This window comes from Lactococcus termiticola, from assembly GCF_003116835.1.
Classification (GTDB): Bacteria; Bacillota; Bacilli; order Lactobacillales; family Streptococcaceae; genus Lactococcus; species Lactococcus termiticola.
Map to the genome: position 1 here is coordinate 171,946 of NZ_BFFO01000002.1, position 57,671 is coordinate 229,616.

Here is a 57,671-nt window from a genome sequence, read left to right on the forward strand (position 1 = left end):
AATAGAAATGAGAATCATTTTGACAGAAGAAATTAAAGATCAAGAACATCTGGCCGAGGAGTATGATGCCAGTCAGATTCAGGTCTTAGAAGGACTTGAAGCCGTCCGCATGCGGCCTGGGATGTATATCGGTTCTACCAGTAAGGAAGGCCTTCACCATCTGGTCTGGGAAATCGTCGATAACTCGATTGACGAGGCCTTGGCTGGTTTTGCGAGTCATATCGAAGTCTTTATTGAGCCGGATAATTCTATTACGGTTGTCGATGATGGTCGTGGGATTCCTGTCGATATCCAAGAAAAGACGGGCCGTCCTGCGGTGGAAACCGTCTTTACGGTCCTCCACGCCGGTGGTAAATTCGGCGGTGGCGGCTACAAGGTCTCTGGTGGTCTCCACGGGGTCGGCTCATCCGTCGTTAATGCCCTATCGACCCAGCTTGATGTGACTGTCCACAAGGACGGCAAGAAGTACTTCCAAGAGTATCGTCAAGGGATTGTGGTCGATGACCTCAAAGTCACAGGCGACACAGATAAGCGGGGGACGACCGTCCACTTTACGCCAGATCCTACGATTTTCACAGAAACGCAAATCTTTGACTATGAAAAGCTGGTCACCCGTGTTCGTGAGCTGGCCTTCTTGAACCGCGGTCTTCGGATTTCTATTACGGATAAACGCGAAGGTCAAGAAGACAAGCACGACATGTTCCACTATGAAGGTGGGATCCAGTCTTACGTCAGCTATATCAATGAAAATAAGGAAGTCATCTTTGACACACCGATTTTCACTGAGGGCGAAATGGATGGCATCTCTGTCGAAGTGGCCATGCAGTACACAGGGACTTACCACTCTACTATTATGAGTTTTGCGAATAACATCAATACTCATGAAGGTGGAACGCACGAACAAGGTTTCCGTACAGCTTTGACACGTGTTATTAACAACTACGCCAAGCAGAACAAGCTCCTCAAGGAAAATGAGGAAAATCTGACCGGTGATGATGTCCGTGAAGGCCTGACTGCCGTCATCTCTGTCAAGCACCCAAATCCGCAGTTTGAAGGTCAGACCAAGACCAAACTCGGAAACTCAGAAGTCACAGGAATCGTCAACAAGCTCTTTAGTGAGGCTTTGCAGACATTTATGCTGGAAAACCCTCAGGTGGCCCGCAAGGTCGTCGAAAAGGGGATTCTGGCCTCTAAGGCTCGGATTGCTGCCAAGCGTGCCCGTGAGGTCACTCGCAAGAAGTCAGGGCTTGAAATTTCAAACCTGCCTGGTAAGCTGGCGGACTGTTCCTCTAACGACCCGATGCAGACAGAGCTCTTCATCGTCGAAGGGGACTCGGCCGGTGGTTCTGCTAAGTCTGGCCGTAACCGTGAGTTCCAGGCTATTCTGCCCATCCGTGGTAAGATTTTAAACGTTGAAAAGGCAACCATGGACAAGATTTTGGCCAATGAAGAAATCCGTTCCCTCTTTACAGCTATGGGGACTGGTTTTGGAGCTGATTATGACATCAGTAAGGCTCGCTATCACAAGCTCGTCATCATGACCGATGCCGATGTCGATGGGGCCCACATCCGGACCCTGCTCTTGACGCTTTTCTACCGCTATATGCGACCTGTCGTTGAAGCAGGCTACGTCTACATTGCCCAGCCACCGATTTACGGGATTAAGGTGGGTTCTGAGACCAAAGAATACATCCAGCCTGGCGAAGAGCAAGAAACGAAGCTTGCCGAGGCTGTCGAACGCTGGAGCCAGGGCCGGAGCAAGCCGATTATTCAGCGTTACAAGGGGCTTGGAGAGATGGATGATCATCAGCTCTGGGAAACCACAATGGATCCTGAAAACCGTCTGATGGCCCGTGTCTCAGTCGAAGATGCTGCAGAAGCAGACAAGATCTTTGATATGCTCATGGGCGACCGGGTTGAGCCCCGCCGTGAGTTTATTGAGGCGAATGCTCAGTATTCTACGATTGATGCTTGATTGGAAAGCTAGAATGAGATTCTGGCTTTTTTTGTTGAAAAAAGTCTACTTGGAAGTGAGTAGACTTTTTTATATTTTTTACTATAAATGTTATGTTAAATATAAAAGAATAGCTTTATAATAGCAATTTGAAGCGAAAATAAATTCGTAAAATATTATGTAATATTTAAGGCGATGAATTAAGAAAAACAAAAATAACCCGCTAGGGCTATTTCTTTAATTGATGATAACGCTTATACCATATATCGACATATTCCTTAGAAAATGGCCCGCGTTCGTTGTTGATCCAGTCGACCAGGATTTTGACGTTTTCCTTTAGGATGTGGTCGATTTCGGTAGGGTAGTTCATTTCCTTGCGGTGGCGTTCGTATTCTTCGACGTCGAGGAGTTTTTTCTCGCCGTCTTTGAAGACTTTGACGTCAAGGTCGTAGTCGATATATTTTAGGGCTTCGTTATCGAGGACAAAGGGGCTAGCTAGGTTGCAGTAGTAGCTGACGCCTTCCTCACGAATCATAGCGATGATGTTAAACCAAAATTTCTTGTGGAAGTAGACGATGGCTGGCTCTCTTGTGACCCAGCGGCGGTCGTCGCTTTCAGTGACCAGTGTGTGGTCGTTGACTCCGATGATTGAGTTTTCGTTTGTTTTGAGGACCATCGTATCACGCCAGGTACGATGGAGACTGCCATCATGCTTATAGCTTTGAATCGTGACAAAGTCGCCTTCTTTTGGGATATTCAAGGCAATTACCAACTTTCCAAAATTCAAAGATCTCGTTTTCTATTATAGCAAATTTTAGGGAAAATAACAGGTCTTGTTTCTCAGAGCTCAAAAATCGTGATGGCTGACTTGAACTCCTGGCTGAGATTTTTCTGTCGAAAGGCCTGCCATTCAGGGAGGGCTTTGACCTTCTGATATTGCTTTCGGAGTTTCCAGGGCTGGCTAATCTCGAGCTCAGGGTGCTCATGGATAAAGTCCTGGAGGAGTTGCCACTCATAGGGATAGCCCAGGGGGCGGTTGTAGTAGCGGATGCCATCGAGCAAGCGGGCTGCCATCCTGTGGTGGATGTGGCCAAAGACGACGTCGCTAATCCTTGCGTCCTGTCTGAAGAGCTTGTGGAATCTGGGGCTACCTAGAAAGGCGTTAAATTTTGCCAACTTTTCATAGCGTGTGTTGATGATAAAGGCCTTATGCGGGACAAAATGCGTCGCAATGATAATGCGATCGGTCTGGATGTCAGAGAGGATGGTCTTGAGTCGCTCGATGATGCGATCAGTCGTCTCAGGGTCTGAGAGCTCCCGCTTGATTTTTCGGTCGAAGTAGAAGGCCTGCTTGAAGGACTGAATCTTCTTGGGCTGGGCCTCTTCCATAAAGGCATAGTCATACCAGCCGTGGAAGCTGAGGAAGGCAGTGCCATTGATGTTGTAAACTTTGTAATCTTCGGCTTCGATTTCAGCCTCAGTTAGGCCCAGCATGTCATGGTTCCCAAGGTTGGCGGTGACTTTGAAGTCGGGCTCGAGCGACTGCATAAAGGGCTTACTGATGCCCTGCCAGTCATTTGAGATGTCACCGGCGAAGTGGAGCTGGTCAATGTCGAGGGCTTTTAGCGTTTGTCGAAAGACCTGGAGGTCGGCCTCGTTAAAATGATTGCTGTCCATGTGGAAATCAGAGAGGATACCGAGTTTTGTCATGGGGTCATTATAACATAAATTTTGCTGGGAATTTGAAAATGGGCTTGCTTTTTCTTGCGGAGAGATGCTGATAAGAGCAGGTGAAAGGAAGGGCTTTCAAGAGAATGTTACAGGAGAATTTTTGTTTCGTTTACAAAACAAACTGAATATGAAGTTGTCTGATAATACCATAATCCTGAAGACTAGCACTAGTAGAGATGTGCTGAAAAGTCCTGTCATCAGGGCTTTATGAAAAGTAATGAAAACACCCTCTCATATTAAGTTTTTAGATAATTGAGATAATGCTCTAGAAACAGTGAAACAAGCTTGTAAGAGTGTGTTACACCGTTTTATTTTTGTACAAAATAGGCTATACTGTCTAAAGCAAAAAAACTATAAGATAGCTGAAGTATCAAGGCTTTCCAATGCTCCCATTGGGTCGTTTTGTCTTTCAGAGTCAAGCTGTCCTGGTTGATCTGAAAGCTCAAGCGAGTCAACATCACTCAGTATGAGTGAGTCAGCCTCTAACTCATCAAGTGAGAGCCAGTCTAATGACCCTAGCGATTCTGCTTCAAATTCTGAAAGCAGTAGTATTTCAAACTCCATCTCTGAGTCTACGTCAGCTTCTAAGTCTGACAGCGACAGTCGCTCAAACGATGCTAGCTCAAGTGAATCTGCTTCGCTTTCAACTTCAAGCTCGCTTTCAAACTCCATCAGTAAGAGTCAGTCAGCCAGTCAATCCTTGAGCACTAGCGAGTCTAACCGTGACAGCCAGAGCGATTCCGCTTCAAACTCAAGCAGTAGCTCAACATCAAGCAGTCTGAGCGACAGCAAGTCAGCCTCTGAATCAAGCTCGAACTCAGCATCAAGCAGTCTGTCATCATCCTTGAGTAGCTCATTGTCGACGTCTGAGTCATTGTCAAATAATGACAGTCGTAGCCTGTCAGCCTCTACATCGATGAGTGACTCAATGTCAGACATGAACAGTGAGAGTGACTCGGCGAGCCTGTCGACCTCAAGTTCACTGTCCAATAGTGGTTCGGATTCAGTTTCTCGGTCCTTGAGTCAGAGTTTGAGTACTAGTAAGTCGTCTAGCTTGTCTAGTAGTACTTCTACGAGTCTTTCGTTGAGTGGTTCTACAAGTGCTTCTACAAGTCTTTCTACAAGTGAGTCGACAAGCCTCTCATTGAGTGCCTCAAGCAGTCTCTCGACGAGCACCTCGACAAGTCTTTCATTGAGCACATCAATCAGTCTTTCTGAAGCGGATGTCCTGGATAATCACACCCTCCCAGACACAGCTTACGCTAGTAATCAAAACCTCCTCCCAGACACCGGCGAAGAAAGCAACTCAGCCACAGGTCTCGGCCTCTTAGGCATGGCAGGAGCTATCGGACTCCTTCTTGCCAAGAGAAAGAAAAAAGAAGATAAGGAAGGATAAAATTCTTAACTTCTCGTCAAAGCAGTATCATAAAGGACCAAGCCTAGCTTGGCTCTTTTTGTTATAATAAAGACATGACCCTAAAAGAAGAAATCCAAGCTCTCGCCAGCTCCATAGGCATCCAAAAAATCGGCTTCAGTCCAGCTGATGATTTTGAGCATCTGAGGCAGTCGTTGATAGAACAAAAGGAGGCCGGTCACAGCTCGGGTTTTGAGCATCAAAACCTGGATGAACGCCTGCATCCTAAGCTGAGTCTGGAGAATGCCCGGACCATCATCTCTGTCGCTGTAGCCTATCCGAGCAAGATACAAGAGAAGCCCGAAAAGACGGCTTATCGTCGGGGGCAGTTTTCCCGGAGCTCTTGGGGGCTGGACTATCACGAGGTCCTGAATGCTAAGCTCAGACAGCTTGCTGAAGGGATTGAGGAGTTGGCCGGCCACTACGACTATAAGGCCATGGTGGACACAGGTGCCCTGATTGATGTCGCGGTGGCACAGAGGGCGGGCCTCGGTTTTATCGGTAAGAATGGCCTTTTGGTCACGAAAGAATACGGTTCTTACGTCTTTCTGGGCGAGCTGGTGACCAATCTGGACATCGCCCCTGACCAGGCCTTCGACTATGGTTGTGGCGACTGTCGCCGTTGTGTGGACTTTTGCCCGACAGAAGCCCTCTTGGGCGATGGCCGGCTCAATGCCAAGCGTTGTCTGAGCTTTCAGACCCAGGCCAAGGGGGCAATGCCGGAGGAATTTCGAGAGAAAATCAAGACGACAATTTATGGCTGCGACATCTGTCAGATGGTCTGTCCCTATAACAAGGGCATCGACAGCCATTTCACAGCTGAGATGGAGCCTGACCCTGAGTTGGCCCAGCCGGAGTTGTTGCCCCTGCTTGATTTATCTAATAAGCAGTTTAAGGAAAAATTTGGCCAGGTCGCTGGTAGCTGGCGGGGCAAGAACCCCATCCAGCGGAATGCCATCTATGCTCTGGGCAATATCAATGACAAGTCGGCCCTGCCAAGGTTGGCTGAACTGGCTGAGAACGACCCGAGGGACGATATCCGTGAAGCCGCCCAGTGGTCCATCCAGAAAATATTGGCTGGAAAAAAGCCTAGAAATGTGATAAAATAGGGAACTATGGAATTATCAGAAATTAGAAATAAACTGGAGGCTTACTCAGAAAAAGTCGATGATTTTAGAGGCTCACTCGACCTCGACCGGCTTGAAGAAGAGATTGCCCTCTTTGAAAATGATATGGCCCAGCCTGACTTTTGGAATGACCAGGCGGCCGCCCAAAAGGTCATCGATGAATCGAATGTCCTCAAGCAAAAGCATGACAACTTTGTCTCGATGGCGAGTCTTTTAGAGGATAGCCAGGTCATGCTAGAGATGCTCCAAGAGGAGCCTGACGAGGATATGCAGGCCGAGCTGGAAGAGAACGTCGAGCGTCTTGAAAAGGAAATCGAGACCTACGAACTGAATATTCTCCTCAACCAGCCCTATGACCACATGAACGCCATCCTGGAAATCCATCCAGGCTCAGGCGGGACCGAGTCTCAGGATTGGGCCAGCATGCTGATGCGGATGTACACACGCTGGGGCGAGGCCCATGGCTTCAAGGTCGAGATCCTCGACTATCAAGATGGCGATGTGGCCGGTCTCAAGTCCGTGACGATTCGTTTTGTTGGCCACAATGCTTACGGCTTCCTCCGCTCTGAAAAGGGTGTCCATCGCCTGGTCCGTGTGTCGCCATTTGACAGTCAAAATCGCCGTCACACCAGCTTCACCTCGGTCGATGTGATGCCAGAGCTTGACGACACGATTGAAGTCGAAATTTCTAAGAATGACCTCAAGCGGGATGTCTTCCACGCCGGTGGTGCTGGTGGACAGAACGTCAATAAGGTCACGACCGGTGTCCGCTATACCCACATTCCGACCGGCATTGTCGTCCAGTCGACCATCGACCGGACCCAGTATGGTAATGATGCGATTGCATTGAATATGCTGAAATCTAAGCTCATGCAGGTTGAACAGGAGAAGAAGCAGGCCGAAGTCGACGAGCTCCGAGGCGACCAATCCGACATTTCCTGGGGTTCTCAGATTCGCTCCTATGTCTTTATGCCTTATCAGCTCGTGAAGGATACTCGCACCGAGTATGAAACAGGCCAAATCGATAAGGTTATGGATGGGGATTTGGATGGCTTTATTCATGCTTACCTACGTTGGAAAATGTAGACTTGGGAATGGGGCTGAGCTCTGAATGCGACCAAAGGAAGTATTCAGAGCCATCCCCATCCAAGTCTATCGGCGGATAAGGAAAACGTAGTTTTCCTCCTTGTCCATGTAGCTTTAGGCCTGGACCGCCGTTCCCTTCCGGAAATTCTGAAAAATCACTGTGAGGCCGCAAGCGAACGGCCTTGCCGTTCCATTGCTAAATGGCGAGCCCTAGCGGTCTCGCCATTTGCCGTTTTTCACAGCGATTTTTCAGAATTTCCTCCACTGCACTCCTGCCAAACAATTTAGCGTTTTACTAATCATGTTATGTAAAACCTAGGCTTTTGCTTGTTAATAAATGCTTCAAACAGAGAGTTAATTAAAAATTATTACAATAAAATATTATGTAATTTCTTTCTGCCCCAAAACTTCTAAGCGAAACGCAGCGTGTGAAACTCATCGGCAAATTAGTACAAAGACCATGGTTGGCTGATGAGTTTCACCTCGAGCGGAGTGAAGCGACTCAACGGAAAAGTCCCCATCAAAGAAGCTTCACGAATCCCAATAGTACAGAAGCTACCGCTAAGGCAAATCCAACCCCTAGAAAAAACACAAAGAATTTGTTATAATACCAGAGATACGGGATATTTCCCTAATATAGGAAGGTAACAATGAGTATTATTAGCTTAAGTAATGTGACCAAAAAGTACTCTAACGGGACAACAGCCCTCCGCAATATTAACCTGGAGATTGAACCAGGCGAATTTGCCTATATTGTTGGACCGTCAGGTGCTGGTAAGTCAACATTCATCAAACTTCTCTATAGAGAACTTAAAATTGACAGGGGCACTGGCCATGTGGCGAGATATGACCTTGCCAAGCTTAAAAAACGGGACGTGCCAAAGCTTCGCCGCTCTGTCGGCGTCGTCTTTCAGGACTACAAGCTCCTGCCTAAGAAGACCGTCTTTGAAAACATCGCCTACGCCATGGAAGTGGTCGGCAAACGCCCACGCGAAATCAAAAAGCGGGTCAATGAAGTCCTTGACCTGGTTGGCCTCAAGCACAAGATTCGTTCATTCCCAAATGAACTCTCTGGTGGTGAGCAACAACGTGTGGCCATCGCCCGCTCGATTGCCAATGCGCCTAAGGTCTTGATTGCAGACGAACCTACAGGGAATCTGGACCCAGAAAACTCATGGGAAATCATGAACCTTCTGGAAAAGATCAACCTTCAGGGGACGACTGTCCTCATGGCGACCCACAACTCGCAGATCGTGAACACCCTGCGTCACCGGGTCATTGCGATTGAAAACGGCCGTATTGTCCGTGACCAAGTGGAAGGAGATTATGGCTACGATGATTAGAAATTTCTTTAAGCATCTTCTGGAATCTCTGAAGAACCTGCGTCGTAACAGTTGGATGACCGTAGCGGCCGTTTCTTCTGTAATGATCACACTGATTTTGGTCGGTGGCTTCCTGTCGATTATCTTGAACACCCGCCAAATCACAGAAGATATTACCAACAATGTGCGGATTTCTGCCTACATGAATCTGAATGTCCATGACCAGCAGGCTAAACTGCAGGATCCAAAGGACACGCACAAGACGATTGAAAACAAGAACTACCGTAAGATTTACAATGAAATAAAGGGGATTAACCATGTAGAGAAGATTACCTTCTCAAGCAAGGACCAGCAGCTCAAAGACTTGACTGCAGCCCTCGGTGACACCTGGAACCTCTATCAGGGCGATGCCAATCCCCTTTATGATGTCTATGTGGTCGAGGTGGACAAGCCAGCGAACGTGAAGACGGTCGCAGCTGAAATCGCTAAGGTCGCTGGCATTAATAAGGCCGATTACGGCGGAGCAAGCTCGCAAAAGCTCTTTAAGATCAACAACCTGGTGCAGACCTGGGGTTTGGTCATTGCCGTGCTCTTGCTCTTGATTGCGGTCTTCCTGATTTCAAACACCATCCGGATCACCATCATGAGTCGTCAGCGTGAGATTCAAATCATGCGTCTGGTCGGGGCCAAGAATTCTTATATCCGCTGGCCTTTCTTCCTTGAAGGGGCTTGGGTGGGACTCTTGGGTGCGATTATTCCTAGCCTCCTGGTTGCCTGGCTTTATGGTTTGGCCTTTGCCAGCTTTACGCCAGCCCTTCATAGCAGTCATTTGTCGATGATTCATCCGAATAGCTTTATTCCTTTGATTATCGTTATTATGGTTGTCATCGGGGTATTGATTGGTGCCTTTGGTTCGATTTTGTCAATGCGTCGATTCTTGAAAGTATAAAAATAAAAAAAGTTCTCGTTTTCGAGGCTTTTTTTCTATGCATTAAATTGTCCGGGATGAAAATTATCATCTGAAAAATATCAAGCCAAGCAAATTTCGCTCTCTAATATTAAATTTTGACGACAATTCTGAAAGCCTTGTCTTCCTCTATTTAACAGGAAAACACTCGCTTTTTTAGACAAAATGTTATAAAATAGAAACAGATGATTATAATATTCAATAAACCCTTTAATGTTCTGACGAAGTTCACAGATGAAGAAGGACGGGCGACCCTGAAGGACTATATTGACATTCCGAATGTCTATGCGGCAGGGCGTCTGGATAAGGATAGTGAGGGCCTGCTCTTGCTGACGGATGATGGCCGGCTTAACCACCGCTTGACTGACCCTAAATCAAAATCATATAAGACCTATGTCGTACAGGTCGAAGGCGAGATGACGGAAAAGGCTGTACAACAACTGCAAGCCGGTGTCATCCTCAAGGATGGCAAGACCCTTCCTGCCAGGGCTAGGCTCATCGCTGAGCCCGACTGGCTCTGGGAGCGGACCCCTCCAATTAGAGAACGCAAGAACATTCCGACCAGCTGGTTGGAGCTTCAAATTAAAGAAGGTAAAAACCGCCAAGTCAGAAGAATGACGGCTGCTGTCGGCTTTCCGACCCTGAGGCTCATCCGGACCGGGATTGGCAACTATAGACTAGACGGGCTTAAGCCCGGCCACTACAAGCTTTTGAAATAACGAATATGGATAGGATAAGGACGAGTCCCTATGCTAGATAAGAAAAAAAGAAAATATCGCAAACTCCTCAAGGCTGTGCGGGCACTGGCTCCTAAGTATCTGGATATGACGGATGCTGAGCTCCAGATGCAGACTCAGCTTTTTCGTGAGCGGCTGGATAACGGCGAGAGCCTAGAGAAGCTCCTGCCTGAGGCCTATGCGGTCTGTATTGAGGCTGACAAGCGGGTGCTGGGGCTGGACCCTTATGATGTCCAAGTCCTGGCCGGGATTGCCCTCTTTTTCGGGACTATCACTGAGATGAAGACTGGAGAAGGTAAGACGCTGACGGCGACCATGCCGACTTATCTCCGTGGCCTGGCAGGTCCCGGTAATTTTGTCGTGACCTCAAACGAATACCTGGCCTGGCGGGATGCGGAGAATGTCGGGAAGGTCTATCGCTTCCTTGGCCTCTCTGTCGCTGTCGGTGCCCAGAAATCCGACTTTGACCAGGACATTGACAAGAAAGAAGCCTACAACTCTGACATTGTCTATACGACGCACTCAGCCCTGGGCTTTGACTATCTGCTGGATAACTTGGCTGTGACCAAGGAGAAGCAGTACCTGCACCCCTTCAAGTTTGTCTTGATTGATGAGGTCGATTCAATCCTGCTTGACATGGCTCAGACACCCCTGATTATCTCAGGGGCTCCCAAGCTCCAGTCCAATCTTTCTAAGCTAGCTGATAAATTTATCAAGAGTCTTGTCGAAGACGAAGAATACGAGCTCTCAGAAGACAAAAAGCTGGTCTGGTTCCTGGAAGACGGAATTGCCAAGGCTGAGGACTACTTCAGTGTCAAGGACATCCTCTCTGAGGAAAACGCTCCCTTGTACCGTCGGCTGGTCCTGGCCCTCAAGGCCAACCATGTCCACCGGGCCAATCGAGACTATGTGGTCTATAATGGCGAGATTCTTCTCCTTGACGAAATGAACGGTCGGAAGTTAGAGGGGACCAAGCTCCAAGGCGGGATGCACCAGGCCCTCGAAGCTAAAGAAGGACTGGACATCACAGAAGAGACCCGCTCCATGGGTTCTGTAACCTATCAGAACCTCTTTAAGATGTTTGAGGTTCTCTCTGGGATGACAGGGACGGCGATGACCGATGCCGACGAGCTTCGGGACACCTATGATGTCGACGTTATGGCCATGCCGACCCACCGGCCAATCTTGCGGAAAGACCACGATGAAAAGGTCTTTGCCCACCATAAGATGAAAATCCTGGACAGTCTTGACCTGGTCAAGGCCATTCGTGAGACAGAACGCCCTATCTTGATTGCGACGGGTTCTGTCTCTAAGTCCTATCTCTACTCCATGCTCCTTTTGGACCACCGGATTCCACATAGCCTACTCAACGCCTCAACGGCTTCAAAAGAAGCCCAGATTGTCGAAGAGGCCGGAAAACGTGGTGCTGTGACAGTTGCGACTGCCATGGCAGGACGTGGGACCGATATCAAGCTGGATGACTTTAGCCGGGAGCACGGCGGTCTCGTCGTTATCGGTACAGAAAACATGACCTCAGAGCGGATTGACAATCAGCTCCGCGGCCGGTCTGGCCGTCAAGGCGAGCCTGGGGATTCTTATTTCTTCTCGAGTCTTGAAGACCAGATTGTTGTCGAAAACGCCCCTGACTGGGTTCGCAAGTACCGCAAGAAGCTGGAAAGCGACAGCAAGTACCAGGACAGAGAAGAACACCTGACCCGGCCGAAATATGCCCGACTTGTCAAAAAGTCTCAAAAGAACAAGAAGAACCAAGACGTCCAAAGTCGTAAGGAAACCCTCGACTATGACGATATTACCAGCGTCCTGAGGAATCGGATTTATGACGCCCGAAACATGATCATGGAGGCGGATTCTCAGACCCTCGAGTTTCTCATCATTGACAGTGTCAACCATGCGGTGACCGACCTGGCCTCTAAAAAAGAAGGGCTCACTGGCCGTGATTTCAATGCTTTTGTGACTAACAACATCGACTATGGCTATAAGGATAGCCCTTATGCCATGGACGAGAAATTGCCGAAGAAGGCCTTTGGTGAACAGCTCTTTAAGCTGGTCGAAGAAAAATCTGTCGAGGTTTTGGCCAATCTTCAAGGCCAAGAACAAATTGACTACTACCGGCGTGTGGTGATTCTCAGGGCCATTGATAGCCTCTGGATCGACCTGGCCGACGGTCTGGTCCAGCTCAAGTCCATCGTGTCAAACCGGACCTGGGCCCAGCACCAGCCTTTGTATGAGTTCCAGAAAGAAGCCGAACGCTATTTCTACGAGACTCGTGAAAAACTCCGTGTTGACATCATGCGGAACTACCTGCTGTCAGAACTCTTTAGAAATCCTGACGGCTCAGTTGATGTCGAATACCCTTAAAGCACTAGAATTGGAGAAAAGATGAGAGACTACTATCACGTCATCCGAAGGATTGCATGGACGCTGTTTTTTGTCATGCTGATGATTATTGGTACGCATCTAAGAATCCCAGCCCTACACGAGACACAACAGCCGGCATCGACCTTTTTACAGATCTTCTCGAATTTATCAGCCGGAAATGTCAAGGTCTTGAACCTCTTTTCACTCGGCCTTGGCCCTTATATGATTTCACTCATCTTTTGGTCAACCCTGAGCATGATGGAAATCGACTGGGTGACCAATCTCTCTAAGCGTGAGCAAGGCTTTATCATACGGGGACTGACCCTCTTTATCGCCTTCTTTCAGGCCTATGCGACCGTGACCCACTTTGGGACAGGGATTGACTTTTCAGCCTTTCCTGGCTTTAGTAAAATTCAAGTCGAGATGGGCTTGATTCTGGTCCTTGTCGCAGGTGCCATGCTGGTCAGCTTCTTGGCCGACATGAACCTGAAAAAAGGCATCGGTAAGCAGATGATGCTCATCATGCCAGGCTTGCTCCTGAATACGCCCTCCCTCTTAACTTCAGGCCAGACCGGAGCCCATGCCTTCTTTAACACACGGACGGGTATGATTGTGGCGATCATCGTGACCCTTGTCTTTATCTATATTGCGACCTTCCTTTATCGCTCTGAGTTGCGGATTGATGTTCAGCAGACAAGCCTCGATGTGGACTTTAAGTCCTCTTACATTCCCATCAAGGTCCTGCCGGCCGGAGCCATGCCCTTTATGTTTGTCGTGACGATTTTCTCGCTGCCACAACTCTTGGTCTTGATTCCTGCCTTGCAGAATACGAAGTTCCTTTACTGGACCCTGCAAATCTTTACCTACTCTACTATTCCGGGGATCATCGCCTACGGCGTGATTGCGACCCTCTTGACTTGGGGCTTTGCCCAGGTCAATGTCCGGGTCTTTAAGATTGCCAAGTCTCTGCGTGAGTCTGGCGACTATATCTTGGACGTCCTGCCTGGGATTGAGACGGAGAGATACTTGAAACGCAAGCTCAATCATCTGATTGTCTTCAGTTCACTCTTTATGATTGTAATTTCTTCGATTCCCATGCTGATTGGCCTGAAAATCCAGGGTGTGTCTAATTTGGCCTTCTACTTTGGTTCGATTTTCATGGCGATTCTCATGATTGACAACATCCGAGAAGAAGTGAAATTCCTGACAGCAAAACCTCACTACAAGCTCTTTTAAGGGGAAAATATGATTTATTTAATGGCGGACTGGAAGGCTGACACCCAGCTGGATACCGACCGCATCTACCATCTGAGCCAGTTTTTTACAGAAGAAAAGCTGGACCACCAGCTGGTCTTGTCGGGCCATGTCCCAAACCTGCTCTATAAACTCAATGAATACGGCTACCACCAGGATAATCTCATCCGGGTCTTTGACCTGCTCCAGGGTGTAGAGCGACTGAGCGGCCACCCGCTCACGATTGATGAGCTTGACATTCCGAGTGAATACGACCGGATTTACAGCCCTTTTGGGGTCATGCTCTGGCATGATGACCGGATGGTCGGCTATGTTATTTTTGATGACTATGGCTTTCCGACCCGGGTCATGTTTTACAAGGAAGACGGGGCTCGGGAGGAGCATACCTATGACTCTCGGGGCTTCTTGTCCAGCATATTTTATGTGAACTCTGGCAATGTCCTGGTCCAGCGTGATTATTTTGATGAATTTGGCAGACTCCGGATTCATGTCGATGACACAGGCTTTTATCTGGACGGCCTTGAGTTTCCGTCACAAGAAGCGGCGGTCTCTATGATGCTCCAGGCCCAGCTGGCCGATGGCGAAGATGAAAATGTCTTGATTTCTCTTTCAGATGAAACCACGCTCGAAGAAATCAAGAAGCTGGTCGAGGCCTCTAAGGTCAAGGTCATCAGTATTCTTTCAGATAAAGAACAGGTCCACAAGGTCCTCAAACACAAAGACGTGGAAATGGTCATTGACAGCCGGGTTGACCAGTTGCCTGAGGCACTCGAAGCCGGCCACTACATCCCTATCTTTTATCCAGAGCTTGAGCTCGGTCAAAGTAGTGAGGCCCCTAAGCTTGAAATCTATGCTCATTTTAGCAAGATGGAGCGGGAAGAATTTAAGCAGTTGAACATGCTGATTCAAAAGTCTTCTGCTAAAGAGGACATTGCCCTCTTTGTCGAGCTGGAAGATCCATCTCAGCTTGACCGGGTAGAACTCATGAAGCGGGAAATCATCGAGACCCACTTTGATGTGGACATGGACTCCGATGCCTACAAGAAGACTGAAAAATATATTGTCAGCAAGCTCGCTAAGAAGCTCTTTAACAGCGACCTTGAAGCCGTTAAGCCCCTCAAGGAGACCGCGCAATGGCCAAGACTCGTCGGTGCGGTCGAAGCTGGCCTCAGAATCAACTTTGCTGACAAGAACGGCTTAGGCATTCTCGAGTCTAAACTCGACCAGGTCCGCCTTTATCTGGACCTGAGCGACCACTACCAGATCTACCGCCATGCCCAGGTGGTCTCAGCAGGTGTACCGCTGATCAGTCGCCACAAGAGCGACTATATCAGGCAGGGCAAGAACGGCATCATGTTGCCTGAGTCAGACTTGAAGCTCGAAGAAGCGATTGACCACTACCTCGTCAACCTCAAGCAATGGAATGAGGCCCTAGTCGAAGCAGTCGACCTGATTGAAGCCCATCATCCAAAAGACATCATCAAGAAATGGAAGGAGTTGATCAACAATGGCGAAAAATAAAATCATCCAATTTGGTGGCCTAGCCGTGCCATTGTCAGATCAAATCCTTGAGAAATTTGACTATGTCCATGTCGAGGGCAACTACGACTTATACAGTGACGAAGAAAAGCTCAAGCTCTTCCAGGACGGTGTCTTTAACCGGCGGGCCAACCGGAACCTCTATATCTTTGGCCGGGATGCCGTGCTTTTGCAGAACTTCCCAGGCCTGCTTGAACAATTTCCGCCCTTCCAGCTCTTCTATGATGAGGGGGCTGAGATTGATCCGAGTCAAAAGAAGATTCTCGATATCAAGAAGGCAGAGCCTTTTGACCCTGAAGCTGAATCCCAGGAGGCCTTATACGCTAAAATCAACGACCTCTCGATTGAGCAGATTGGTTACAACATCGAGATGGACTTTATCCGGGTCAATCCGAGCTTCAAGGGCGACGTGACCCGGATGGGGAACGTCTTCATGGAGTTAGACGGCGACTTTGGCGATGACTACAAGCAACTTCTTAGCTGGAAGATGCACCCTTATGGGATCGAAGCCCATGGCCGAGTGAACTTCATCCCCGAGTGGCGAATCGATAGCGAGGGTGTCGAAATCGAATTCCGGATTTTCTATATCGACTTTAATACCGGTCAGACGACTAAAATTATCACAGGCAAGCCTGAAGACTTTGCTAGCGAAGACATTATCCTGGTCAATGAATCAGATACTGGCCAGCACATCGCGACCAGCCTCTATGCCAAAGGAAAGGGCAAGTTCAGAGTCGGCAATGTCCACTTTAGAAATGCCTTTTCTGACAAGTCTGCCTTAATGAAGGGCGGTCAGCGTTTCCAGGACAAGGACAGACTGAATCAGGAAATTTTCCATCTCTTTAATCCTGGTGATATGAAACCACCGCTCGCCGTCTACTTTTCAGGTTACCGGCCTGCCGAAGGTTTTGAAGGACGGGGGATGATGAACCGGATGGGCTGTCCTTATCTGCTCATCAGTGACCCACGCTTAGAGGGGGGAGATTTCTACATGGGCTCTGAGAGCCTGGAGAAAGAGCTGGTCGATGTCATCCAGGAACACCTGGACTTCCTCGGCTTTGAGCGCAGAGACCTGATTCTCTCAGGAATTTCTATGGGGACCTTTGCGGCCTTATATTATGCTGCTGACCTCCAGCCTAGCTCAGTCATTGTCGGGAAGCCACTGGTCAATGTCGGCGACATTGCCATGAATGAACGAATCGACCGGCCAGAGCTCTGGGGGACGAGTCTGGACATGGTCATGGACCATACGGGCGAAGCGACTGTTGCCGGTGCCAAACGTCTCAACCAGCGTTTCTGGGATAAATTTGACAAGGGTGACTTTAATCGGACCACTTTTGCGGCTGCTTATATGATTCACGACGACTATGACCAGAAGGCCTTTCCTATGATAGAAAAGAGTCTGGCTAAGAATAATCCCCAGTCCCGGGTCCTTCAAAAAGGCTTTATCGGCCGACATAATGACAATACACCAGGGGTCACCGAGTGGTTTCGTAAGCAATACCGCAACATCCTTTGGGAGGAATACGGCCGGCGGGTACGCTTTTAATCGCTAAACACAGAAAGGAAGAAGATGTCAGTTTGGATCATCAAATGGGGCGAGAGCTTCTCAGAGAGCTATGCCTTTGGGGCCAAGGTCAAAAAGGAGCCCAATAGTGTGTATTACTCGGCTTCAATGATGCCTGTCGCCTCAAAAATCAGGACCTGGAAGGCCATCGGGAGCTTTGCTGTCGACCGGACCTCGCCTGCTCTCCCCCTCCTGCTCGCTGGCGAGGAGTACCATATTAAGGCCTTGCTCGAAGCCGATGATAATGCCTCTTTCGAGCTGCGGGTCGACTGCTATGACCGCTTTGGAAATTTGATTGAAATGTTTTCAAATGACGGTCTAGAGCTGACCTTTACCTATCCGAATGAGACGGTCAACTACGAGGTCGCCCTGGTCAATAAACGCCACAAATACCTCTACTTTAACTACCTGCTCATCTCAGACAAGGAAAATATCGATGCCGTCAAGCTCGGCCCATCTGCTGGCCTGCTCAAGGCTGACGACGAGCCGACCTACACGATTGACTATCTCTGGCGACAGACCAATATCGTCAAACGGCCGACGGGCCTTGGCCTCATGGTCCAGCCAGACATCAAGAGTCTGGTCTCTGGCCTTGAACTCATGAGTGAGGTCATTCAAAAGGATGCGGCAGAGAGCGAGACAGGGGCCAAGAAACTCAGAATTCTCAAGGGCATCAACTTTGAGAAGCTGCCTGAGGCCTTCCATCTTATCCCGACATTACTTGAGAAAATCAATCCCGGCCTTGAGCTTGACACCGACATTATTCCAGATAATCTCTCAAGTCTAGGGAATATCCTAAAAGCCTATACAGATAGAAATAAGGAGCATGCATAATATGAATTTTTTCATTAACAGAGCCATGGGGATTGGGAACTCAGGCGTTGAACACGCTCAGTTTTATCGGGCAGAACTCTTCGACATGGAGGGCCTGCCCTACAAGTACCTCTTTACCGAGCTCGTCAAAGAACTGCCTGAGGCCATGGCCCACTGGAACATCCGTCCAGAGCAGGTCATCAACCTCTACGAATTTTTCACTTTCGGTAAGAAAGTAGCGACAGAAGGGGCTCCCCGCAAGAACAAACGGGAAGACAAGACCTTCATCGACGGGGCCAATACCCACCGGATCGTCCAGACCCTGACCTCTACAGGCATGCTGGTCCGTGAACACATCGAAAAGTCGCCAAATCCAAAGACACCAGGGACCCTCCTTGTTTCACGTTATAAAATCGAAATCTTTAATGCTGAAACGATGGAACGCAAGCTCATGCTCAATGAATTTGCCCATCCTAGTCGCGGTCGTATTCTGGAAAACATCCATATCTATGACTTTGAAGGCCAAGACCTCTTTTTCCGCAACGAGGTCACCTTCCAGCGTTTCTTCTTTGAGACCCTGACGAAAATCTTTGAAGGCAAGAACACCTTCATCATGGACCGGGGCGAAGAGTCTGAAGCGGCCTTCTTTGGCAATGAGCACATCGACTTCAATCTGATTGAAATCATCCACGCTGACCACCTGGGCGACCGGGATGAGCCAACGGCTCCGCTTTGGAACAACTACTATGAGTACCTCCTGACCCACGTTGACCAGGCAGACCGGATTGTCGTCTCTACTGAGCTCCAACGCCAGGACTTCCTCCTTGACTTCCCAGGCATGGAAGACAAGTTTGTGACCATTCCAGTCGGTGGGATTTCTGAGACAAACATGGTCCCAGTCGATCCAGAGACCACGCCAAAACGTGCCCGTCGCTTCATGACCGCTTCTCGGTTGGCTGGTGAAAAGCACATTGACCAGGCAGTCAAGGCGGTCTCAAGGCTTCATGACCTCTATCCTGACATCACTTTTGACATTTATGGACAAGGTGGTGAAGACCAAAAAATTCGTGAGACCATCGAAGAATGCAAGGCTCAAGACTACATCAAGCTCATGGGCCACTCAAACAATCTTGCTGAAGACTACAAGAAGTACGATGCCTTCATCTCAGCTTCTTATTCAGAAGGTTTTGGCCTGACCTACATCGAAGCCCTGAATGCAGGTCTTCCTGTCGTGACCTTCAAGGCGCGTTTCGGTGCCATGGAGCTGGTCAAAGACGGTATTAATGGCTACCTCCGAGATTTTAAGCGTGACGATGAAGAATATTCTATCGAAGAATTGACCAAGGGGATTCAGATGATGATGGAGCAGGATTATCCAAGCTTCAAGAAGGCGACAATTGCCTCTGTTAAGGACTTCCATAACCCTATTATTGCTAAGAAATGGAGTAAATTGATCAATGAATTATGAACTCGTAACCCTGATTCGCCCGGGCGACGCCGTCTGGGACAACGCGAAGAAACGCCTCCAAGCAGACAAGGGCGAGGTCATTTCTATCCTGCCTAGTCCAGATTTTGCAAAGATTCTCAAGAATGAAGACGTCAAAGGCGTCAACCTCTTTGACGAAAAGACTGGCCGGACCACTGACCTGAACAACTTCATGTTCTTCAACCAGGCTCCCGTCCCTAGTAATTCTGAAATCTTCATGAATGGCGACTGGACGATTTCTGTCATCAACAACGGCGACGAAATTGGAAATGTCGAGCTCTATCCCAACACCCGTCGCTTCGTCAAAAACGTCAGCTACAAGCGGATGAATGGCGACACTGACTACATCCAAGAATACGCCATTGACGGCAAGCTCTTTAGCGAGATTTTCTACTTTAATAACAAGCCACAGGAAATCCATTTCTACAGCGACGAGAAGGTCCCACGCATCAGTTATTACTTCTACGAAGGCAATCTGGACTATGTGACCCTCAACGACGAAAAGGGCGAAATGGGCAAGGGCTTCAAGAGCCTGGACGAAATGCTCGGCTTCCTGCTTTCTGAAAAGTTGACCGCTGATGATACTGTGACTGTGACCTACATGGGGATGGAAATCAATGTCCTGAGTCAGGCCAAGAGTCATAACCAGCTCTATCTGGAAGAATCGCCTCTGACAGAGGAGGGCCAGGTCAAGGGTAATTTACAGCTGATTTTGGATGACAATATTCCCTACATTCATGAAGTCTTCATGAGTCAGGAGCACTATCTCCTCCTCGTAGAGAAGGGCGTTTCTACTAAGAAAGTCCGACTTATTGACTAAGTAAGAAAGGAGCGATTCATGGCAGAAGAAGCTCAAAAAAATCAAGAGCAGGCGGAGACTGAAGAAGCTTCCAACCAGAGCCAGCTTGGTGCCGTCGTCGAGAAGATGTTTCAAGACGAAAGCGACCGGATCGTCAATGAAGAAGATCCAGACGCCAAGCGGGGCAAGCGGACGACGATTATCATCGGGCTGATCATGGCCCTGATCGTCCTGCTCACACTCATCTATAGAATTATTTAAGGGAGGACCAAGTCGATGAGACGTTGGGTCATTAATATCGTCCAGGGCGAAAGCCGGGACGCCGTAACCAAACCAAAAGCAGATGTGGCAGATATTGCCGAAGGCATGGGCTATCAAAAGGTCAATGTGAACATGCAATACATGGGCAACTTTTCTGATGAAGGGTTGGCTTCCCTGATTGCAGGGATGACACAGCTGGTCAGAGAAGACGATGTCTTCCTCTATCAGTTTCCGACCTTGCTCGGCTTCCGCTTTGATGAAGCCTTTGTCAGTCATGTCAAAGCCAAAGGTGCCAAGGTCATCGTCCTCATGCATGACTCTGAGTGGCTCCGCGGCTTCTATCCCGAGGAAAACACCTTCCTCAATGGGGTCGATGCCGTCATTGGCCACTGGCACAAGATGAACGAGTCACTCCGTGAATACGGCGTGACCACACCTATCATTGACAAGGCCCTCTTTGACTATGTCCAGGAAAAGGATTTCCCGCTTACGGACAATATCTCAAAGAAGGTGGTTGTCGCAGGAAATCTTGACAAGTCGATCTTCGTCGAAGAATGGGGCGACGACATGCCTGAGCTCCACGCCTACGGCAATAAGCAGCTTTTGAACTTCGGGAGCCAATGTCACTACCACGGTAGTTTCCAGGCTCAAGAGCTCTTAGAAGAGCTCCCTAAGGATGCCTTTGGAATTTCATGGGATGACAACCTGCCTGGCGGTGGGGATTATCAGCGTTACAGCCGTTATAACTCACCCCACAAGCTGGCCCTCTATCTGGGCCTTGGGCTGCCCGTCATTGTTTGGAAGGAAGCCGGTATTGCCAGCTATGTCGTTGAGCAGGGGCTGGGCTTTGCCATTGACCACCCGAGAGACATTGCAGAGCGCTTTAATACCATGACAGAAGAAGAACTCAGTAATTATAAGCGACGGGCCAATCAAGCGGCTCGGGCGATTCGGGCAGGCTTCTTTACCCGGCGTGCGATTATGCAGGCTGAGGATCTGATTTATCCGGTATAGACTGTATGAAAAAAAGCGATTTTGATGAATCGCTTTTTTTCTGTTGTTTTTTTCTCACTATGAAAAAGTCAGTTGAAATAAAAGTCATTAATAATATTACCCCTAAACTTTAGCGGTCAATTCAACAAAGCCTTACTAGCGGAGTTTTCTACCTTTTCATCATCTCTCAAATTAACAAAATGTAACATTCAAAACTTTCGTGAATCTTATCTTATTTTGCTACACAATATCCAAAAGTGTCCTAAAGTTATCTATATATAGCTTTGGTTGTTAAGTGACTAAGTTTACAAAAGAAAGTCAAAATGATATAATCGATATATCTGTTGATAATTGTAAAGTGTACGCATTTTAGCTTTATCCTAGAAAATTTTTACTCGAGGAAAAAATGATGAACAACTCCCACTCTAATAGAAAGAATAAGCTGGCCAAGGCGGACATGAAGCTCCACTACCGGATGTACAAGGCGAAGAAACGCTGGATGTATGCGGCAATTGGGACAGTGTCTGCATCGATTGGCGGGGCTGCAGCGGTGGACGCTGCGGTCTCTGCGCTGGCCGATACGACCAATGTGGACGGCTCTGGTGGGACGACGATCCCGGCTGGCGATGGTACGGCTGTGCCGATGCCTTTTTCGTATTATTCAGGTGCTTTACAGCCTGGGCAAACCTCTGATACATTAAACCACAGCTACACGAACGAGTTCTCAAACCATTCAAACTGGACCTTCTATGGGAAGGGCAACGCTTACGATGGTGCTTGGCAAGGCTCAGGGACTGGTGGCTGGTTTAACCTGCAAGATGGTAGTCAAGGAAGTACAGCTGCTTGGAATGTCTTCAATCAAGCATTGGATTTGTCTCAACCTTTTAGCTTTGGTGGTGGGATTAAAACCAAAGTAGGTGGATTATTGACAGATGCCAGAAAAGCAGGAGATTCCCTCGGTGTCATTTTGACACCTGTCACAGGCTCTGACTTTCAAAACGCACGCACACATGGATATTTAGGTATTGGGGGACTTCCCAATACTGTTTTTTTGGGGCGTGATTTCTACTATAATAGTGAGTTAGGTGATAATTCAACAGGCCAAGGAGGTGGAGGTTCTCAGCAGGTTCGTATTGCTACGACTAATGCTAATGGGGACCTGTTACCATCTGGTTCGAGTAAGATTGGCGTCAATCCAGTAAGTGACCTTGCGATGTACTCCGGTGGGGATTCCTTGACTGTCACTTGGAAGCCTAGCACAGTCAGTGATGATGGTACTACAGTCAAAGGTACTCTTCAGTTAGACATCAGTAATCCTAATGGTGCACCGACAATAATCTACCCTGATATTGTACTTCCTAGGACCATGTCAGTTGGTTTTGGGTCATCGACGGGAGATTACTATTCGGAAATGACGGGCAATATTGGCACGGTTACAGCTACCAAGGGTACCGCTCCAGTCAAAGTTAACTACTACAAAAAGAATGCTGATGGCACGGAAACAGACCTTGCCTTAGCAGCTTCATCAACGATTACCGCCAATGTCGGCGATACGATTGGTGTTGTGAATGGGACGACGGCAAATTCAGCCGATGACTATGATTTTTCTGCACCAGGGATTACAGGCTATGATCTAAGTTCGATTGGCCCCTCTGTCAAGGTAGAAAACTATGATATGACGACGGGCGATCCGAAATCTATTGATGTCTACTATACGCCTAAGACTGTGAATGGGACAGTTCGCTACTTCTGGGATCCAAAAACACCAGGGCAGGGGAATAGTCCTGGTAAACCCGTTCCCAGCTTGCCCGGCTCGCAGACCCTGACTGCTAATTACGATGATCCCTTCTCATTCACGCCTTCTATTCCAGCAGGTTATCATATTTCACAAGTTGCAGACAGCCAAGGCAACACTTATAACAGCCTTGATGAAGCCTTTGCAGCACATCCAACCTATACAAATAGCAATGACTTCACGATTTACCTGCTTGCGAATACGGGTCAATATATTTTTACCACGCATGACCTGACCAGCGGAGAAGCTTCTAGTACTACCGCGTCTGGATTGGTCGGGGAAGCCCTTCCTTTAGATTCTTGGGAGAGCACCAAAACAGATGCTAATGGCCAGGTTTATAACGCCGTGGTCACGGTTACTAGGGCAGATGGGACACCCATCACTTACGGTGGTGTAGATACTCCAGCGGGCTTCAACAATACCTCAGACTATTACTATGAAGATGGCACGGTAACTTTTGACCTGACTTATGTCCCTGACACAGTGAGCTCGCTCTCACTGTCGACCAGCACGAGTGCATCGCTCTCTGAGTCATATTCAGCCTCAAGCTCCGTCTCTACGTCGTATTCAGAGGGCTGGAGTAAATCTGCCTCTGACTCAACATCGCTGAGCAGCTCAGACAGTGCTTCGCTGTCAGGCTCATACAGCCTTAGCTCATCGCTGTCTAGCTCGACCTCTGGCTCTATTTCGACATCACTCAGCCGGAGCAATTCTACGAGCTCAAGCAACTCTGAAAATAGCTCGAACTCTTCATCACTGAGTGCATCGCTTTCTATTGATAACAGTGTCTCTAAGAGCCAAAGTCTAAGTGCCAGCATCTCTGAGTCAAGAAGTGACTCTAGATCACTGAGCACGTCGCTTTCAAATTCACGCTCATTGTCATTGATTGTCAGCGATTCTGAGTCGAAGTCTGACTCATTGTCAGCTTCACGCTCATTGTCAGCGAGCCTATCAAACTCAGTCTCTAAATCTGGCAGTATCAGTATCAGCAAGAGTAATTCAGCTTCAAGCTCACTGTCTAGCTCACTCAGTAAGAGCGAGTCAATCAGCGACAGCAAGTCCAACAGCTCAAGCGACTCTGCCTCTGTCTCAAGCTCGCTCTCTGCTAGCTTGTCTGAGAATCCAAGCGACACCGGCTCTGAGTCAGCCAGCCGTTCTAAGTCAGAGTCTGAATCTGCCTCTAAGTCAGCTTCAGAGTCTGCGAGTCTCTCTCAATCTGAGAGCGAGTCTGAGTCAGCTAGCAAGTCTGGTTCAGCTTCAAGCTCACTGAGCGAGAGCCTGTCTGAAGACCAGAGCACATCAAACTCAGCCTCTGAGTCTATCTCTACATCAGAGTCAAATTCATCAAGTAAGTCTGAATCTCTGAGCAGCTCTAAGTCTGACAGCCTGTCACAGTCTAGCTCCGAAAGCATTTCAAACAGTCTTTCACAAAGTCAGTCTGACTCTGCGAGCAGCTCTGAGTCCAGCTCACAGTCGTCTAGTCTGAGCGATTCGCTGACTAGCTCTGTCTCAAACTCAGCTTCATCATCATTGTCTGCTAGTCTTTCAGCCTCAAGCAGTCTGTCTGCCAGCCTTTCTCAAAGTCTGTCAGCTTCAAGCTCTAAGTCAGACTCGATTTCTCGCTCCGGCTCACTGAGCACCTCTGTCTCAAACTCTATCTCTAGCAGTCTTTCAGACAATAACAGTAAGTCAGTCTCAGCCAGCCTGTCACAGTCTTCAAGCCTGTCAAATAATCCAAGCTTGAACCCAAGTCAGTCGACCTCTATCTCAAATTCTGGGAGCTCATCTGACTCAAATTCGATTTCTGAAAGTACTTCAGTAAGTCAGTCAGCCAGCGAAAGTAAGTCAGGCCAAGAGTCAAGCTCAAACTCAGCTTCAAACTCTGAGAGCTCAAGTCTTTCAAGATCCCGCTCAGCTTCTGAGTCAGCGTCGATTTCACAAAGCAATAGTAAATCCAACGAAGACAGCGCAAGCGAGTCAGCCTCACGCTCTGAGTCTAGCTCAATGTCTAACTCACTGAGTCTGAGTGAGTCATTCTCTGGCTCTAAGAGCGAAAGCAATTCCAACTCATCTAGCCTGTCAGGTTCTAGCTCTGACTCTGAAAGTAGCAGTCTTTCCCGCAGTCTGGGTGAGAGCGAGTCAGTCTCAAACTCAAGCTCTGAGTCTGATTCTCGCTCTGAGTCAAACTCAGGCTCAGCTTCTGAGTCTCTGTCAGAATCTGAGTCGAATGTCGATAGTCAAAGTCTGTCTGCCTCTACGTCTGAATCTAGCTCTGAGTCAAGCTCCTTATCTGAGTCTAACTCTGTAAGTAATAGTGAGTCTAACTCTGAGTCAAATTCTGAGAGCAGGTCTAACTCGGCTTCCTTATCAGAGTCGATTTCTGAAAGCCGGTCATTGTCTGCCTCTAACTCTGGGTCAGGCTCGATATCAAGCAGTTTGAGTAACTCAATCAGTATGAGCGAGTCTGAGTCTAGCTCTAAGTCACACTCAGTCAGTGCTAGTCTTTCTGAGAGCAACAGTGCTTCTAAGAGTGCTTCCCTTAGCAATAGCAATTCCCTCTCAGATGAAAAATCTGAATCGATGAGCGAATCTAGCTCAAATTCAGCTTCTATTTCTGAAAGTAACAGTCTTTCTAAGTCTGCCTCTAAGAGCGAGTCAATCTCTGATAGTGCCTCTAACTCTGTGTCTAAGAGTGAAAGTACTAGCTTGAGTAAGAGCGAGTCAGTCTCTGCCTCTGAGTCTAAGTCTGAGTCAACTTCAGCTTCTATGAGTGCTTCGATGAGCGAAAGCCTGTCTGACAGCGAAAGTAACTCTGCTTCAAACAGTGCTTCACTGTCTGCAAGCCTCTCTGACAATCCAAGCGACACCGGCTCTGAGTCGGCGAGTCGCTCTGACAGTGCGTCTGTCTCTAACTCTCAGTCAGTCTCTGAGTCAGCCAGCCTGTCTTCTAGCGAGTCCGTTTCAAATTCTGAGTCAGCAAGCAATTCTGCCAGCACGTCTAAGAGCGACAGCCTGTCTGAAGACCAAAGCGAATCAAGCTCAGTCAGCCAGTCTACCAGTGCGTCTGAGTCTGGGCGTGAGTCTGAGTCACTGTCTAGCTCTGAGTCTATGAGTAAGAGTGAGTCAAGCTCTAACTCTTCAAGCCTGTCAGCTTCTATCTCTAAGAGTGAATCTGAATCCGGCCTTGACAGCAATTCATTGAGTAGCAGCCAGTCTGTCAGCAACTCTGAGTCTAACTCAGCCTCTAAGTCTGCTTCTATCAGCCTTTCCAGGTCAAACAGCCTGAGCGACAAGACTTCTAAGAGCCTGTCGATGAGTCAGTCTACTTCAGAATCTGATTCTAACAGTACTTCGATCAGCAAGTCAGTTTCACTTTCTACAAGTGAAAGCCTGTCTGACGTGAACAGCTCAAGTCTATCAGCTTCAATTTCTAAGAGCAATAGCCAGAGCGATTCGACAAGTTTGAATCCTAGCGAGTCGAACTCTGTGAGTAAGTCTGAAAGCTCTAGCGAGTCTAACTCACTGAGCCTGAGTGAGTCAGCTTCTAACTCAGCTAGCGAAAGTGAATCTAACAATGCTAGCGACTCTATTTCTAACTCTAAGAGCGATTCGACTTCAAGCTCAGTTTCCGAGTCAGCGTCTATCTCTAATTCTGAAAGTAAGAGTCTTTCTAATGAAGAAAGCGAGTCAAACTCTGCGTCAAACTCTGTTTCAAGTTCTGAATCAAGTTCACTCAGTGAAAGCAATTCTGTTTCAAAGTCTGAAAGCAACAGCGCGTCTAATCGTGAAAGCGAAAGTAACTCAATTTCTAACTCAGGAAGCAGTAGTGAGTCTTCAAGCCTGAGCGATAGCACTTCTGTCAGCGCGTCTGAGTCAAATTCCGCATCAACAAGCGAATCAAACTCAATGAGTAGCTCTAAATCAGATTCTAGCTCAATCTCAGAAGACAACAGCCGGTCACTGTCAGCTTCTGAGTCTATGAGCGCGTCTGAGTCTAAGCGTGAAAGCGACAGCAAGTCTGCCAGCCTCTCAAGCTCTGAGTCAGCGTCAAGTAGCCGGTCTAACTCACTTTCTGAATCTAACTCAGTGTCTAATAGCGCGTCTAGCTCGGCATCAAACTCTCTGAGCTGGTCTAACTCTGGTTCTCTGTCTGAGTCTATTGCTAAGAGTGAATCTCTGTCAGAGTCAACATCTGTCTCTAAATCTGCTTCAAGCTCACTGTCAACATCCATCAGCCTGAGCAAGTCCGAATCAGACTCTTACTCATCATCACTGAGCAGCAGCCTCTCAATGAGCAAGAGCGACTCCGAAAGCACAAGCGACATCCTGAGTAATTCAACATCAGAAAGCAACTCAGTTTCTAAGAGCGAGTCAGCTTCAAGCTCTGAGTCCTTCTCTGAAAGCAATAGCCTGTCTAAATCTGCTTCTAAGAGCGAGTCTATCTCAGACAGTGCCTCAAACTCAACCTCTAAGAGCGACAGCATCAGCCTGTCTAAATCTGCGTCTATCTCAAACAGCGCGTCTAACTCGGCTTCAAAGAGTAGCTCAATGAGCGAAAGCCTGTCAGAAAGCGACAGCAAGTCCGCTTCAACCAGCGAGTCCCTCTCTGCCAGCCTCTCTGATAACCCAAGCGACACGGGATCAGAGTCCGCAAGCCGCTCAACCAGCGCGTCTGACTCCAACTCAGCCTCAGCTTCAGAGTCCGCCAGCCTCTCTTCAAGCGAGTCAGCATCTAGCTCTGAGTCACTGAGCAATTTAGCCAGCGACTCTAAGAGTGCCAGCCTGTCAGAAGATAACAGCACTTCAAACAGCCTGAGCGATTCTAAGAGCGAATCAGAGTCCAAGCGTGACTCTGAATCCCTCTCAAGCTCAGACTCTATGAGCAAGAGCGAATCAAGCTCGATTTCATCAAGCCTCTCAGCATCCATCTCCACCAGCGACTCTGAGTCTGGCCTTGACAGCAAGTCGATTTCAGCCAGCCAATCTGTCAGCGACTCTGAATCTCAATCAGAATCCAGCTCTAACTCAGCCAGTCTGTCTAAATCAGAAAGTCTGAGCGAAAACACATCTAAGAGCCAGTCCCTCAGCGACTCCCGCTCAGAATCTGACGCGAACAGCGCGTCAAGCAGTATGTCAGTCTCACTTTCATCAAGTGAAAGCCTGTCAAATGTAGAAAGCTCAAGCCTTTCAGCTTCGATTTCTAAGAGCAATAGCCTCAGCGACTCAACCAGCTTGAAGCCAAGCGAAAGCAACTCCGTCAGCAAGTCCGACAGCTCAAGCACCTCGAACTCCCTGAGCCAAAGTGAGTCTGCCAGCAAGTCAACAAGCGAAAGCAAGTCAAACGACGCTAGCGACTCAGCCTCAAACTCACTGAGCTCAAGCGAGTCGGCTTCGATCTCTGAGTCAACGTCAGTTTCTAACTCTGACAGCACCAGCCTTTCTAACGAAGAAAGCACAAGCGAGTCAGCCTCAAACTCTGCTTCAAGCTCAGCCTCAACATCGCTCAGCCGAAGCGAGTCAGCGAGCTTCTCTAGAAGCACCAGCGAGTCAAACAGCCTGAGCGAATCAGCCTCTGTCAGCAACTCAAGCAGTTCAAGCGCGTCTAACAGCCTGAGCGACAGTAGCTCAGTCAGCAAGTCTGACTCCGATTCGACAAGCAAGAGCGAGTCCAACTCCGTCAGCAACTCAGAATCTGACTCTGCCTCACTTTCAAACGAAGAAAGCTCAAGCTTGTCAGCTTCCCTCTCAACGAGCGAGTCCATCTCAAACCGTGATAGCAGTAGCCTTTCAGCAAGTATCTCAACCTCATACTCAGCTTCAAGCAGCACATCGAACTCGCTCTCAGTCTCTACATCTATCAGCAACAGTGCTTCAAGCTCACTGTCTACATCACTCAGTTTGACTAACTCTGAGTCAACTTCAAGCTCAAACAGCCTGAGCAGTTCATTGTCAGAATCAACTTCTGTCTCTAACTCAGCCTCAAGCAGTCTGAGCACCACCATGAGCCAGAGCAAGTCAGAAAGCAACTCGACCTCATTTTCATTGAGCAACAGCCTCTCTGAAAGCACGAGCGCTTCAAAGAGCGAGAGTGAAAGCCTGAGCGACTCTAAGTCAATCACTGAATCAGAGTCAATGAGTGGTTCAAGCTCACTGTCTACTTCACTTTCTGAAAGCAATAGTGTCTCAAACTCTATTTCTAAGAGCAGCTCCATGTCTGAAAGCCTCTCAAACTCGGAAAGCAAGAGTGAGAGCTTGAGCTCATCTAAGAGCGAGTCATTGTCAATCTCAATCTCAAACTCTGAAAGCAAGAGCGAGTCACTGAGCCAGAGCGCCTCAACTAGCGAAAGCAAGAGTGTTTCCCACAGTGAATCACTCAGCACAAGCTTGTCTAATAACCCTAGCGACACCGGCTCAGAATCTGCCAGCAGGTCAGCGAGCGAGTCAATCTCAAACTCTGCCTCAGCATCTAAGTCAGCCAGCCAGTCACTCTCTGAAAGCCAGTTGAATTCAACTAGCAAGAGCCAGTCAGTGAGTCAATCGACCAGCAAGAGCCTGTCTGAAGACCAGAGCCAGTCACAAAGTGCCAGCCAGTCTCTCAGCAGTTCATTGTCTGAGCATCAGTCTGAGTCAATCTCAGCCAGCCAGTCTCTCAGCACAAGTCGCTCAAACTCTGCTTCATCAAGCCAGTCAGCCAGCCTAAGCCAAAGCAAGAGCCTGTCTGAAGATAAGAGTCTGTCGATGAGTGCCAGCAAGTCTACAAGTACGTCAAGCTCTAACAGCGACTCAAGCTCAAGCTCAGCGAGCCTGTCGACATCAAACAGTCAGAGCAATGAAGCTTCTCGGAGCCTCTCAGCCAGCAAGTCTGATTCGACTTCAAGCTCAAACAGCCAGTCACTGAGCGACTCCGCTTCTCGCTCGACCAGCGAAAGCCTGTCAAATGTTGATAGCTCAAGCCTTTCAGCTTCGATTTCTAAGAGCGAAAGCCAGAGTAATTCTACAAGTGAAAACCCAAGCGAGAGCAACTCAGCCAGCAAGTCTGACAGCTCAAGCACATCAAACTCACTCTCATCAAGCGAGTCAGCCAGCAAGTCTTCAAGCGAGAGCCTCTCAAACAACGGCAGTGATTCTGCGTCTAACTCAGCAAGCAGCAGTCGCTCAAATAGCCTGTCATCTTCTGAGTCAGCTTCATTGTCTAGCAGCGAAAGCCTCTCAAACGAAGAAAGCCAGAGCCATTCAGCTTCTGACTCAAGCTCAATGTCTACATCACTCAGCAAGAGCAATTCAGTCAGCAAGTCTGAAAGCAGCAGCGACTCCAACCGCAATAGCCAAAGTGACTCGGCTTCAAACTCCATGACTAGTAGCCAGTCATCAAGCCTGAGCGAAAGTGAATCAGCAAGTGCCTCACTCTCAGAGTCAAGCTCAAACAGCACGAGCAAGTCTACAAGTAGCTCAGAGTCAAGCTCTAACTCAGCATCCAATGCTGAAAGCCGTAGCCTCTCAGCTTCAAGCTCACTGAGTGACTCAATGTCTAACTTTGAAAGCAAGAGCAGTTCTGTCAGCCAGTCGACCTCAGAATCCCTGTCTAATAGTGCTTCAGTTTCAATGTCACAATCATTGAGTGAGAGCCTGTCTTCAAGCTTGAGTGTTAGCAATTCTCTGAGTCAGTCGACGTCGACTTCAACTTCAGTGAGCACATCACTCAGCTTGTCTACATCCAATATTCAAGCCGAAGTGACCCTCCCTGATACGAACTCAGATGCAAGCCCAGCAAATGACAATCTCCTCCCAGACACGGGCGAGGAAAACAACTCAGCCGCTGCCACAGGTCTCGGCCTTCTCGGATTTGCAGCCGGCCTTGCTGCACTTGCTTCAAAGAAGAGAAAGAAAAAAGAAGAAGATGAAGCCTAAAATTTAGCTTTTATCTGATTCTTTAGGGATAGTGTTAAGGATTTTCCTTAGCACTATTTTTCTTTTTAGAGACAGAAATAGAGCAAGATGCTAAGCTTTGTTTGGAAGGGGATTAGTGTTATAATATAAGGCATGAATCCTACGATTAAAGCAAAGCTGGAGCTTCTGCCAGACAGTCCTGGTTGCTATCTCCACAAAGATAAAAATGGCACAATTATTTATGTCGGAAAGGCAAAAAATCTGAAAAATCGGGTGCGTTCTTATTTTCGGGGTTCGCATGATACAAAAACCGAGCTTTTGGTCTCAGAAATTGAGGATTTTGAGTATATTGTCGTTGAATCTAATATTGAGAGTCTTCTTTTAGAAATCAACCTGATTCAGGAGCACAAGCCAAAATTTAACATCATGCTCAAGGACGATAAGTCCTATCCCTTCATCAAAATCACGCATGAGAAGTACCCCCGCCTGATGATTACCCGCCAGGTCAAAAAGGACGGTGGCTTATACTTTGGCCCTTATCCAGATGTCGGCGCGGCCAATGAAATCAAGCATCTGCTCGACCGGATTTTCCCTCTGCGAAAGTGTTCGCTCCATGAGAAGAAAGTCTGTTTTTATTATCATATCCATCAATGCCTCTGTCCGGTGGTCAATCATGTCGACCCGCAGCTTTATGTGGACATGGTCGAGAAGATCAAACGCTTCCTCAATGGTAATGATGATGAAATTGTCAGAGAAATGCAGGCAAACATGGAGTCAGCCTCTAGCCGTCTGGACTTTGAGGCGGCTGCTGAATACCGGGACATCCTCAAGGCCATCTCGACCCTGAGGACCAAGCAGAGAATGCGGAACCTGGACAATAAAGACCGGGATGTCTTTGGCTATCACGTCGACAACGGCTGGATGTGTGTCCAGGTCTTCTTTGTCCGCCAGGGCAAGCTGATCCAGCGGGATGTCAACCTTTTTCCATATTATGCAGAGGCAGAGGATGATTTTCTGACATTCTTAGGACAATTTTATAAGGAGGCCAACCACCTCCTACCTAAAGAAATCTATCTTTCTAAGGAAATCGACCTGGCCTCTGCCCAGGCTATTGTCGGCGAAGAGGCCAAGGTCATCCAGCCCAGTCGGGGCGAGAAGAAACAACTGGTCGCCATGGCTGAAAAAAATGCCCGGACTCAGCTCCAGCTCAAGTTTGACCTGGCTGAAAAAGACCTGGTCAAGACCCAGGGGGCTGTAGAAGGCATCGGTAAGCTCCTTGGCATCCCTACACCCCACCGGATTGAGAGTTTTGATAACTCCAATATCATGGGGACTTCGCCGGTCTCTGCCATGGTGGTCTTCATTGATGGCAAGCCAAGCAAGAAGGACTACCGGAAATACAAGATTAAAACGGTTGTCGGAGCTGATGACTACGGGACCATGCGGGAGGTCATCCGCCGTCGCTATAGCAGGGCCATGCGTGAGGGGACGGTTTTGCCCGACCTGATTGCCATGGATGGTGGGGCAGGACAGGTCCATGCGGCTCAAGAGGTTTTAGACGAGTTGGGTCTCGATATTCCTGTCGCCGGCATGCAGAAGAATGACAAGCACCAGACCAGCGAACTCCTCTATGGCGAGCCGCTTGAGCTGGTCTCGCTCGATCGCCGGAGTCAGGAGTTCTTCTTGCTGACTCGGATTCAGGATGAGGTTCACCGCTTTGCGATTAGCTTTCACAGGCAGCTCCGTGGGAAGAACAGTTTTTCATCGAAGCTGGATGGCATTGAAGGCCTGGGTCCTAAGCGGAAGCAGAAGCTCTTGACCAGCTTTAAGAATCTCAAAGCCATTGAAGAAGCTGATGTCCAGCTGGTAGCTGAGGCTGGGATTCCGCTTGAGGTCGCTAAGCGAGTCAAGGAAAGCCTTACAAAATCAGAAGACTAAGTAGAGATGGTCCAGCCCCGGCTGGACTTTTTTGATATAATAAAATGATGATAAATACGGAAAAATTTCAGGCTGACCTGCTCGCCTGGTATGACAAGCATAAAAAGCCTCTGCCCTGGCGCTTGAGCAGGGATCCTTATAAAATCTGGATTTCTGAGATTATGAGTCAGCAGACCCAGGTGGAGACGGTAATCCCCTACTATGAGCGGTTTATTAAAAAGTATCCGACCATTAAAGACTTGGCGGAGGCTGAGGACGCTGAACTCCTGAAGCTTTGGGAGGGGCTGGGCTATTATTCTCGGGCAAGAAATCTCAAGCTGGCTGCAATAGAGGTCCAGGAGAATTTTGATGGGGTCTTTCCGAGCGATTTAATGGATATTCTCTCACTCAAGGGCATTGGTCCCTATACTGCCGCTGCCATCGCTTCGATTGCCTTTGATGCCGTTGAGCCGGCGATTGATGGCAATCTCCTCCGAGTAACCAGCAGGCTCTACAGGATTTCTGAGGATATTTCCCTGGGCAGATCTCGCAAGGTCTTCGAGGAAAAACTGAGAGGCCTTATCTCGAGTGAACGGCCTGGTGACTTTAACCAGGCCCTGATGGACATCGGCTCGACCATCTGCAAGCCCAAGCAGGCCAACTGTGACAGCTGTCCACTGGCTGATTATTGCCAGCTGGCTTTTAGTGAAGAAGCGGTCAACTTCCCCGTCAAGACCAAGAAGCTGAAGCAGAAAGACCTTTACTATGCGGCACTTGCCCTGCAAAACAGCTCGGGAGAATATTATCTGGAAAAACGTCCGTCTACTGGCCTTCTTGCTAATATGTGGACATTTCCATTAGTGGAAATGAACAAGAAGGAATACGAGGCCGTGCTTTCAGGCGAAGCGATTCAAAGCCTGCCTGACCTGCCAGAGTCGATTTCTAGGACGGCCTTTCTGGATAAGCTAACCCATATCTTTTCCCATCAGAAATGGCATATCGCTGTAATTCAGGCGATTCCAGAGGACCGCTTTGAGGTCGCAGAAGACTTTTTGACAGAGGATAAGCTCTGGCTGGAGGACATGTCTGCGATTCCATTGGCTGGGCCCCAGGTCAAGATTTTTGAACTCCTAAATAAATGAGAAATCTTTAGCTTAGCTAGGGATTTTTTGTATATCGCTTTGTATTATCAAACAATTATTAGATAATGGTAACATGTTCATGAAAAGGAGATTAGAATATTAAATGGAAATGAAAAAGAAATTATCGATGGCCGGTGTCTTGCTATTATCGACAGCTGTGCTTGGCTCAGTGGCCTTGGCAGATGAGGTTGGAGCAAGCGAGCTCCTGGCGACTGAGCAACTGAATGCAAAAGCTGAGCCTGAGGAGCCGAATATCCCAGGGATAGATGAGCTCCAGCCTATGCCGGCCCAGCCTGTCCCAGTCATCCCAGGCAATAATCTTCCAGAAGTGGAAGTAGAATTTCCGACCATTCCAGAAAATCCCGAGACCAACTTTCCAACCGTGGAAGTGAATGTCCCAGAAGAAGGGCTTGAAGCAACTCCAACTCCGACAGCTCCAGTCCTGCCAAGCATTAATCTTCCTGAAGTTGATGTTGAGTTCCCGGGGATTCCAGAGAATCCAGAGCCAAATACGCCTACAGTGGACGTAGAGGTGCCGGTGGATAATCTCCAGCCGACTCCAGCCCCGACAGCTCCAATCTTACCGACAATTGAACTTCCAGAAGTGGAAATAAATTTCCCGAGTATCCCAGATAATCCCTCGACCAACTTTCCAACCGTGGAGGTAAATGTTCCTGGTTCAGGACTCAGCCCGGCCCCAAGCCCAACGGCTCCAGTCATCCCGAGCATCGTCCTTCCAGAGGTAGATTTTGAAATTCCTGGGATTCCTAGCAACCCTCAGCCGATTTGGCCGAATGTCCCAATCCAACTCCCGGAGAATCCGAGTCCAGCAACACCCTCAGCCCCTGACAACAACACGTCCAGCCCAGCTGAAGAGCTTCCTCCAACAGCAGAAGTCAGCCTGATGGACAATAGAAGCCCTCAAGGATCAAGCCAAAACTCAATTAATGGCTTTTCAAGCAGTGACACAACAAGCCCAAGCTTCCTGTCTACCTCAACATCAGCGACAGCTATCCCAGCCCTAGGTAATGAAATCAGCAAGAAGACAATGCTTGCTGGCCTCCTGGCCCTGATTAGCAGCCTCTCCCTTTTCCAAATCCGGAAATTCATGAAAAGAAAAGCAACAACTAAATGAGAATTTTCACATTTAAGAGCAGAAATTGCTCTTTTTTTGTGTTATAATATTAAAAGAAAACAGTTTCAAAACTGTATTTTAATAAAGGAGGCCACTATGGCAACAATCGATTTTACAGCAGAAGTTGAAAAGCGTAAAGACGCCTTGATGGAAGACTTGTTCACCATCTTGAAGGTAAACTCTGAGCGTGATGACTCAAAGGCAGACAAGGAAAATCCTTTCGGCCCTGGTCCACGTAAGGCTCTCGACACCTTCCTTGCGATGGCTGAGCGTGACGGCTACAAGACCAGCAACTTTGATAACTATGCTGGACACTTTGAATTTGGTGAAGGCGACGAAGTGCTTGGTATTATCGGTCACTTGGACGTTGTGCCAGCAGCTGACCAAGAAGGCTGGAACACAAATCCTTACGAACCAGTCATCAAAGACGGTAATCTCTATGCCCGTGGAGCTTCTGATGACAAGGGTCCTACAATCGCTTGTTACTATGGCCTGAAAATCATCAAAGAACTCGGCCTGCCATTGTCTAAGAAAATCCGCTTTATCGTAGGTACTGACGAAGAATCAGGCTGGGGCGACATGGACTACTATTTCGAGCACTGCGACCTGCCATTGCCTGACTTTGGATTTTCTCCAGATGCGGAATTCCCTATCATCAATGGTGAAAAAGGTAACGTCTCTGAAATCGTTAAATTTAACGGTAAAAATGCTGGTGCGACAGTACTCCACAGCTTCAAATCAGGTCTTCGCCTGAACATGGTCCCTGAAGTGGCAACTGCTGTCATTTCTGGCGAAGTGGCTGACCTCCAAGCTAAACTGGATGCCTTCCTTGCTGAAAATGCAAGCAAAAACCTGACTTGTGAAATCGAAGAAGCAGCTGGCAAGTACACGCTGACTATGCATGGTAAAGGCGCTCATGGTGCCATGCCAGAAAAAGGTGTGAATGCGGCGACTTACCTTGCCCTCTTCCTCCAACAACTCAGCTTTGCTGATGGAGCTAAGGCCTACATCGACTTTGCTGCTGACCTTCTTCTTGAAGACCACGAAGGTGAAAAACTTGGCATTGCCTACACTGACGAACTCATGGGTAATACTTCTATGAACGCTGGTGTTTGGGTATTTGATGAAAATGGTGAAGCTTCAATCGCTTTGAACTTCCGTTTCCCACAAGGTAACACACCAGAACGCATGCAAGAAATCTTGGCTGGCAAGGCTGGCGTGACTGAAGTAGAAATCGCACCACACGTGATGACCCCTCACTACGTGCCTGAAAATGACCCACTCGTTTCAACTCTTCTCAGCGTTTACGAAAAACACACTGGCCTCAAAGGTTACGAGACAATTATCGGTGGTGGTACATTCGGACGTTTGCTTGAACGTGGTGTCGCCTATGGTGCCATGTTTGAAGGTGAAGAAGATACCATGCACCAATCCAACGAATACAAACCAGTTGATGCCATCTTCAAATCAGCGGCCATCTATGCAGAAGCTATTTACGAATTGGCGAAATAATGATAGCTGGCTCTGGTGTAGATAATGTCGAATTGACCCGGATTGCAGATGCGATGGTCAGGAGCTCGAAGTTTATCAGTCGGGTGCTGACTCCGCATGAAAGAATTAAATTTGACGGCCTACAATCTGAAAGTCGCAGGATTGAATTTCTAGCTGGTCGTTGGGCGGCGAAAGAAGCCTTTGCCAAGGCTCTGGGAACAGGCTTTGGAAGCCAGCTGGACTTCCAGGACCTAGAAGTAGAAAATGATGAACTCGGAAAACCTTATTTCCGCAAGCATCCCTATGATAAAGGGCTGGCCCATCTTTCTATTTCCCATAGTAAGTTGGAAGCTGTGGCTTTTGTGATTTTAGAAAAATAAGAAATTTAGAAAAGCTAGGATAAGACTCCTGGCTTTTTTATCAGCCTTTGGTCGGTGTTAATTTATTTCTAAACATGCTATAATAATAAGGACTAAACACAAGAATAGGAACAAATCATGGCATTTGAAAATCTAACAGAACGCCTGCAAGGCGTCTTCAAAAACTTACGTGGGAAACGTAAGGTCACTGAAAACGACGTCTTAGAAATCACCAAGGAAATCCGGGTGGCCCTGCTTGAGGCCGACGTTGCCCTTCCTGTTGTTAAAAAATTCATTCGGAACATTCGTGATCGGGCGATCGGAACAGAGGTCTCTGAGGCCTTGAATCCAGCCCAACAAGTCATCTCGATTGTCAATGAAGAGCTGACCGCTATTCTCGGTGGTGGTGAGGCGGAGCTGCTCAAGTCGCCTAAGATTCCAACCATCATCATGATGGTGGGGCTCCAGGGTGCTGGTAAGACCACCTTTGCTGGTAAGCTTGCTAAAAAACTAAAGGAAGAGCAGAATGCCCGTCCTTTGATGATTGCGGCTGACGTTTATCGGCCTGCGGCGATTGACCAGTTGAAGACACTGGGTGAGCAGCTGGATATCCCGGTCTACGATGAAGGAACAGCTGAAAGTCCTGTCAATATCGTGAAAAACGGGCTGGCTAAAGCTCGTGAAGAGCGAAAAGACTATGTCTTGATTGATACGGCCGGTCGTCTCGAAATTGATGATAAGCTCATGGACGAGCTCCGTCAAATCAAGGCCCTGGCTGAGCCAACAGAAATCCTGCTCGTGGTTGATGCCATGACAGGGCAAGTGGCGGCTCAAGTTGCTAAGACTTTTGATGAACAGCTTGATATTACAGGGGTAATCATCACCAAGCTTGACGGGGATACCCGTGGTGGTGCAGCCCTGTCTATCCGTGAGATCACAGGCAAGCCGATTAAATTCACTGGTACCGGTGAAAAGCTGACCGACCTTGAAGTCTTCTACCCAGACCGGATGAGTTCTCGGATTCTCGGTATGGGTGACATGCTGACCCTGATTGAAAAGGCACAGAGCCAATTTGATGAGGAGCAGTCTGCCAAGCTTGCTGAAAAAATGGCAGAGAACCGTTTTGACTACAGTGACTTTATTGAACAGCTTGATCAGGTTCAATCCATGGGGCCGCTCGATGAAATCATGAAGATGATTCCAGGCATGTCTGAAATCCCAGGTGCAGCCAATGTCAAGGTTGACGAAAAGGAAATTGCCAGACAGAAAGCCATCGTCCTTTCAATGACACCAGCTGAGCGTCGGCTTGAAGTCGAACTCAACCCAGCCCGCCGCCGTCGCTTAGCAGCAGGTTCTGGGAACTCTTATGTTGATGTTAATAAATTTATCAAACGTTTTAACCAATCAAAGGAAATGATGCAGGGCATGATGTCTGGCGATATGAACGCCATGATGGCCGGCATGGCCAAGCAGAATGGCGGGATGCCTAATCTTCCTGGGGGAATGCCTGACATGAGTCAGCTCGGAGACCTGTCTGGTCTCATGGGTGGAGGCGCTGGAGCACCTGATATGTCTGCTATGTTTGGTGGAGGCATCAAAGGGAAGGCCAGTCAATTTGCCATGAAGCAAGCGATGAAGCGGGCCCAGAAGAAGATGAAGAAGGGGCGGAAGAAATAAGCTCAGTCTTGCTAATAAAAGCCTTTAAGAAATTTTTGACAAATCAAAAACAAAGAGCTATAATATAGAAAACCTTTAAGAATGTCCAGAGAGGCAGGCAAGGTCGGAAAAGTAAATAGCATTATATTAGGGGTTACCCTATTTTCTGATATACCTGTATACTCTGACATTCTGAGTATGCAGGTTTTTTGTATCACAGAAAGGAGCCAAGATGGCAAAGAAAGAAATTGTAGACGCAGTCACAATGAAACGGGCAATCACCCGTATCACTTACGAGATTATCGAACGCAATAAGTCGCTCGATGATATCGTCCTCATCGGAATCAAGACACGTGGGGTTTACCTGGCGAAACGTATTCAGGAGCGCCTCGCTGAACTTGAGGGCTTGGATATTCCATTTGGTGAATTGGACACCCGTCCTTTCCGTGACGATATGCAAGTTGAAGAAGACACAACGGATATTAAGGTTGATATCAAGGGTAAAGACGTTATCTTGGTTGATGATGTCCTCTACACTGGTCGTACCATTCGTGCAGCCATTGATGGTCTTGTGAAGCTTGGTCGTCCTGCCCGTGTGCAGTTGGCGGTACTCGTTGACCGCGGTCATCGTGAGCTTCCTATCCGTGCAGACTATGTTGGTAAAAACATTCCAACGGCTCGTGATGAAAAAGTTTTTGTTCATATGTCAGAGTCAGACGGTGAAGACAGCCTCTACCTTGAAAAAGGAGAGGCCTAAGGACGATGACGACGGATAAAGACATTATTTTACGGGTGGATGAGAAGCCAGTCCTGAGCCAATGGTTTGGCCTGAGCTTCCAGCACCTCTTTGCCATGTTTGGTTCGACCGTGCTCGTACCGATCCTGGTCGGCATCAATCCGGCCATCGCCCTCCTGAGCTCAGGGCTTGGGACACTTGCCCACATGTCAGTGACCCGCTTCAAGGTGCCGGCCTACATGGGCTCGAGCTTTGCCTACATTGGTGCGATGAGCCTGCTCATGAAGCACGGTGGCCTGCCTGCCATTGCACAAGGAGCGATGACGGGCGGTCTGGTCTACCTACTGGTGGCCCTGATTGTCCGCTTTGCTGGCAAAGGCTGGATTGACAAGGTCCTGCCTCCGATTGTGGTTGGGCCGATTGTCATGGTCATCGGGCTGAGCCTAGCCCCTACGGCCATCAATGACGCCATGTATAAGGACACGGCCCACTTGAGCGGCTACAGCCTGGCCTATATCCTGATTGCCTTGATTACGGTCATGGCGATTGTCATCTACAGCATTTATGGAAAACGGATCTTGTCTGTCGTACCGATTTTGCTGGGGATTATCACAGGCTATGTCGCAGCCCTGATCATTGGGGCAGTGACCCATCAAGACATCGTGTCATTGACGGGTGTGGCCCATGCCAACTGGCTCCAGCTTCCGCCAGTCGAAGTCCCCTTTGCCAGCTACCACTGGGCCTTCTATCCTTCGGCTATCATTACCATGGCTCCGATTGCTTTTGTCACGATGACAGAGCACTTTGGCCATATCATGGTACTGAATTCATTGACCGGAAAGGACTACTTCCATGAGCCAGGCCTCGATAAGACCCTGGCCGGAGATGGTGTAGCCCAGGTCATTGCCGGCTTTATCGGCGCACCACCGGTGACTTCTTATGGGGAGAACATCGGTGTTATGGCCATTACAAAAATTCATTCAATCTATGTGATAGCAGGCGCTGCAGCTCTGGCTGTGGTGGTCAGCTTTATCGGCAAGATTACAGCCCTCTTGCAGTCGATTCCGGCTCCCGTGATTGGCGGGGCATCGATTGCCCTCTTTGGCGTGATTGCTGCGAGTGGTCTCAAGATTATTGTTGAAAATAAAATTAATTTTGACATCAAGCGAAATCTTCTGATCAGCTCTGTTGTGTTGGTCATCGGGATTGGCGGCATGGTGCTCGAAATCACACAAAACTTCCAAGTCAGTTCTGTCGCGATTGCTACCATCTTTGGGATCGTGATGAACCTGGTGCTTCCTAAAGAAGAAGCGTAAATATTAGAAATTGCAAAGACGCCGTCCTGACAGCGAGCAGACGGCTGGGGTAAAGGAGACCTATATGTCAATGATGCAAAACGGATTAGTCAGCTTAGAAAATCTGACAACAATGGAAAACCTCTCAACAGAAGAAGTGATGGGCCTGATCAAGCGGGCTTCTGAGTTTAAGGCCGGTACAGCTGAGTTCAAGCTGGACAAGCAGACCTTTGCCAGCAACCTCTTCTTTGAAAACTCAACCCGGACCCACCACAGCTTCCACATCGCCGAAGCCAAGCTGGGCCTGGACATTCTTGAATTTGACGCCAAGGCCAGCTCTATCAGCAAGGGAGAGACCCTTTACGACACGATTTTGACGCTCGATGCCCTGGGCGTTGAGGTCTGCGTGGTCCGCTCTGGCGTGGAAAATTACTATGAAGAGCTGGTCGAGTCAGACAATATCCACTGTGCGATTGTCAACGGAGGCGACGGCTCAGGACAGCACCCAAGCCAGTGCCTGCTTGATTTGATGACCATTTATGAAGAATTTGGGAAATTTGAGGGTCTCCGGATTGCCATCTCAGGCGACCTGACCCACTCTCGTGTGGCCAAATCCAACATGATGATGCTCAAAAAGCTCGGAGCCAAGCTCTATTTCACTGGGCCTGCGGCCTGGTACGATGAAGAATTTGACCAATACGGCCGTTATGCCAACCTGGATCGGATTCTTCCCAAACTCGATGTCCACATGCTCCTCCGTGTCCAACACGAACGCCATGACTCTGAAGAAAGCTTCTCTAAGGAGAGCTACCACAGACAATTTGGTCTGACCGAAGAGCGGGCGAAGACACTGAAGCCAGAAGCCATCATCATGCACCCTGCTCCGGTCAACCGGGATGTAGAAATTGCTGATTCACTGGTTGAAAGCTCACAGAGCCGGATTGTTCAACAGATGACCAACGGGGTCTATACTCGGATGGCCATCCTCGAAGCTGTTCTTGCTGGAAGAAAAGGTTAGAAAAATGACAAAAAGACTGCTAATTTTAGAAGATGGAAGGGTATTTGAAGGAGAAGCCATCGGGGCCAATCTGGATGTGACAGGCGAGCTGGTCTTTAATACTGGAATGACCGGCTATCAAGAGTCCATCACAGACCAGTCCTACAATGGCCAAATCCTGACCTTTACCTATCCGTTAATCGGAAATTACGGTGTGAACCGGGATGACTATGAGAGCATCCATCCGACCTGTAAGGCCGTCGTCGTTTCTGAAGCGGCACGACGCCCGTCAAACTGGCGGATGCAGATGAGCCTGGATGAATTTCTCAAGGCCAAGGGCATTCCTGGAATTACAGGCGTGGATACCCGGGCCATTACCCGGATTGTCCGTGAACACGGGACTTTGAAGGCCGCCCTGGCCAATGCCAATGACTCGATTGACCACCAGATGAGCCAACTCCAGGCGACCGTCCTGCCGAAAAATCAGGTGGAGACTAGCTCGACCTCGAGTCCATATCCATCGCCAAATACAGGTAAGAACGTGGTTGTCGTTGACTTTGGCCTGAAACACAGCATCCTCCGGGAACTCAGTACCAGAAACTGCAATCTGACTGTCCTGCCTTATAATGCGACTGCTGAGGACATTCTGGCCATGAAGCCAGATGGTGTCATGCTGACCAATGGTCCAGGCGACCCGACAGACGTTCCAGAGGCTCTTGATATGATTCGGGGCATCCAGGGCAAGGTCCCGATTTTCGGGATTTGCCTGGGCCACCAGCTCTTTAGCCTGGCCAACGGTGCTCAGACCTATAAGATGAAATTTGGCCACCGGGGCTTCAACCACGCCGTTCGTGATTTGAAGACTGGACGGATTGACTTTACCTCGCAGAATCACGGCTATGCCGTCGACCGGGAGAGCCTGCCCGATGACCTGGAGGTGACCCATGAGGAAATCAATGACCGGTCTATCGAAGGTTTGAGGCATACTCGCTACCCAGCATTCAGCGTCCAGTTCCATCCGGATGCGGCTCCAGGACCTCATGATGCGAGTTATCTCTTTGATGACTTTATGTTGATGATGGATGACTTTAAGAAATGAGAAATTTAGAAAAGTTATGCTTTAGCATGGCTTTTTTTGCTGTCAAAAAAGCAAGACGAATTCTTTTGTCAAAGTAAAAACAGTTGTTATAATGGCAGTAGAATTTGGAGTAGTCAGGAGGAGAAAATACTGATATAGCAAAGTTCGCCACGGTCAGTGCACATCAAAAAGTCTAAAGAATTAAAAATAAGCGAAGCAAAATGAAACAAGTGGAATCAATCCAAAAGGAGTCTCATGAAACACGCAAGCAAAATTCTTTTCTCTGGCCTGCTCTTAGCAGGTCTATCGATCGTCGCCGTTCCGTCAGCAAAGGCAACAGGCCAAGGAGAGGACGTCTATCGCCTCTATAACACCGCCAGTCACGCCCACCTCTGGACCAAGTCCAGCTACGAAAATAGCCAGCTTCCCAAAATCGACAAAAACTGGCGTCAGGAGGGTATCGGCTGGCAACAAGTCAAAAAGGGCAGCCCCGTCTATCGGGTCTATAACCACAAGAGCGGAGAGCACCACTATACGCAGTCAGCCTATGAAAAATCCGTCCTGGTCAAGCAGGGCTGGCGGGATGAAGGCGTCGCCCTTGAGTCAGATGATCCATCAAAGGGCAGTCCGGTCTACCGCCTCTACAATCCCAAGGCTGGAGCAGGTGCCCATCATCTCACGACCAGTAGCTATGAGCGTGACCAGCTCATTAAGAAACACGGCTGGAAGGATGAGGGCATTGGCTGGTATGCAGCCAGTGCCCAAAGCAGGCCAGACAATAATCATAAGCCAGCTCCAAAACCAGAAACCAAGCCAAATCCTACGCCAGCCAAACCGCCAGTAGCTGGTAAGCCAGAGGAATTTGACGACATCATCCCCGTTCAAATCCTCGGCATCAATGACCTCCACGGCAACCTGGACACGACCAATCAAAAGGTGACCCTGCCTGCCATCACAGGCGACCCGAGTGGTCGTTCTGTCCATCTGACCGGCGGGGCAGCCAGGCTAGCTGGCTATCTCAACGGCTATACGGCCAACTTTCTCAACAACAACAAAAACGGTATCAGCCTCCGCTTTGAGGCTGGCGACATGATTGGGGCAAGTCCAGGCGTCTCCTCGCTCATCTACGATCAGCCAACGATTGCAGCACTAAAGGCCATGCAAATTCATATCGGCACACTGGGCAACCACGAGTTTGACCGGGGCCTGGACTTCCTTGAAAAGGTCCGCTCAGGACAAAATCCAGTCGCCAATCCGACCTCAAACATCGACAAGTTGGCGTCCGACTTCTACAAGAAATTCAGCCAAGACAAGCTCAAAAGCGACTATCCGCTGGTCATCGCCAACCTTGAAAACAAGTCAGACGGCTCGATTCCCAAAGACTACAAGCCCTATGCCGTCCTTGAGCAGAAGTCAGCTAATGGAAAGACCGCAAAGATTGGTGTGATTGGTGTCGTGACACCTGAGACCAAAAACATTGTCCTTGCTGAGCACGTCAAAGACTACAACTTCACAGACCCGGCAGAAGCTATTGCCAAATACTCTAAAGAACTCAGAAAACAAGGCATCAACGCCATCGTCGTTCTGGGACATACCTCGTCAAACAATGTCGATGACGACCCCAACAAGCCTGTCTACGGCGAGACAGCAGACATCATCAAGAAGCTCGACCAGATTGAACCAAACCACTCGGTCGACCTCTACCTGGCTGGCCACTCACACACCTTTACCAATGGCTTGGTTGGCAAGACTAGAGTCGTCCAGGCCCTCTCTTACGGCAAGGCCTTTGATAATGTCATCGGCAAATATGATACCAAGACCAATGACTTTAGCGCTATCCCAGACGCTGATATCGTCCCTACGACCAGCACTATTACGGGCAAGACCCGTGAAGATGCAGAGACGAATATTCCAGAAGACCCGGCCGTTCTCAATATCGTCAATGAGGCAAAGGCCATCACTGGAAAAATTATCCAGGAAAATATCGGTGCCTATCCGACAGGAGCCCAGTACCAGCCAGGCAATAGCGATTACCTCAGACGTGGCAATGCTGGCTTCCTCAAGGTCCCTAATCTTCCAGAAATTAAGGGCATTGACGGCGGACCAGACCAGAAGCCGAACCATCTTGGCGAGACCCTACTCGGCCAGTTCATCACAAAGGCCCATTATGAGACAGCAAAAGAAAAAGGCCAACAGGTCGACCTCTCACTGACCAATAACGGTGGCATCCGGGCTGACCTGGCTAAAAATCCCGACGGCTCCATCAGTTGGGGTCAGGCCCAGGCCGTCCAGCCCTTCCGCAATGTGATTCAGATTGTCGAAATGACAGGGCAGGAAATCATTGATGCCCTCAATGAACAGACGCTGCACTCTCCAAGCCCGGCAAGAGGCAGTAATCACTACCTCCACCAATACGGCTTGAAATATGAAGTGACGAGTAACCCTGACATCGCCTCAGGGGTCCACCCAAATGAATCGCCCTACGTCGTTAGCAAGGCCAGCTTCATTGATGGCAGACCGCTTGAGCTTGACAAGAGCTACCGAGTTTCTGTTAACAGCTTTCTGAGGGGTGGTGGAGATGGCTTTGAAGTCTTCACACGGCCGACGGTCAAAGACGTCGCAGGCTTCCAGCTCGATGATACGGATATTTTCATCGATTATATCAAGAAAATAAAGACCCTGCCTGAGGGCAAGGACTTTATCCAGAGCAAGACTTTTGATGGAACAGCGAAGCCACTGACTAAGGCGACAACAACTCCAATAAAATAAGCAAGAAAAAAATTCTAGGCCAATCCTAGAATTTTTTCAAATAAATCTTATCAATCACATGGTTCTCCGACTTATGAAGGATGATCTCAGCCCGGTTTCGGGTCGGTTCGATATACTGGTGGAGGTTGACGGCGTTGACCTTTTCCCAGGTGCCACGGGCGAGGGTCAGGACCTCGTCAAAAGGCATCTTGGTAAATTGGTGGTAGAAGTTCTTTGGGTCGTCCTGGGCCAAATCCAGCAGGCTATTAAAGCGTTCCAGATACCATTTTTCAATCAGGCTTTCGTCGGCGTCGACATAAATCGAGAAGTCATAAAAGTCTGAGATGTAAAGATTTTGGTTCTGCTGGTTTTGCAGGACGTTGATTCCTTCGATAATGAGAATGTCTGGACAATCTATCTCCTGGCTCTGATTCTCCAAAATATCATAGGTCTCATGGGAATAAATTGGCACTGAGGTCTTCAGGCCGTTTTTTGTATCATAGAGAAACTGAATCAGTCGTTCCATGTCATAAGACTCTGGGAAGCCCTTGCGGTCAAGCATGCCGCGGCGTTGCAACTCGGCTGTCGGAAAGAGAAAGCCATCGGTCGTGACCAGGTCAATCTTGAGCTTGCTGAAGGCACGTGAGAGCAGGAGCTGCATGAGGCGGGCGGTTGTTGACTTGCCGACAGCGACCGAGCCGGAAATCCCGATGATCAAAGGCGGTGTCTTGACAATCTTTTGCAAGAAGAGTCCTTTTGAAAAGCTCATGTCTTCAAGATTCTTTTTATAGAGGCGTACCAGATGGACTAGAGGCAGGTAGACATCGGTCACGTCCTGGAGTGAAATCTCATCATTGAGCGAGCGGATGGCATCCAGCTCATCACGGGTCAGCGGAGCAATCGAGGTCTTATAGAGATTCTGCCAGGTCGTCCTTGAGATTTCGTCAAAGTTGATGAATTCGTTCATGAGCTTATTTTAGCATTTTTAGGGGAGCTTTGTCAGTGATGGCTTTTTTTAGCTGTGAATTGGCCTGGTTTTTCTGCCAGTAAACGACGTAAATTTAGGCGGGGGCATTTCTTCCACTACACTTCTGATGATTTCAGCTTTCTAGCAAACTCAGCGACACAAAAACAGAGACCTTACAGTCTCTGTTTTATCATTCCTCTTCCAAGTCAATCTCCCGAATAGAAGACCGCCTTACCAACTCAGCCGGATAAAGAATATCACCTTCAGGCTGGCCGTTCTTGATGCTATTGACAATCCACTTCGCGGCGTCAACGCCCATCTTTTCTTTAGGATGGATGGCAGAAGTCAGGGCAATCCCGCCCATCAGGCTCAGGCTCGAATCATCACAGGCAATAATCGAATAATCTTCTGGAATCTTGCGCCCAAGCTTGACCAACTGGCTCATCAGGTTCTTGGCGATTTTGTCGTTGTAGCAGAAGATGCCGGTGATGCCTGGATTATCGGCCAGAAGTTTGATGGCCTGCTCATAGACGTCAGCCTCGGTCTCGGTCGTATAGGTCAAAATCGAGTCCGGACAAATGCCGATAGAAGCCTCTTCACAGGCCTTGATGAAGCCCTTCATCCGGTATTTGCCTTGGAGGTCATCGGTCTTGCTGATCAGTAAGAGCTTCTTATGATGGTGGTCGATGAGTTCTTTGGTCGCCAGATAGCCGGTCTCAACGTCATCAACCCGGATGCAGGGCGTGTCCAGCTCTTCATAGTTGGCATTGATCATAACCATGGGAATATTGTGTTCCCGCATGACGGCTCAGACACCAGGTTCACTCCACGAAGGTGGTGAGCTCGGCTACACTTTGAGCCACGCAACAGGTGCGATTCTTGACCAACCTGAGCAGATTGCCTTTGCCGTCGTCGGTGATGGTGAAGCTGAAACTGGCCCTCTGATGGCTGGTTGGCATTCTACTAAGTTCATCAATCCTAAAAATGACGGTGCAGTTCTGCCAATTCTTGACTTGAACGGTTTTAAGATTTCAAATCCAACCCTCTTTGCCCGGACTTCTGATGAAGACATCGAAAAATTCTTTGAAGGTTTGGGTTATTCCCCTCGTTATATCGAAAATGATGAAATCCATGACTACATGGCTTATCATGAATTGGCAGCTAAGGTCTTTGACCAGGCGATTGAAGACATTCATCAAATCCAAAAAGATGCCCGTGAAAATGGCCGCTATCAGGACGGTGAAGTGCCAGCTTGGCCAGTGATCATCGCCCGCCTGCCTAAGGGCTGGGGTGGACCTCGCTACATTGACTGGGCGGGTCCTAAATACGACGGTAACGGCATGCCAATCGAACACAGCTTCCGTGCCCACCAGGTGCCAATGCCATTTTCTTCTAGAAACATGGCCACACAGCCTGAATTTGAAGAATGGATGCTTTCTTACAAGCCAGAAGAACTCTTTAATGCGGATGGTACTCTTAAAGAAGAACTCCGTGAAATGGCTCCAGAAGGCGACATGCGGATGGCTTCAAACCCTGTTGCCAACGGTGGTGTTGACGGTTCTAACCTGAAGCTTCCTGACTGGACAGCCTTTGCCAACCCTATCACGCATGAAAACCGTGGTAAACTCCTGCCAGAGACGAACGACAACATGGATATGAATGTCCTGTCTAAGTTCTTTGCAGAAGTGGCTAAGATGAACCCTACCCGTTTCCGTATCTTTGGCCCTGACGAAACCATGTCAAACCGCCTCTGGGAAATGTTCAAGGTCACTCAGCGTCAATGGATGCAGGTCATCAAGACACCAAACGATGAATACATCTCACCAGAAGGACGCATCCTTGATAGCCAATTGTCTGAACACCAGGCTGAAGGTTGGCTGGAAGGTTATACATTGACCGGTCGTACTGGGGTATTCACTTCATATGAAAGCTTCCTGCGTGTGGTTGACTCAATGTTGACTCAACACTTCAAGTGGATCCGTCAGGCTTCTGCCCAAAAATGGCGGAAGGACTACCCATCACTCAATGTGGTTTCAACTTCAACCGTCTTCCAACAAGACCATAACGGCTACACTCACCAAGACCCAGGGATGTTGACTCACTTGGCTGAAAAGAAATCTGATTTTATCCGTCAATATCTGCCAGCCGATGCCAACACACTGCTTGCTGTCTTCAACCGGGCCTTCCAGGACCGTAGCAAGATCAACCACATCGTGGCAAGTAAGCAACGCGTCAACAATGGTTTACGAAGGAAGAAGCTGAAAAGCTTGCGACTGAAGGCCTTGCAGTCATCGATTGGGCCTCTACTGCTAAGGCGGGCGAAGACGTTGATCTCGTCTTTGCCTCAGCTGGTGCAGAACCTACGATTGAGACTCTGGCAGCCTTTCATCTAATCAACGCGGCCTTCCCTGAAGTGAAGTTCCGCTATGTCAATGTCGTTGAACTTGGCCGCCTTCAAAAGAAACAAGGCGGGCTCAACAGTGAACGTGAACTTTCTGATGAAGAATTTGAAAGCTACTTCGGTAAGTCAGGCACACCAGTTATCTTCGGCTTCCACGGCTATGAAGACCTGCTGGAATCCATTTTCTACCAACGCCAGCACATGGGACTCCACGTCCACGGCTACCGTGAAGATGGTGACATCACAACCACTTACGACATGCGTGTCTACAGCGAACTTGACCGCTTCAACCAGGCACTTGATGCCATGCGTGTTCTTAGTCAGGCGAAGAAGCTTGATGAAGTAAAGGCTAAAGCCTTCGAAGATAAGATGGAAAAGACGCTTGAAAAACACTTTGAAGTTACGCGTAACGAAGGGGTAGATATTCCTGAATTTACTGAATGGACTTGGAGCGATTTGAAATAAGTTAAGAGGAAGAAGCAGATCTAGCATCTGCTTTTTTGTTGTCCTGAGGTCGTTTCATTCCAGAAATATGACAGGCTTACAGTGAGGGCACGCAAGCAAAGCTTCGCTTTCATTGCTAAGTGTCGAGCCCTAGGGTCTCGCCACTTGCCTTTTCTCACTGGAAGCCTGCCATATTTCTTCCATTTCACTAGTGCCTAATAAAAAAGGCTGACATATTGCAGTAAGGGAAAGAGTGTAGTGGAAGAAATGGATTCAGCTTGCCAAACCTAAGATTTTTTCTTATTTTCATCTCAGAAAACCTCAACCATAAAGAAACTTTTATGATAAAATAAAGCTATGGCAAAAACGAACATGTATTATGAAGACAATCGGGACTTAGCCCATGATGAGAAGGAGTTGAGTATTAGCTTGCTTGGCCTTCCCATGCGCTTTATGACAGATGCGGGTGTCTTTAGTAAGTCTGCGATTGATTATGGGACCAGGGTCTTGATTGACAATTTTGAGCCCGGACAGGCAAAGAGCCTGCTCGATGTGGGCTGTGGATATGGTGCCATGGGTTTGCCACTGGCTAAAAAGCACGGTTTGGCACTGACCATGGTCGATGTCAATAGCCGAGCCCTTGAGCTGGCTGAAAAAAATGCCCTGCTCAACCAAGTCGCAGTTGAGAGCATCAAGCTCTCTGACCAGTACGAGGCCCTGGCTGGCGAGACCTTCGACAGCATCGTCTCCAATCCGCCGATTCGGGCCGGCAAAGAAGTGGTCCACGGCATTCTCTCAGGAGCCATTGATCACCTCAATCCTCAAGGCCACTTGACCATCGTGATTCAAAAGAAACAAGGGGCACCATCTGCCCAGAAAAAGATGCTAGAAGTCTTTGGAAATTGCGAGCTCGTCGCAAAAGACAAGGGCTACTGGATATTAAGGAGCGTAAAATCATGACCTACAGAATGGTAGACCTCATCCAAAAGAAGCGGGATGGTAAGGCCTTTGCAAAAGAAGAAATCGAATGGATGATTTCAGGCTATGCCAAAGGTACTGTCCCGGACTATCAGATGTCAGCCCTTGCCATGGCCATCTATTTTCAAGGCATGACGACTGAGGAGACCGCAGCCCTGACCATGGCCATGGTGGCGACAGGCAAACAGCTTGATTTGTCAGCCATTCCTGGTGTCAAGGTCGACAAGCACTCGACTGGTGGCGTGGGCGACAAGGTCACGCTGATTCTTGCGCCTCTGGTGGCCAGCTTTGGCGTCCCTGTGGCCAAGATGAGTGGTCGGGGCCTCGGCCATACCGGCGGGACCCTCGATAAGCTGGAGAGCATTCCTGGTTTTAAGATTGAAAAAACAGAAGAAGACTTTATCCGCCAGGTCCAGGAGACGGGCCTGGCCGTGATTGGCCAGTCAGATGACCTGGTCAAGGCCGACAAGCTCCTCTATGCCCTGCGGGACGTGACAGCGACGGTGGACATCATTCCCTTGATTGCCAGCTCTGTCATGTCGAAGAAAATCGCAGCGGGTGCCGATGCGATCCTTCTTGATGTGACCGTTGGCGACGGAGCCTTCATGAAGAACATCGAAGATGCCCGTGTTCTCGCTAGGACCATGGTTGATCTCGGTAAATCCGTCGGTCGTCAGACCATTGCGGTTTTGACCAATATGAGTCAACCGCTTGGACACGCCGTCGGCAACCGCAATGAAATCACCGAAGCCGTCAACACGCTTGACGGCAAGGGCAGTCCAGCCTTCCGTGAATTTATCGCTGAGCTAGCCCAGCTCATGCTGAGCCTGGCAGGTCAAGAAAAGTCCATTCCTGAAATCCTTGAGCACCTGGATAACGGCAAGGCGAGAGCCAAGTTTGATGAGATGGTCTTGGCACAAGGCGGCAGGACAGATGGCCTGACAGAAGCACTTAAAGCTGATTATCAAGCAGAAGTCAAGGCCGAAGCCGATGGCTTTATCTCAGCAGAAAAAGCCATGGCCATCGGCGTCCTCGCCATGAAGCTCGGGGCGGGCCGTGCGACCAAGGCTGACAGCATTGACTTTGAGGCCGGCATCTATCTCGAAAAGAAGGTCGGTGACCTGGTTCAGACCGGCGACGTCATTGCAAGGCTCTACAGCAACAAGCCCATCACTGATGAGCTGATGGCGGAAGCCAAGGCTGCGATCGAGCTTTCTGATGAGGCCAGCAGTCACAAAGAAATCCTGGAAGTCATCCGATGAATCCAGACCTCGGTATTCCCAGATGGTTGATTGCCATCCAAGTCATCGTCTCAGCTGCAGTTGGGGCCATCGCCCATCTCTATGTCAGCAACATTTTCCTCAGCGTCCTCAGCTTTATCCTGGCATTTTCAGTCGTCTATGTCCTGATAGGCTTTATATATCTTCAATTTTTTAAGAAAGAAAGGTAATTTCATTATGCAACTCAACAAATACATTGACCACACGATGCTCAAGGCCGATGCTCCAAAGTCTAAGATTGACCAGATTATCTCAGAAGCTAAGCAATACGACTTTGCCTCTGTCTGCATCAATCCGACCTGGGTCAGCTATGCGGCTGAAGCCCTCAAAGACACTGATGTCAAGGTTTGTACCGTCATCGGCTTCCCTCTGGGTGCAAACACTTCAAGCCTCAAGGCCTTTGAAGCAGAAGAAGCCATCAAGAACGGTGCTGATGAAATCGACATGGTCATCAATATCGGAGCTGCTAAAGATGGCAACTGGGAGCTGGTCCAATCCGATATTGAAGCGGTCAATGCTGCCAAAGGCGACAAGCTCCTCAAGGTCATCATCGAGACTTGCCTTTTGACAGACGAAGAAAAGGTCAAGGCCTCTCAGGCAGCTAAGGCAGCTGGGGCTGACTTTGTCAAAACCTCGACTGGCTTCTCAACTGGCGGAGCGACTGTCGCTGATGTCAAGCTCATGCGTGAAGCAGTCGGCCCAGACATGGGTGTCAAGGCCTCTGGCGGTGTCCACAATGCTGAAGAAGCCCATGCCATGATCGATGCAGGGGCGACCCGTCTCGGTGTCTCTGCCGGTGTGGCCATCATGGAAGGGGAAACCAGTAATGCCAGCTACTAAGACAGCACTCAGCCAGTCAGCCCGTGAGGCTTTAGAGCGGGCCTATGTACCCTACTCACATTTTCCGGTCGGTGCGGCCTTTTTGACCAAGTCTGGCCAGGTCATCCAGGGTTGCAATATTGAAAATGCCAGCTTCGGCCTGTCAAACTGTGCCGAGCGGACAGCGATTTTCAAGGCTATTTCAGAAGGCATCACAGACTTTGAAGCCCTGGCTGTCTACGGCGAGACCGATGAGCCCATTAGCCCATGCGGAGCCTGCCGTCAGGTCATTTCAGAGTTCTGCCCAGGAGACATGCCGGTTTATCTAGTGTCTAAAGACCTTTCTATTAAAGAGACCAGTGTTGCTGAGCTCTTGCCTTATTCTTTTAAGGAATTGAAGTAGGGTTGTTAAGCCAGATTCCTTTCATTCCACTAGAATACTCAATGGTACAAAATAGAGCTATAAAAGCTCAGAAGTTGGAGTGAAAGAAATCTTGGAAAATGCAGTGGAATCAGGCAAAACTGGAGACCGCAGGGCTCCAGTTTTAGCAATGAGACCGCAAAGCGGTCTGCTTGCGGCCCCGCTGCATTTTCCAAGATTTCTGGAACGGAAACAGCCAGCCAAATAATAAGGAAATGCCCCGTCAAAAACGGGGCATTTTTCATATAAAAGACTAAAAACCGAACAATCTAAATAAAAATAGGCTTTCGTTTGCAGTCAGCTTGATAAAATTTTATGAAAGCGTTAAAATATGATTAAGGCTAAAATAGTTTAGCATAATAAAACTTTGGAGGAACCCCATCCCATGAAAAAACGTGCTCTCGTCGTTGGTGCAATCGCCCTTGCATCCGTCTCAGTTCTCGCAGGCTGCCGTGGCCGTGATGCCTCTGCTGGTAAAGCAGATACAGACCTTAAAGCAGCGATTGTCACTGATACAGGTGGTATCAATGACCGCTCATTCAACCAATCCGCTTGGGAAGGTCTCCAAGCTTGGGGTAAAGAAAATAACCTCAAAAAAGGTCAAGGCTTTAATTTCTACCAATCAAACTCAGCTTCTGACTACACGACCAACTACAACTCTGCTGAACAAGCAGGCTACAAGCTGATGTTTGGTATCGGCTTCTCACTTCAAGATGCGACAGCACAAGCTGCTAAGAACAACCCAAATTCTGAGTACGTCATCGTTGACTCTGTCATCGAAGGTCAAAAGAACGTTGCTTCAACAACCTTCTCTGATGAGCAATCTGCCTACCTTGCAGGTGTCGCAGCAGCCAAGACAACGAAGACCAACAAGGTCGGCTTCATTGGTGGGATGCAGTCTGACGTCATCACTGCCTTCCAGACTGGTTTTGAAAAGGGTGTAGCTTCAGTTAACCCAGCTATCAAGGTTGACGTTCAATACGCACAAAGCTTTACTGATGCTGGTAAAGGGAAGACCATCGCCCACGCTATGTATGGTGCTGGTGAAGACGTCGTTTACCAATGTGCTGGTGGTGTAGGTACAGGTGCCTTCCAGGAAGCTAAAGCTCAAAATGAACAACGTACAGAAGCTGACAAGGTATGGCTCATCGGTGTCGACCAAGACCAAAACTACCTCGGAAGCTACACATCTAAAGACGGTAAAAAATCTAACTTCGTCCTTGTATCTACAATCAAAGAAGTTGGTAAAGTCGTCCAAGACATCGCAGGCAAAGCAGCCAAGAAAGAATTCCCTGGCGGCAAGGTCGTTAACTATGACCTCAAAAACGGTGGTGTAGACCTTGCCAAGGACAATGCTTCAGCAGATACTTGGAAGGCCGTTCAAGACGCTAAGGACAAGATCATCTCTGGAGATGTAAAAGTACCTTCTAAATAATGTTAATTTTAAGCAAGGCTTTTAGCCTTGTTTTTTAGTGCCTTGCAGGCGGCTTTCTCTCTTCGGGATGGGGATGTTTCTAGTAGTGGGTGCTCGCGGAACTAGCTTCGAGTGTTGCTAAGCCTTGCTTAGTCTCCCTACGGGAGCCGTCGCAAGGCAAAGCAACACTACTTGCGGATTTCCGCTCCGCGGATTACACGACAGCAGAGCTGTCGGTAATCCCACTACTAGAAAATCCCTTTGAGCTAGAGCTCCGCTCCCGGCTTCGCCGGACCGCTTTGCGGGTTTGGCGGAGCCAAACGGCCGAAGGCCTAGCAAAAGGGGATTTTCTAATAATGGAAAGATCGACAGCTTTGCTGTCGAATCTTTCGCACAGGGGAGATCCGCAAGTACTATTTCTTAGTGGCTCGACGGCTCCCGTAGGGAGACTAAGAGACACTTAGAAATAGTCGAAGCTAGCTCCCCGAGCACTCCATTATTTTAAACATCCCCAACCCGAAGGGCAAGCCGCTTGCAAGGCATACCTCAAAAACAAAATACTTGCATTCTTGAAAAGAATAATATATAATATAGAAGTTGTCTTTGTGGTCTCCATGAAGTACAACCGCCGGGAAAAGCGTTCAAGCGAGGCAACTCCACGCTCAACCGCGAGTCTTACTGCTTGCCTAGGCAAGTTATTAAAATCTAATAAGGAGGAATCACAATGGCTAAATACGCTATCATCAAAACTGGTGGAAAACAGCTTAAGGTTGAAGAAGGTTCAGTGATCTACATCGAAAAACTAGATGTTGAAGCTGGTCAAGAAGTTTCATTTGACGAAGTTGTTCTCGTTGGCGGCTCACGCGGTAAAGCAAAAGTCGGCACACCATTCTTGTCAGACGTAACAGTTAAAGGTGAAGTTGAAAAACACGGTAAAGAAAAGAAAGTTGTTACTTTCCAATACAAACCTAAAAAACACTCTCACCGTAAGCAAGGTCACCGTCAACCTTACACTAAGGTTGTTATCAAGAGCATCGAATTTTAATCATGGCTGTTGAAGCGGTAATCCGTAAAAACCGGGGGCGTTATGCCTCTTACGAAATCTCAGGTCATGCAGGCTCAAACGAGGGTAAAACTGAGTTTGATATTGCCTGTGCAGACGTGTCTGTCCTGAGTATCACCACAGCAAACAATATTTATAAAATTGCTGGGGTGAAGCCGATTACGAAAATGGAGGATGGCTACTTATACGTAGAAGTTCCCATTTCCATGCCGGCAAAACAAGCAGAAGTTGTCCAACTCCTCTTTGAAGCATTTAAGAATGCCTTAGAAGATGTGGTCGGAGAATTTCCGCAGTATGTTCATTTAACACTTGAAAACTAACACAGGAGGGCAATTCATATGTTGAAACTTAATTCACAACTCTTCGCCCACAAAAAAGGTGGGGGTTCTACTTCCAATGGTCGTGATTCACAAGCAAAACGTCTTGGTGCTAAGGCATCTGACGGTGAACTTGTAACTGGCGGTTCTATCCTTTTCCGTCAACGTGGTACTCATATCCATCCAGGTACTAACGTTGGCCGTGGAGGCGACGATACTCTCTTCGCTAAAATCGAAGGGACTGTAAAATTTGAAACTAAACGTGGTAAAAAACAGGTTTCTGTTTACCCAGTAGTTGCTAAATAAAAAAACTCGGGATACCCCGAGTTTTTCTTTTCTCGCAGAATGCTGTTATCGCTAGACGCCTGGAAAAGCCTTGCCAGTTCAATCTGGAAAATCAGAGCGCATAAGTGAAAACCTCTAAGTATAAGTCCCGCTTTAAGGCAAGTCCACTCGGACTAGCCCGAGTTTTTCTTATCTCGCAGAATGCTGTTATTACTAGACGTCTGGACTAGCCTTGCCAGTTCAATCTGAAAAATCAGAGCGCATAAGTGAAAATCTCTAAGTATAATTCCCGCTGTGCAGAATGCTGTGAGGTATAATCAGAAGCCTTGGACCGGCATTTTCCCCAGCCATCCAGGTCCAAACCCCATCCCAACCCGAAATATGCTATAATATTAGTAAAATAAAGCCTTTAGGAGAGAAGTATTTGGCAGTTCATTCTTTAGAATTTAAGCTTGCCCATCCCGATGATGCGGGTCAGGTCTTTGGAGCCCAAGACAAGCATTTGTCCTTAATAGAAGCCCAGCTAGAGGTTGAGGTTAATTATCGAGGCGAGACCGTTCAAATCATGGCTGAGTCAGAAGAGAAGGCTGAGCTTGCAAGACGGGTCATCCAGGCCCTGCTGGTCCTGGTTTCTCGGGCAATTCCGGTCCACAGTTCTGACGTGGTCATTGCCCTCAAAATGGCCCAGAGCGATACCTTAGAGAATTTTGTGACTCTCTATGAGATTGAATTGACCAAAGACAGCACAGGCAAGCCGATTCGCCTGAAAAATCTGGGTCAGAAGCAGTATGTCGATAGCGTGAAGAACCACGACATTACCTTTGGCATTGGGCCTGCAGGGACCGGGAAGACCTTCCTGGCTGTGGTCTTGGCTGTTCAGGCCTTGCGAAACGGCCAGGTTAAGCGGATTGTCCTGACTCGGCCAGCAGTAGAGGCGGGAGAAAACCTTGGCTTTCTGCCTGGCGACCTTCAGGAAAAGGTCGATCCCTACCTGCGTCCTGTCTACGATGCCCTCTTCCAGATTCTTGGCAAGTCGGCGACAGAGCGGATGATTGAGCGAGAAATCATTGAGATTGCCCCACTGGCTTATATGCGGGGCCGGACCTTAGATGATGCTTTTGTCATTCTAGATGAGGCTCAAAACACGACGACCATGCAGATGAAGATGTTTTTGACCCGTCTGGGCTTCAATTCTAAGATGATTGTCAATGGGGATATTTCCCAGATTGACCTGCCGGGACATACCAAATCAGGCCTGATTGATGCCAAAGACAAGCTCAAATATGTCCATCAGATTGACTTTGTTTACTTCACAGCCAAGGATGTCGTCCGACACCCTGTGGTTGCTGAGATTATCAAGGCCTACGAAGATTAAATTTATCAAAATTATGAAAGGGCGGACCATATGGCTGAAGGCTATGTCATGGACCTGCGTAAGAAAATCGGCCATATCCCCATGGTCATCGCATGTGCCAGTGTCATCACTTATGATGAAGAAAAGGGCATTCTCCTGCAACGCAGAAAGGACAATGGCAACTGGTGTTACCACGGAGGCTCTATTGAGCCTGGTGAGACGGCCCAGGAGGCGGCTGCCCGTGAGATGCTGGAAGAAGTCGG

General features: G+C 48.5%; 43 protein-coding genes and 1 pseudogene (1 of these 44 running past the window's edge). 40 read left to right on the forward strand and 4 right to left on the reverse strand.

The window, feature by feature from the left end:
* Nucleotides 1-19: 19 nt before the first annotated feature.
* Nucleotides 20-1,975, forward strand: a complete 1,956-nt coding sequence (gyrB, locus tag NtB2_RS02265) for a DNA topoisomerase (ATP-hydrolyzing) subunit B (RefSeq protein ID WP_109245386.1) — start codon at nucleotides 20-22, stop codon at nucleotides 1,973-1,975.
* A gap of 208 nt (nucleotides 1,976-2,183) precedes the next feature.
* Here the strand turns inward: gyrB and ntdP are convergent, their stop codons facing one another.
* Both ntdP and NtB2_RS02275 read right to left on the reverse strand, forming a co-directional pair.
* Nucleotides 2,184-2,714, reverse strand: coding sequence for a nucleoside tri-diphosphate phosphatase (ntdP, locus tag NtB2_RS02270; RefSeq protein ID WP_109245387.1), 531 nt, complete (start codon nucleotides 2,712-2,714; stop codon nucleotides 2,184-2,186).
* 80 nt (nucleotides 2,715-2,794) lie between these two features.
* Nucleotides 2,795-3,664 carry a metallophosphoesterase gene (locus NtB2_RS02275; protein ID WP_109245327.1) on the reverse strand — a complete coding sequence of 290 codons (870 nt, stop codon included), beginning with the start codon at nucleotides 3,662-3,664 and terminating at the stop codon, nucleotides 2,795-2,797.
* Between the two features lie 487 nt (nucleotides 3,665-4,151).
* On the opposite strand from NtB2_RS02275, the gene NtB2_RS08515 reads away from it, so the two are divergent.
* The 27 genes from NtB2_RS08515 (at nucleotide 4,152) to NtB2_RS02420 (ending at nucleotide 45,686) form a co-directional block, all read left to right on the forward strand.
* Entirely contained in the window at nucleotides 4,152-5,081 is a 930-nt protein-coding gene (locus tag NtB2_RS08515; protein ID WP_125194935.1) for an LPXTG cell wall anchor domain-containing protein, read from the forward strand.
* Nucleotides 5,082-5,155: 74 nt separating this feature from the next.
* Nucleotides 5,156-6,208, forward strand: a complete 1,053-nt coding sequence (gene queG, locus NtB2_RS02295; RefSeq protein WP_109245331.1) for a tRNA epoxyqueuosine(34) reductase QueG — start codon at nucleotides 5,156-5,158, stop codon at nucleotides 6,206-6,208.
* Between the two features lie 6 nt (nucleotides 6,209-6,214).
* Nucleotides 6,215-7,312 carry a peptide chain release factor 2 gene (gene prfB / locus NtB2_RS02300; protein WP_109245332.1) on the forward strand — a complete coding sequence of 366 codons (1,098 nt, stop codon included), beginning with the start codon at nucleotides 6,215-6,217 and terminating at the stop codon, nucleotides 7,310-7,312.
* Between the two features lie 650 nt (nucleotides 7,313-7,962).
* On the forward strand, nucleotides 7,963-8,655 hold the full coding sequence (gene ftsE / locus NtB2_RS02305) for a cell division ATP-binding protein FtsE (protein WP_109245333.1): 693 nt from the start codon (nucleotides 7,963-7,965) through the stop codon (nucleotides 8,653-8,655).
* Complete coding sequence (ftsX, locus tag NtB2_RS02310; RefSeq protein ID WP_109245388.1) at nucleotides 8,648-9,583, forward strand: permease-like cell division protein FtsX; 936 nt, start codon at nucleotides 8,648-8,650, stop codon at nucleotides 9,581-9,583. The genes ftsE and ftsX overlap by 8 nt, the downstream gene beginning before the upstream one ends.
* Nucleotides 9,584-9,786: 203 nt before the next feature.
* Nucleotides 9,787-10,320: an rRNA large subunit pseudouridine synthase E gene (locus NtB2_RS02315; RefSeq protein WP_109245334.1), complete on the forward strand. Its 534-nt coding sequence runs from the start codon at nucleotides 9,787-9,789 to the stop codon at nucleotides 10,318-10,320.
* A gap of 30 nt (nucleotides 10,321-10,350) precedes the next feature.
* Nucleotides 10,351-12,717, forward strand: coding sequence for a preprotein translocase subunit SecA (secA, locus tag NtB2_RS02320; protein WP_109245335.1), 2,367 nt, complete (start codon nucleotides 10,351-10,353; stop codon nucleotides 12,715-12,717).
* Between the two features lie 21 nt (nucleotides 12,718-12,738).
* Nucleotides 12,739-13,953, forward strand: coding sequence for an accessory Sec system protein translocase subunit SecY2 (locus NtB2_RS02325; RefSeq protein ID WP_109245336.1), 1,215 nt, complete (start codon nucleotides 12,739-12,741; stop codon nucleotides 13,951-13,953).
* A 9-nt stretch (nucleotides 13,954-13,962) separates the two neighbouring features.
* The gene (gene asp1 / locus NtB2_RS02330; RefSeq protein ID WP_109245337.1) at nucleotides 13,963-15,492 is read left to right on the forward strand and encodes an accessory Sec system glycosyltransferase Asp1; all 1,530 of its coding nucleotides are present in this window, start codon (nucleotides 13,963-13,965) and stop codon (nucleotides 15,490-15,492) included.
* Nucleotides 15,479-17,059 carry an accessory Sec system protein Asp2 gene (gene asp2, locus NtB2_RS02335; protein WP_109245338.1) on the forward strand — a complete coding sequence of 527 codons (1,581 nt, stop codon included), beginning with the start codon at nucleotides 15,479-15,481 and terminating at the stop codon, nucleotides 17,057-17,059. Before asp1 ends, asp2 begins: the two co-directional genes overlap by 14 nt.
* A 24-nt stretch (nucleotides 17,060-17,083) precedes the next feature.
* Nucleotides 17,084-17,911 carry an accessory Sec system protein Asp3 gene (gene asp3 / locus NtB2_RS02340; protein ID WP_109245339.1) on the forward strand — a complete coding sequence of 276 codons (828 nt, stop codon included), beginning with the start codon at nucleotides 17,084-17,086 and terminating at the stop codon, nucleotides 17,909-17,911.
* 1 nt (nucleotide 17,912) lies between these two features.
* Nucleotides 17,913-19,358 carry a glycosyltransferase gene (locus NtB2_RS02345; protein WP_109245340.1) on the forward strand — a complete coding sequence of 482 codons (1,446 nt, stop codon included), beginning with the start codon at nucleotides 17,913-17,915 and terminating at the stop codon, nucleotides 19,356-19,358.
* Nucleotides 19,348-20,196 carry a hypothetical protein gene (locus NtB2_RS02350; RefSeq protein ID WP_109245341.1) on the forward strand — a complete coding sequence of 283 codons (849 nt, stop codon included), beginning with the start codon at nucleotides 19,348-19,350 and terminating at the stop codon, nucleotides 20,194-20,196. Before NtB2_RS02345 ends, NtB2_RS02350 begins: the two co-directional genes overlap by 11 nt.
* A gap of 18 nt (nucleotides 20,197-20,214) precedes the next feature.
* Complete coding sequence (locus NtB2_RS02355; RefSeq protein ID WP_109245342.1) at nucleotides 20,215-20,436, forward strand: hypothetical protein; 222 nt, start codon at nucleotides 20,215-20,217, stop codon at nucleotides 20,434-20,436.
* 15 nt (nucleotides 20,437-20,451) lie between these two features.
* Nucleotides 20,452-21,450: a glycosyltransferase gene (locus NtB2_RS02360; protein WP_109245343.1), complete on the forward strand. Its 999-nt coding sequence runs from the start codon at nucleotides 20,452-20,454 to the stop codon at nucleotides 21,448-21,450.
* Nucleotides 21,451-21,835: 385 nt separating this feature from the next.
* Nucleotides 21,836-31,132 carry a KxYKxGKxW signal peptide domain-containing protein gene (locus NtB2_RS02365; RefSeq protein WP_109245344.1) on the forward strand — a complete coding sequence of 3,099 codons (9,297 nt, stop codon included), beginning with the start codon at nucleotides 21,836-21,838 and terminating at the stop codon, nucleotides 31,130-31,132.
* Between the two features lie 132 nt (nucleotides 31,133-31,264).
* A complete protein-coding gene (uvrC, locus tag NtB2_RS02370; protein ID WP_109245345.1) occupies nucleotides 31,265-33,049 on the forward strand; it encodes an excinuclease ABC subunit UvrC in 1,785 nt (594 codons plus the stop codon).
* A gap of 44 nt (nucleotides 33,050-33,093) precedes the next feature.
* Entirely contained in the window at nucleotides 33,094-34,170 is a 1,077-nt protein-coding gene (mutY, locus tag NtB2_RS02375; protein ID WP_109245346.1) for an A/G-specific adenine glycosylase, read from the forward strand.
* A gap of 103 nt (nucleotides 34,171-34,273) precedes the next feature.
* Complete coding sequence (locus NtB2_RS02380; RefSeq protein ID WP_109245347.1) at nucleotides 34,274-35,305, forward strand: hypothetical protein; 1,032 nt, start codon at nucleotides 34,274-34,276, stop codon at nucleotides 35,303-35,305.
* Between the two features lie 96 nt (nucleotides 35,306-35,401).
* The gene (pepV, locus tag NtB2_RS02385) at nucleotides 35,402-36,817 is read left to right on the forward strand and encodes a dipeptidase PepV (RefSeq protein ID WP_109245348.1); all 1,416 of its coding nucleotides are present in this window, start codon (nucleotides 35,402-35,404) and stop codon (nucleotides 36,815-36,817) included.
* Nucleotides 36,817-37,176, forward strand: coding sequence for a holo-ACP synthase (gene acpS, locus NtB2_RS02390; RefSeq protein WP_109245349.1), 360 nt, complete (start codon nucleotides 36,817-36,819; stop codon nucleotides 37,174-37,176). Before pepV ends, acpS begins: the two co-directional genes overlap by 1 nt.
* A 117-nt stretch (nucleotides 37,177-37,293) precedes the next feature.
* Complete coding sequence (gene ffh / locus NtB2_RS02395; RefSeq protein WP_109245350.1) at nucleotides 37,294-38,832, forward strand: signal recognition particle protein; 1,539 nt, start codon at nucleotides 37,294-37,296, stop codon at nucleotides 38,830-38,832.
* Nucleotides 38,833-39,043: 211 nt separating this feature from the next.
* Nucleotides 39,044-39,568, forward strand: a complete 525-nt coding sequence (pyrR, locus tag NtB2_RS02400; RefSeq protein WP_109245351.1) for a bifunctional pyr operon transcriptional regulator/uracil phosphoribosyltransferase PyrR — start codon at nucleotides 39,044-39,046, stop codon at nucleotides 39,566-39,568.
* Between the two features lie 5 nt (nucleotides 39,569-39,573).
* Complete coding sequence (locus tag NtB2_RS02405) at nucleotides 39,574-40,863, forward strand: uracil-xanthine permease family protein (protein WP_109245352.1); 1,290 nt, start codon at nucleotides 39,574-39,576, stop codon at nucleotides 40,861-40,863.
* A gap of 70 nt (nucleotides 40,864-40,933) precedes the next feature.
* Nucleotides 40,934-41,860: an aspartate carbamoyltransferase catalytic subunit gene (locus tag NtB2_RS02410; protein ID WP_109245389.1), complete on the forward strand. Its 927-nt coding sequence runs from the start codon at nucleotides 40,934-40,936 to the stop codon at nucleotides 41,858-41,860.
* Nucleotides 41,861-41,864: 4 nt separating this feature from the next.
* On the forward strand, nucleotides 41,865-42,938 hold the full coding sequence (locus tag NtB2_RS02415; RefSeq protein WP_109245353.1) for a carbamoyl phosphate synthase small subunit: 1,074 nt from the start codon (nucleotides 41,865-41,867) through the stop codon (nucleotides 42,936-42,938).
* Nucleotides 42,939-43,172: 234 nt separating this feature from the next.
* Nucleotides 43,173-45,686, forward strand: coding sequence for a 5'-nucleotidase C-terminal domain-containing protein (locus NtB2_RS02420; protein WP_109245354.1), 2,514 nt, complete (start codon nucleotides 43,173-43,175; stop codon nucleotides 45,684-45,686).
* A 25-nt stretch (nucleotides 45,687-45,711) separates the two neighbouring features.
* On the opposite strand, the gene coaA is transcribed toward NtB2_RS02420, so the two are convergent.
* Complete coding sequence (gene coaA, locus NtB2_RS02425) at nucleotides 45,712-46,632, reverse strand: type I pantothenate kinase (RefSeq protein ID WP_109245355.1); 921 nt, start codon at nucleotides 46,630-46,632, stop codon at nucleotides 45,712-45,714.
* Between the two features lie 190 nt (nucleotides 46,633-46,822).
* Complete coding sequence (locus NtB2_RS02430) at nucleotides 46,823-47,434, reverse strand: substrate-binding domain-containing protein (protein WP_109245356.1); 612 nt, start codon at nucleotides 47,432-47,434, stop codon at nucleotides 46,823-46,825.
* Between NtB2_RS02430 and NtB2_RS02435 the strand changes: the two are divergent.
* The 12 genes and pseudogenes from NtB2_RS02435 to NtB2_RS02490 form a co-directional block, all read left to right on the forward strand.
* Nucleotides 47,415-49,498, forward strand: a pseudogene (locus tag NtB2_RS02435) (phosphoketolase family protein); the annotation flags it as partial. The gene NtB2_RS02430 and the pseudogene NtB2_RS02435 sit on opposite strands and share 20 nt — an antisense overlap.
* Nucleotides 49,499-49,834: 336 nt before the next feature.
* The gene (locus tag NtB2_RS02440; RefSeq protein ID WP_109245357.1) at nucleotides 49,835-50,437 is read left to right on the forward strand and encodes a class I SAM-dependent methyltransferase; all 603 of its coding nucleotides are present in this window, start codon (nucleotides 49,835-49,837) and stop codon (nucleotides 50,435-50,437) included.
* Nucleotides 50,434-51,717, forward strand: coding sequence for a pyrimidine-nucleoside phosphorylase (locus NtB2_RS02445; RefSeq protein WP_109245358.1), 1,284 nt, complete (start codon nucleotides 50,434-50,436; stop codon nucleotides 51,715-51,717). The genes NtB2_RS02440 and NtB2_RS02445 overlap by 4 nt, the downstream gene beginning before the upstream one ends.
* Nucleotides 51,714-51,905, forward strand: coding sequence for a hypothetical protein (locus NtB2_RS02450; protein ID WP_109245359.1), 192 nt, complete (start codon nucleotides 51,714-51,716; stop codon nucleotides 51,903-51,905). Before NtB2_RS02445 ends, NtB2_RS02450 begins: the two co-directional genes overlap by 4 nt.
* A 7-nt stretch (nucleotides 51,906-51,912) precedes the next feature.
* A complete protein-coding gene (gene deoC / locus NtB2_RS02455; RefSeq protein WP_109245360.1) occupies nucleotides 51,913-52,575 on the forward strand; it encodes a deoxyribose-phosphate aldolase in 663 nt (220 codons plus the stop codon).
* Nucleotides 52,562-52,957, forward strand: a complete 396-nt coding sequence (locus NtB2_RS02460; RefSeq protein ID WP_109245361.1) for a cytidine deaminase — start codon at nucleotides 52,562-52,564, stop codon at nucleotides 52,955-52,957. The genes deoC and NtB2_RS02460 overlap by 14 nt, the downstream gene beginning before the upstream one ends.
* 403 nt (nucleotides 52,958-53,360) lie before the next feature.
* Nucleotides 53,361-54,410, forward strand: a complete 1,050-nt coding sequence (locus NtB2_RS02465; protein WP_109245362.1) for a BMP family lipoprotein — start codon at nucleotides 53,361-53,363, stop codon at nucleotides 54,408-54,410.
* Nucleotides 54,411-55,113: 703 nt separating this feature from the next.
* On the forward strand, nucleotides 55,114-55,434 hold the full coding sequence (gene rplU / locus NtB2_RS02470) for a 50S ribosomal protein L21 (RefSeq protein ID WP_109245363.1): 321 nt from the start codon (nucleotides 55,114-55,116) through the stop codon (nucleotides 55,432-55,434).
* 2 nt (nucleotides 55,435-55,436) lie between these two features.
* A complete protein-coding gene (locus NtB2_RS02475) occupies nucleotides 55,437-55,772 on the forward strand; it encodes a ribosomal-processing cysteine protease Prp (protein WP_109245364.1) in 336 nt (111 codons plus the stop codon).
* 18 nt (nucleotides 55,773-55,790) lie between these two features.
* Entirely contained in the window at nucleotides 55,791-56,075 is a 285-nt protein-coding gene (gene rpmA, locus NtB2_RS02480) for a 50S ribosomal protein L27 (RefSeq protein WP_109245365.1), read from the forward strand.
* 403 nt (nucleotides 56,076-56,478) lie between these two features.
* Nucleotides 56,479-57,429 (forward strand): PhoH family protein, encoded by a 951-nt coding sequence (locus NtB2_RS02485; protein WP_109245366.1) that lies wholly within the window; start codon nucleotides 56,479-56,481, stop codon nucleotides 57,427-57,429.
* 30 nt (nucleotides 57,430-57,459) lie between these two features.
* Nucleotides 57,460-57,671 carry the 5' portion of an NUDIX hydrolase gene (locus NtB2_RS02490; RefSeq protein ID WP_109245367.1) on the forward strand. It continues 256 nt past the right edge of the window, so 212 of the gene's 468 nt are visible here — the first part of the coding sequence; it begins with the start codon at nucleotides 57,460-57,462; the stop codon falls past the right edge of the window.

Coding starts and splice junctions, on each gene's coding strand:
- NtB2_RS02275 (WP_109245327.1), bottom strand. CDS start 3,664: ATGACAAAACTCGGTATCCTCTCTGATTTCCACATGGACAGCAATCAT.
- NtB2_RS08515 (WP_125194935.1), top strand. CDS start 4,152: ATGAGTGAGTCAGCCTCTAACTCATCAAGTGAGAGCCAGTCTAATGAC.
- queG (WP_109245331.1), top strand. CDS start 5,156: ATGACCCTAAAAGAAGAAATCCAAGCTCTCGCCAGCTCCATAGGCATC.
- prfB (WP_109245332.1), top strand. CDS start 6,215: ATGGAATTATCAGAAATTAGAAATAAACTGGAGGCTTACTCAGAAAAA.
- ftsE (WP_109245333.1), top strand. CDS start 7,963: ATGAGTATTATTAGCTTAAGTAATGTGACCAAAAAGTACTCTAACGGG.
- ftsX (WP_109245388.1), top strand. CDS start 8,648: ATGATTAGAAATTTCTTTAAGCATCTTCTGGAATCTCTGAAGAACCTG.
- NtB2_RS02315 (WP_109245334.1), top strand. CDS start 9,787: ATGATTATAATATTCAATAAACCCTTTAATGTTCTGACGAAGTTCACA.
- secA (WP_109245335.1), top strand. CDS start 10,351: ATGCTAGATAAGAAAAAAAGAAAATATCGCAAACTCCTCAAGGCTGTG.
- NtB2_RS02325 (WP_109245336.1), top strand. CDS start 12,739: ATGAGAGACTACTATCACGTCATCCGAAGGATTGCATGGACGCTGTTT.
- asp1 (WP_109245337.1), top strand. CDS start 13,963: ATGATTTATTTAATGGCGGACTGGAAGGCTGACACCCAGCTGGATACC.
- asp2 (WP_109245338.1), top strand. CDS start 15,479: ATGGCGAAAAATAAAATCATCCAATTTGGTGGCCTAGCCGTGCCATTG.
- asp3 (WP_109245339.1), top strand. CDS start 17,084: ATGTCAGTTTGGATCATCAAATGGGGCGAGAGCTTCTCAGAGAGCTAT.
- NtB2_RS02345 (WP_109245340.1), top strand. CDS start 17,913: ATGAATTTTTTCATTAACAGAGCCATGGGGATTGGGAACTCAGGCGTT.
- NtB2_RS02350 (WP_109245341.1), top strand. CDS start 19,348: ATGAATTATGAACTCGTAACCCTGATTCGCCCGGGCGACGCCGTCTGG.
- NtB2_RS02355 (WP_109245342.1), top strand. CDS start 20,215: ATGGCAGAAGAAGCTCAAAAAAATCAAGAGCAGGCGGAGACTGAAGAA.
- NtB2_RS02360 (WP_109245343.1), top strand. CDS start 20,452: ATGAGACGTTGGGTCATTAATATCGTCCAGGGCGAAAGCCGGGACGCC.
- NtB2_RS02365 (WP_109245344.1), top strand. CDS start 21,836: ATGATGAACAACTCCCACTCTAATAGAAAGAATAAGCTGGCCAAGGCG.
- uvrC (WP_109245345.1), top strand. CDS start 31,265: ATGAATCCTACGATTAAAGCAAAGCTGGAGCTTCTGCCAGACAGTCCT.
- mutY (WP_109245346.1), top strand. CDS start 33,094: ATGATGATAAATACGGAAAAATTTCAGGCTGACCTGCTCGCCTGGTAT.
- NtB2_RS02380 (WP_109245347.1), top strand. CDS start 34,274: ATGGAAATGAAAAAGAAATTATCGATGGCCGGTGTCTTGCTATTATCG.
- pepV (WP_109245348.1), top strand. CDS start 35,402: ATGGCAACAATCGATTTTACAGCAGAAGTTGAAAAGCGTAAAGACGCC.
- acpS (WP_109245349.1), top strand. CDS start 36,817: ATGATAGCTGGCTCTGGTGTAGATAATGTCGAATTGACCCGGATTGCA.
- ffh (WP_109245350.1), top strand. CDS start 37,294: ATGGCATTTGAAAATCTAACAGAACGCCTGCAAGGCGTCTTCAAAAAC.
- pyrR (WP_109245351.1), top strand. CDS start 39,044: ATGGCAAAGAAAGAAATTGTAGACGCAGTCACAATGAAACGGGCAATC.
- NtB2_RS02405 (WP_109245352.1), top strand. CDS start 39,574: ATGACGACGGATAAAGACATTATTTTACGGGTGGATGAGAAGCCAGTC.
- NtB2_RS02410 (WP_109245389.1), top strand. CDS start 40,934: ATGATGCAAAACGGATTAGTCAGCTTAGAAAATCTGACAACAATGGAA.
- NtB2_RS02415 (WP_109245353.1), top strand. CDS start 41,865: ATGACAAAAAGACTGCTAATTTTAGAAGATGGAAGGGTATTTGAAGGA.
- NtB2_RS02420 (WP_109245354.1), top strand. CDS start 43,173: ATGAAACACGCAAGCAAAATTCTTTTCTCTGGCCTGCTCTTAGCAGGT.
- coaA (WP_109245355.1), bottom strand. CDS start 46,632: ATGAACGAATTCATCAACTTTGACGAAATCTCAAGGACGACCTGGCAG.
- NtB2_RS02430 (WP_109245356.1), bottom strand. CDS start 47,434: ATGCGGGAACACAATATTCCCATGGTTATGATCAATGCCAACTATGAA.
- NtB2_RS02440 (WP_109245357.1), top strand. CDS start 49,835: ATGGCAAAAACGAACATGTATTATGAAGACAATCGGGACTTAGCCCAT.
- NtB2_RS02445 (WP_109245358.1), top strand. CDS start 50,434: ATGACCTACAGAATGGTAGACCTCATCCAAAAGAAGCGGGATGGTAAG.
- NtB2_RS02450 (WP_109245359.1), top strand. CDS start 51,714: ATGAATCCAGACCTCGGTATTCCCAGATGGTTGATTGCCATCCAAGTC.
- deoC (WP_109245360.1), top strand. CDS start 51,913: ATGCAACTCAACAAATACATTGACCACACGATGCTCAAGGCCGATGCT.
- NtB2_RS02460 (WP_109245361.1), top strand. CDS start 52,562: ATGCCAGCTACTAAGACAGCACTCAGCCAGTCAGCCCGTGAGGCTTTA.
- NtB2_RS02465 (WP_109245362.1), top strand. CDS start 53,361: ATGAAAAAACGTGCTCTCGTCGTTGGTGCAATCGCCCTTGCATCCGTC.
- rplU (WP_109245363.1), top strand. CDS start 55,114: ATGGCTAAATACGCTATCATCAAAACTGGTGGAAAACAGCTTAAGGTT.
- NtB2_RS02475 (WP_109245364.1), top strand. CDS start 55,437: ATGGCTGTTGAAGCGGTAATCCGTAAAAACCGGGGGCGTTATGCCTCT.
- rpmA (WP_109245365.1), top strand. CDS start 55,791: ATGTTGAAACTTAATTCACAACTCTTCGCCCACAAAAAAGGTGGGGGT.